General features: G+C 61.2%; 47 protein-coding genes and 1 pseudogene (1 of these 48 only partly in view). 26 read left to right on the top strand and 22 right to left on the bottom strand.

All coding sequences use genetic code 11. The features are described 5' to 3' along the window. The 3 genes in view from CT676_RS07265 to CT676_RS07255 are tightly spaced (at most 54 nt apart) and all read left to right on the top strand, a layout consistent with a single transcriptional unit that may run on beyond the window. Window positions 1-267: the 3' portion of a M20/M25/M40 family metallo-hydrolase gene (locus CT676_RS07265; protein WP_135214214.1), read on the top strand. It extends 1,116 nt beyond the left edge of the window; only the last 267 of its 1,383 coding nucleotides appear in the window; its start codon lies beyond the left edge, outside the window; the stop codon is at window positions 265-267. Window positions 268-321: 54 nt separating this feature from the next. Continuing rightward, window positions 322-2,151, top strand: coding sequence for an SLC13 family permease (locus tag CT676_RS07260; RefSeq protein ID WP_135214213.1), 1,830 nt, complete (start codon window positions 322-324; stop codon window positions 2,149-2,151). Between the two features lie 52 nt (window positions 2,152-2,203). After that, window positions 2,204-4,033, top strand: coding sequence for an SLC13 family permease (locus CT676_RS07255; RefSeq protein WP_135214212.1), 1,830 nt, complete (start codon window positions 2,204-2,206; stop codon window positions 4,031-4,033). Window positions 4,034-4,039: 6 nt separating this feature from the next. Here the strand turns inward: CT676_RS07255 and CT676_RS07250 are convergent, their stop codons facing one another. Further along, window positions 4,040-7,105 (bottom strand): efflux RND transporter permease subunit, encoded by a 3,066-nt coding sequence (locus CT676_RS07250; protein ID WP_135214211.1) that lies wholly within the window; start codon window positions 7,103-7,105, stop codon window positions 4,040-4,042. Next, window positions 7,102-8,211, bottom strand: coding sequence for an efflux RND transporter periplasmic adaptor subunit (locus CT676_RS07245; protein WP_343287535.1), 1,110 nt, complete (start codon window positions 8,209-8,211; stop codon window positions 7,102-7,104). Before CT676_RS07245 ends, CT676_RS07250 begins: the two co-directional genes overlap by 4 nt. Before the next feature lie 219 nt (window positions 8,212-8,430). On the opposite strand from CT676_RS07245, the gene CT676_RS07240 reads away from it, so the two are divergent. The 7 genes from CT676_RS07240 (at window position 8,431) to CT676_RS07210 (ending at window position 13,408) form a co-directional block, all read left to right on the top strand. Then, window positions 8,431-9,093: a Na+/H+ antiporter subunit E gene (locus CT676_RS07240; RefSeq protein ID WP_343287534.1), complete on the top strand. Its 663-nt coding sequence runs from the start codon at window positions 8,431-8,433 to the stop codon at window positions 9,091-9,093. After that, entirely contained in the window at window positions 9,086-9,376 is a 291-nt protein-coding gene (locus CT676_RS07235; protein WP_071911305.1) for a monovalent cation/H+ antiporter complex subunit F, read from the top strand. The genes CT676_RS07240 and CT676_RS07235 overlap by 8 nt, the downstream gene beginning before the upstream one ends. Further along, entirely contained in the window at window positions 9,373-9,666 is a 294-nt protein-coding gene (locus CT676_RS07230; RefSeq protein ID WP_028152034.1) for a monovalent cation/H(+) antiporter subunit G, read from the top strand. Before CT676_RS07235 ends, CT676_RS07230 begins: the two co-directional genes overlap by 4 nt. Further along, window positions 9,663-10,607, top strand: a complete 945-nt coding sequence (locus CT676_RS07225) for an MnhB domain-containing protein (RefSeq protein WP_135214209.1) — start codon at window positions 9,663-9,665, stop codon at window positions 10,605-10,607. The genes CT676_RS07230 and CT676_RS07225 overlap by 4 nt, the downstream gene beginning before the upstream one ends. Next, the gene (locus CT676_RS07220) at window positions 10,604-10,945 is read left to right on the top strand and encodes an NADH-quinone oxidoreductase subunit K (RefSeq protein ID WP_135214208.1); all 342 of its coding nucleotides are present in this window, start codon (window positions 10,604-10,606) and stop codon (window positions 10,943-10,945) included. The genes CT676_RS07225 and CT676_RS07220 overlap by 4 nt, the downstream gene beginning before the upstream one ends. Further along, entirely contained in the window at window positions 10,945-12,717 is a 1,773-nt protein-coding gene (locus CT676_RS07215; protein ID WP_135214207.1) for a proton-conducting transporter membrane subunit, read from the top strand. Before CT676_RS07220 ends, CT676_RS07215 begins: the two co-directional genes overlap by 1 nt. Before the next feature lie 187 nt (window positions 12,718-12,904). Continuing rightward, entirely contained in the window at window positions 12,905-13,408 is a 504-nt protein-coding gene (locus tag CT676_RS07210; RefSeq protein WP_028152030.1) for a DUF1269 domain-containing protein, read from the top strand. A gap of 6 nt (window positions 13,409-13,414) precedes the next feature. On the opposite strand, the gene CT676_RS07205 is transcribed toward CT676_RS07210, so the two are convergent. Beyond that, window positions 13,415-14,125 carry a Bax inhibitor-1/YccA family protein gene (locus tag CT676_RS07205; RefSeq protein WP_063981774.1) on the bottom strand — a complete coding sequence of 237 codons (711 nt, stop codon included), beginning with the start codon at window positions 14,123-14,125 and terminating at the stop codon, window positions 13,415-13,417. 670 nt (window positions 14,126-14,795) lie between these two features. Between CT676_RS07205 and CT676_RS07195 the strand changes: the two genes are divergently transcribed. The 6 genes from CT676_RS07195 to CT676_RS07170 are packed head-to-tail and all read left to right on the top strand — an operon-like array spanning window position 14,796 to window position 21,707. Next, window positions 14,796-15,032 carry a hypothetical protein gene (locus tag CT676_RS07195; RefSeq protein ID WP_135214205.1) on the top strand — a complete coding sequence of 79 codons (237 nt, stop codon included), beginning with the start codon at window positions 14,796-14,798 and terminating at the stop codon, window positions 15,030-15,032. 51 nt (window positions 15,033-15,083) lie between these two features. Then, a complete protein-coding gene (locus tag CT676_RS07190) occupies window positions 15,084-16,220 on the top strand; it encodes an AI-2E family transporter (RefSeq protein ID WP_135214204.1) in 1,137 nt (378 codons plus the stop codon). Beyond that, window positions 16,217-16,816, top strand: coding sequence for a hypothetical protein (locus tag CT676_RS07185; RefSeq protein ID WP_135214203.1), 600 nt, complete (start codon window positions 16,217-16,219; stop codon window positions 16,814-16,816). The genes CT676_RS07190 and CT676_RS07185 overlap by 4 nt, the downstream gene beginning before the upstream one ends. Next, window positions 16,817-17,302, top strand: coding sequence for a DUF992 domain-containing protein (locus CT676_RS07180; RefSeq protein WP_071911293.1), 486 nt, complete (start codon window positions 16,817-16,819; stop codon window positions 17,300-17,302). It begins immediately after the preceding gene. A gap of 35 nt (window positions 17,303-17,337) precedes the next feature. Next, window positions 17,338-18,582: an efflux RND transporter periplasmic adaptor subunit gene (locus CT676_RS07175; protein WP_063981769.1), complete on the top strand. Its 1,245-nt coding sequence runs from the start codon at window positions 17,338-17,340 to the stop codon at window positions 18,580-18,582. Next, window positions 18,579-21,707 carry a multidrug efflux RND transporter permease subunit gene (locus CT676_RS07170; RefSeq protein WP_135214202.1) on the top strand — a complete coding sequence of 1,043 codons (3,129 nt, stop codon included), beginning with the start codon at window positions 18,579-18,581 and terminating at the stop codon, window positions 21,705-21,707. The genes CT676_RS07175 and CT676_RS07170 overlap by 4 nt, the downstream gene beginning before the upstream one ends. Window positions 21,708-22,230: 523 nt before the next feature. On the opposite strand, the gene CT676_RS07165 is transcribed toward CT676_RS07170, so the two are convergent. Further along, window positions 22,231-22,857, bottom strand: coding sequence for a response regulator transcription factor (locus tag CT676_RS07165; protein WP_135214201.1), 627 nt, complete (start codon window positions 22,855-22,857; stop codon window positions 22,231-22,233). Window positions 22,858-22,944: 87 nt separating this feature from the next. Beyond that, entirely contained in the window at window positions 22,945-23,682 is a 738-nt protein-coding gene (locus CT676_RS07160) for an ATP-binding protein (RefSeq protein ID WP_135214200.1), read from the bottom strand. 404 nt (window positions 23,683-24,086) lie between these two features. Between CT676_RS07160 and CT676_RS07155 the strand changes: the two genes are divergently transcribed. Next, the gene (locus CT676_RS07155) at window positions 24,087-24,476 is read left to right on the top strand and encodes a hypothetical protein (protein ID WP_135214199.1); all 390 of its coding nucleotides are present in this window, start codon (window positions 24,087-24,089) and stop codon (window positions 24,474-24,476) included. A 748-nt stretch (window positions 24,477-25,224) separates the two neighbouring features. Here CT676_RS07155 and trpC read toward each other — a convergent pair. Both trpC and CT676_RS07145 read right to left on the bottom strand, forming a co-directional pair. Continuing rightward, window positions 25,225-26,073 carry an indole-3-glycerol phosphate synthase TrpC gene (trpC, locus tag CT676_RS07150; RefSeq protein WP_063986175.1) on the bottom strand — a complete coding sequence of 283 codons (849 nt, stop codon included), beginning with the start codon at window positions 26,071-26,073 and terminating at the stop codon, window positions 25,225-25,227. A gap of 86 nt (window positions 26,074-26,159) precedes the next feature. Then, window positions 26,160-26,339, bottom strand: coding sequence for a hypothetical protein (locus CT676_RS07145; protein ID WP_135214198.1), 180 nt, complete (start codon window positions 26,337-26,339; stop codon window positions 26,160-26,162). Between the two features lie 237 nt (window positions 26,340-26,576). Here CT676_RS07145 and CT676_RS07140 point away from each other — a divergent pair, with 237 nt between their 5' ends. From CT676_RS07140 to CT676_RS07130, 3 genes are all read left to right on the top strand, one after another. Next, the gene (locus CT676_RS07140; RefSeq protein ID WP_135214197.1) at window positions 26,577-27,032 is read left to right on the top strand and encodes a (2Fe-2S)-binding protein; all 456 of its coding nucleotides are present in this window, start codon (window positions 26,577-26,579) and stop codon (window positions 27,030-27,032) included. Window positions 27,033-27,036: 4 nt separating this feature from the next. Further along, the gene (locus CT676_RS07135) at window positions 27,037-29,250 is read left to right on the top strand and encodes a xanthine dehydrogenase family protein molybdopterin-binding subunit (RefSeq protein ID WP_135214196.1); all 2,214 of its coding nucleotides are present in this window, start codon (window positions 27,037-27,039) and stop codon (window positions 29,248-29,250) included. 236 nt (window positions 29,251-29,486) lie between these two features. Further along, window positions 29,487-30,503, top strand: a complete 1,017-nt coding sequence (locus CT676_RS07130; protein ID WP_135214195.1) for a helix-turn-helix transcriptional regulator — start codon at window positions 29,487-29,489, stop codon at window positions 30,501-30,503. A 49-nt stretch (window positions 30,504-30,552) separates the two neighbouring features. Here CT676_RS07130 and CT676_RS07125 read toward each other — a convergent pair whose 3' ends face one another. From CT676_RS07125 to CT676_RS07105, 5 genes are all read right to left on the bottom strand, one after another. Beyond that, window positions 30,553-31,710: an adenylate/guanylate cyclase domain-containing protein gene (locus CT676_RS07125; protein ID WP_135214194.1), complete on the bottom strand. Its 1,158-nt coding sequence runs from the start codon at window positions 31,708-31,710 to the stop codon at window positions 30,553-30,555. 88 nt (window positions 31,711-31,798) lie between these two features. Further along, window positions 31,799-33,394 (bottom strand): GMC family oxidoreductase N-terminal domain-containing protein, encoded by a 1,596-nt coding sequence (locus CT676_RS07120; RefSeq protein WP_135214193.1) that lies wholly within the window; start codon window positions 33,392-33,394, stop codon window positions 31,799-31,801. 246 nt (window positions 33,395-33,640) lie between these two features. Then, window positions 33,641-34,042 carry a hypothetical protein gene (locus CT676_RS07115; protein WP_135214192.1) on the bottom strand — a complete coding sequence of 134 codons (402 nt, stop codon included), beginning with the start codon at window positions 34,040-34,042 and terminating at the stop codon, window positions 33,641-33,643. A gap of 389 nt (window positions 34,043-34,431) precedes the next feature. Beyond that, window positions 34,432-35,322 (bottom strand): LysR family transcriptional regulator, encoded by an 891-nt coding sequence (locus CT676_RS07110; RefSeq protein WP_135214191.1) that lies wholly within the window; start codon window positions 35,320-35,322, stop codon window positions 34,432-34,434. 363 nt (window positions 35,323-35,685) lie between these two features. After that, complete coding sequence (locus tag CT676_RS07105; RefSeq protein ID WP_135214190.1) at window positions 35,686-36,321, bottom strand: response regulator transcription factor; 636 nt, start codon at window positions 36,319-36,321, stop codon at window positions 35,686-35,688. 222 nt (window positions 36,322-36,543) lie between these two features. Here CT676_RS07105 and CT676_RS07100 point away from each other — a divergent pair, with 222 nt between their 5' ends. Further along, window positions 36,544-36,936 carry a response regulator gene (locus CT676_RS07100; protein ID WP_063981756.1) on the top strand — a complete coding sequence of 131 codons (393 nt, stop codon included), beginning with the start codon at window positions 36,544-36,546 and terminating at the stop codon, window positions 36,934-36,936. On the opposite strand, the gene CT676_RS07095 is transcribed toward CT676_RS07100, so the two are convergent. Continuing rightward, on the bottom strand, window positions 36,931-42,816 hold the full coding sequence (locus tag CT676_RS07095; protein WP_135214189.1) for an ATP-binding sensor histidine kinase: 5,886 nt from the start codon (window positions 42,814-42,816) through the stop codon (window positions 36,931-36,933). The two genes, CT676_RS07100 and CT676_RS07095, sit on opposite strands and share 6 nt — an antisense overlap. Before the next feature lie 536 nt (window positions 42,817-43,352). On the opposite strand from CT676_RS07095, the gene CT676_RS07090 reads away from it, so the two are divergent. After that, on the top strand, window positions 43,353-43,538 hold the full coding sequence (locus tag CT676_RS07090) for a hypothetical protein (RefSeq protein ID WP_063981754.1): 186 nt from the start codon (window positions 43,353-43,355) through the stop codon (window positions 43,536-43,538). 104 nt (window positions 43,539-43,642) lie between these two features. On the opposite strand, the gene CT676_RS07085 is transcribed toward CT676_RS07090, so the two are convergent. The 3 genes from CT676_RS07085 to CT676_RS07075 form a co-directional block, all read right to left on the bottom strand. Next, window positions 43,643-46,816 carry a multidrug efflux RND transporter permease subunit gene (locus tag CT676_RS07085; RefSeq protein ID WP_135214188.1) on the bottom strand — a complete coding sequence of 1,058 codons (3,174 nt, stop codon included), beginning with the start codon at window positions 46,814-46,816 and terminating at the stop codon, window positions 43,643-43,645. After that, on the bottom strand, window positions 46,813-48,036 hold the full coding sequence (locus CT676_RS07080) for an efflux RND transporter periplasmic adaptor subunit (RefSeq protein WP_063981752.1): 1,224 nt from the start codon (window positions 48,034-48,036) through the stop codon (window positions 46,813-46,815). Before CT676_RS07080 ends, CT676_RS07085 begins: the two co-directional genes overlap by 4 nt. A 447-nt stretch (window positions 48,037-48,483) precedes the next feature. Next, on the bottom strand, window positions 48,484-49,017 hold the full coding sequence (locus CT676_RS07075) for a peroxiredoxin-like family protein (RefSeq protein ID WP_135214187.1): 534 nt from the start codon (window positions 49,015-49,017) through the stop codon (window positions 48,484-48,486). A gap of 469 nt (window positions 49,018-49,486) precedes the next feature. Between CT676_RS07075 and CT676_RS07070 the strand changes: the two genes are divergently transcribed. The 4 genes and pseudogenes from CT676_RS07070 (at window position 49,487) to CT676_RS07055 (ending at window position 52,558) form a co-directional block, all read left to right on the top strand. Continuing rightward, window positions 49,487-49,978: an OsmC family protein gene (locus tag CT676_RS07070; RefSeq protein WP_135214186.1), complete on the top strand. Its 492-nt coding sequence runs from the start codon at window positions 49,487-49,489 to the stop codon at window positions 49,976-49,978. Between the two features lie 269 nt (window positions 49,979-50,247). Next, window positions 50,248-51,166: pseudogene (locus CT676_RS07065) on the top strand (NADP-dependent oxidoreductase). Window positions 51,167-51,342: 176 nt separating this feature from the next. After that, the gene (locus CT676_RS07060) at window positions 51,343-51,978 is read left to right on the top strand and encodes a nitroreductase family protein (protein WP_063981749.1); all 636 of its coding nucleotides are present in this window, start codon (window positions 51,343-51,345) and stop codon (window positions 51,976-51,978) included. A gap of 34 nt (window positions 51,979-52,012) precedes the next feature. Continuing rightward, window positions 52,013-52,558: a carboxymuconolactone decarboxylase family protein gene (locus CT676_RS07055; RefSeq protein WP_135214185.1), complete on the top strand. Its 546-nt coding sequence runs from the start codon at window positions 52,013-52,015 to the stop codon at window positions 52,556-52,558. A gap of 298 nt (window positions 52,559-52,856) precedes the next feature. Here the strand turns inward: CT676_RS07055 and CT676_RS07050 are convergent, their stop codons facing one another. The 6 genes from CT676_RS07050 to CT676_RS07030 form a co-directional block, all read right to left on the bottom strand. Further along, on the bottom strand, window positions 52,857-53,315 hold the full coding sequence (locus tag CT676_RS07050; RefSeq protein WP_135214184.1) for a DUF3788 domain-containing protein: 459 nt from the start codon (window positions 53,313-53,315) through the stop codon (window positions 52,857-52,859). 69 nt (window positions 53,316-53,384) lie between these two features. Further along, window positions 53,385-54,338: an L-histidine N(alpha)-methyltransferase gene (gene egtD / locus CT676_RS07045; protein WP_135214183.1), complete on the bottom strand. Its 954-nt coding sequence runs from the start codon at window positions 54,336-54,338 to the stop codon at window positions 53,385-53,387. 93 nt (window positions 54,339-54,431) lie between these two features. Then, entirely contained in the window at window positions 54,432-54,845 is a 414-nt protein-coding gene (locus tag CT676_RS07040) for a cupin domain-containing protein (protein WP_135214182.1), read from the bottom strand. Window positions 54,846-54,933: 88 nt separating this feature from the next. Beyond that, the gene (locus CT676_RS07035; RefSeq protein WP_135214181.1) at window positions 54,934-56,370 is read right to left on the bottom strand and encodes an MFS transporter; all 1,437 of its coding nucleotides are present in this window, start codon (window positions 56,368-56,370) and stop codon (window positions 54,934-54,936) included. 10 nt (window positions 56,371-56,380) lie between these two features. Beyond that, a complete protein-coding gene (locus CT676_RS46050) occupies window positions 56,381-56,503 on the bottom strand; it encodes a hypothetical protein (protein WP_275552103.1) in 123 nt (40 codons plus the stop codon). 117 nt (window positions 56,504-56,620) lie between these two features. After that, complete coding sequence (locus tag CT676_RS07030) at window positions 56,621-57,538, bottom strand: NADP-dependent oxidoreductase (RefSeq protein WP_135214180.1); 918 nt, start codon at window positions 57,536-57,538, stop codon at window positions 56,621-56,623. Between the last annotated feature and the right edge of the window lie 133 nt (window positions 57,539-57,671).

Here is a 57,671-nt window from a genome sequence, read left to right as displayed (position 1 = left end):
ATCCGCTTCCCAATCGAGGCCCCGGCCTTCGGCAAGGCGCGCGACGCACTGACGGCCGAATGGGGCAAGCCCGCAGTCTTCATCGGCGGTGGCGGCTCCATTCCCGTGACCCATCAGCTCAAACAATCGCTGGGCATGGACGTGGTGCTTGCGGGCTTCGGCCTCGAGGATGACCGCATCCACAGCCCGAACGAGAAGTACAATCTCAAGAGCTTCCATAAGGGCATCCGCTCCTGGGCACGTATTCTGGAAGCGCTGTCGCGGTAGAGCGGCACGGGCACGCAGCGCTGGCTCTAGGCCAGACCGCCCTCGCGAGGTGCGATGACGCCGCATATACTCATTACCTTCGCCATCATCGCCACGATGGTGCTGCTGTTCGTCTCGAACCGGGTGCCGGTCGCGGTCGTGGCGCTAAGTGCGACACTCGTGCTTTACGCGACCGGCATTCTGGAGCTCTCCGAGGCGCTGGCAGGCTTCGGCGACACCACGATACTCTTCATTGCTTCGCTCTTCGTGGTGAGTGCCAGCCTGGATTCGTCCGGCGTCACCACGTGGGCAGGCCAGGTGCTGATCCGTTACGCCGGCGAAAGCCGGACACGCCTGTTGGTGCTGTCGATGTTGCTCGTGGCCTTTCTCACGGCGCTGATCGGCTCGGGTGGCGCAGTGGCTGCCCTGCTGCCCGTGCTGGTGATCGTCTCCGTCCGGCTCAAGCGTCCGCCTGCGCAACTCATGATGCCTCTCGCCTTCGCCTCCTATTCGGGTTCGATGCTGGTACTGACCGGAAGCCTTGTGAACGTGCTGCTTTCCGACGCGGCAAGCGATGTCGGCCTCGCGCCCTTCGGCTTTTTCGAGATGACGGTGATCGGCGTACCACTCCTGGCCGGTACCGTGGCCATTGTAGTTCTTTTCGGCGAGAGGCTGCTGCCGGTGCGCCCCAGCCGGGAGATGCCCGAGGATCTGAGCCATCATTCGCGCATGCTGACCGAGCAATATAAGCTGTTTGACCGGGTGTACCAGCTTGAGATCACTGCCGCCTCGCCCTATCTCGGCACGTTGCAGGCAGTGCTGGAATCGCGGCTCGAGCGCGAGAACCACCCGGAGCTCAGCTTCATCGCTATTCAGCCGCGCCGCCAGAACAGCATCTCGTGGCAGCATTCCCTCGTCGAGGGCGATCGACTCATCATGCGCGGTGAACAGGCGGCAATGGACGCCTTCGCCGAGCAGCATGGCCTGACGCCCTGCCAGGAGACGATCGGCAAAATGCGGGAGGCACTGTTCAACGATAGCCATGGCTTTTCCGAGGTGGTGCTGCCGCCCCGCTCTCGTCTGATCGGTGAGACCGTCTTCCCCGGCATGGTCACCGAAAGTGGCGATCTGATTATCCTGGGCGTTCAACGCGGCGGCGAGAATCTCGGACCGGGCGAAACCGTTCTTGCGGCGGGTGACACGCTGTTGCTGCAAGGCCGTTGGGAAGCGCTTGAGGAGTACGGGCGAGATCCCAACGTGCTCGTCGTTGCTGCCCCTGACATGATCCGCAGCCAGGCCAGGCCCCTGGGCACCGGCTCCATACGCGCCATTGTCATTCTCGCTGTCATGGTTACGCTGCTAGCGACGGGCGTCGTGCCAAGAGTCGTCGCTGGATTGGCGGCGGCCTGCGCGGTGATCCTGTTGCGCGTACTCAAGATCGAACGAGCCTATCGGGCGATCAACTGGAACGTGCTGATCATGGTCGCTTCGCTGATCCCGCTCTCGACCGCCATGTACAAGACGGGTGCAGCCTATCTCATCGCAGATACACTCGTTGCCATTGTCGGCAATGCGAGCCCGTACGCGCTGCTGGCGGGGCTGTTTTTGCTCACGGCGCTAATCGGCCAGTTGATCAGCAGCACGGCGACGACACTCATCGTCATTCCGATAGCGATTGCCTCCGCGGAAGCCGTCGGTGTCTCGCCGCGCACCGGGCTGGTGACTGTGGCGGTGGCTGCGGCCGCTTCCTTCCTTACGCCAATCGCCGCCTCAGCGAGCCTCATGGTGCAGGGCCCCGGCGGCTATCGATTTGGCGATTTCTGGAGGATGGGTCTACCGTTGCTGCTCTGGTTCTTCCTGGTAGGCACGTTTCTCGTGCCCATCTTCTGGCCATTCGCAGGATGAGCAGTTTGCGCAGGATGATTGGTTTGCGTCTTAACCGACCGGGTATTTCCGTATGAACACCAATCTTGCTTTGGTTCTTCTGCTGCTTGCGGCCGCGATCGTGATGTTTATGGCCAATCGCCCGCGCATGGATGCGGTCGCGCTGCTGATGATCGTGATCATGCCATTTACTGGAGTGATTACCATCAACGAGGCGCTGGCGGGGTTCAGTGATCCCAGCATCGTGCTGATCGCGGGCCTCTTCGTGATCGGAGAAGGGCTGGTGCGCACCGGCGTGGCGCGTCGCCTCGGCGACTGGCTGAATGCGACTGCCGGCAGTAGCGAGACGCGCATGCTGGTGCTGCTGATGCTCGCGGTCAGCGGGCTCGGTGCATTCATGAGTTCGACGGCCGTGGTGGCCATCTTCATCCCGGTAGTGCTGCGCATCTGTCAGAACACGGGTGCCGCGCCGAGCCAGCTGATGATGCCCTTGAGCTTTGCGGCCCTGATCAGCGGCATGCTCACCCTCGTTGCGACGGCGCCGAATCTCGTGGTCAACGCCGAGCTGATCCGCCAGGGTGCGGCAGGCTTCGGCTTTTTCAGCTTCACGCCCTTTGGGCTCACATTCCTGGCGCTCGGCATTGCCTATATGCTGTTCGCGCGGCGGTTTCTGCCCGTCTCCGCCAAGCGTGTGGACGGCGAGCGCCGTCAGCCGAACTTGCTTGATTGGGTAACGCAGTATGGCCTCACCGATCGCGCCTTGCGCGTACGCGTGCTGACTGACTCGCCGCTGGTCGGCAAGCGCCTGGAAGAACTCCCGCTCCGGAACAGTGGCGTAAATCTGCTCGCCATCGAGCTTCCCGGCCGCTTCGGGTCCGAGGCGATCCGCCCGAACGCAAGGACCGAGCTCGCCGCGGGGCAGATCTTGCTGCTCGACGTCATCGCGTCCCCTGCCGAAACCAACCGGATGCTGAATGACTATATGGTCGAAAAGCTCCCTTTGGGCGATTGCGGCTACTTCACCGATCGTTCGCAGGAGATCGGCATGGTCGAAGTCATCGTCCCGGCGGAGTCCAAGCTGATTGGCCAGAGCATTTTGCAAGCGCGGGTGCGCAGCGAAATGGGTTTGACGGTGCTGGGGTTGCGGCACGGTCGCGAGGTCGTGAGCCAGGGGCTGCTCGATGAGACCTTGAAGGTCGGTGACACCCTTCTGCTGACCGGCTTCTGGTCTGACATCCGCAAGCTGCAATCCGAATTCTCGGATCTTGTCGTCCTGAACCTACCGACCGAGCACAAAGAGGTTCTGCCGGCCGCGAACCTCGCACCTCAGGCTCTGGCGGTGCTGGCTTTGACGGTCGGTATGATGGTCAGCGGTGTGGTGCCGAACGTGCACGCGGTTCTGATCGGCTGCTTGCTGATGGGGTTGCTGGGCTGCGTGGATTTCAACAGTGCCTATGCCTCGATCAATTGGAAGAGCCTGGTTCTTATTGTCGGCATGCTGCCCTTTTCGCTGGCGCTGCAACGAACCGGTGGCGTCGATCTCGCCGCCGACGCGGTGACGCATCTTGCGGGCGAGGCATCACCGCGAGTCCTGTTGGCGCTGCTCTTCGTGATCACGGCTGCCCTTGGCCTGTTCATCTCGAATACGGCAACCGCGGTGCTCATGGCGCCAGTAGCGCTCGCCGTCGCGAAGGACATCGGCGCCTCGCCGTATCCCTTCGCGATGACTATCGCCATCGCAGCCTCGGCCGCCTTCATGACGCCTGTGTCTTCGCCGGTGAACACCTTGGTGGTCGGACCGGGCAATTACGGTTTCGGCGATTTCTTGAAGATTGGTGTCCCTTTTACCGTCGTCGTGATGGTAACGACCCTGGCGCTGGTGCCTTGGCTGCTCCGATTTTAGCGGCCGTCAGGCCGGGCGCGATCCCGCGGACGGTTGCTCTTTCTCGTCCCGCGCAAACCAGGCTACATACAGCGTCGGCAGGAAGACCAGCGTCAGAACGGTGGCGACCAGGAGTCCGCCCATGATCGCGAATGCCATCGGTCCCCAGAATACTGTTGGCGCGATTGGAATCATCCCGAGAACAGTCGATACGGCCGTCAACATGATCGGCCGAAAACGGGAACTGCTGGCATCCACCGCAGCGTCCCAGGCCGTCTTGCCCAAAGCGCGTTCGGCGTCGATCTGACCGATCAGAATGACCGCGTTCTTGCTGATCATGCCCAGCAGCGCGAGCACGCCGAGAATGGCGACAAAACCCAGGGGCCTGCCGGACAGCATCAACGCTGCAACCACGCCGATAAGGCCGAGCGGCGCCACGCTGAGCACCATGAACAGTCTCGGAAAGCTCTGGAGCTGCACCATGAGGACGGTAAACATGACGAACAGCATCACCGGCACCACTGCCAGCACAGACGCCTGCGACTTCTGACTTTCCTCCACGGTGCCACCCACGACGACGCTGTACCCCGAAGGAAGGCTCTTTCTGAAGTTCTCGATCGCCATCGAGAGCGACGTAACCACGCTCTCCGGCAGCTTGTCGCCGGCAATGGCAGCCTGAACCGTCAGGGTCGGAATGCGGTCGCGCCGCCAGACGAGCGGAAACTCCTGGTCATATTCGAAGGAGGCGAACTGGCTGAGAGGAACAGTCTGCCCACCCGGCAGCGCCACCTGCAAGTTGCGCAGACCGTCCAGCGAGCCCCTCTGCTCGTTGGTCGCGCGCGCCACCACATTGACCAGATAGATATCGTCGCGAACCTGGGTAATGGGTGTGCCGGATATGACCGTATTCAGGACTGTCGCGATCGCTTGCGAACTGAGGCCGAGAAGGCGAGCCTCGTTCTGGTCCACGCGAATACGCACTTGGCGATTGGGTTCCATCCAATCGAAATTCACCTGCTTGGTGTCCGGACTGGAGGCTACGATCTGTCCGACTTTGAGCGCGATTTCGCGCACCCGTTCCACGTCGGGCCCACTGACCCGATACTGCACCGGCCATCCAACCGGCGGTCCGAGCTCAAGCGGAGAAACGAACGCAATCGCGTTAGGAAACTCCTGCGCGAGCAGCTTTTCGAGCTTGGAATGCAGGCGCTCGCGTGCAGCGACATCCTTGGCGATCACCACGGCCTGCGTGAAGAAATCGTTCGGGAGCTGAACATTAAGGGGCAAATAGAAGCGGATGGCGCCGCGCCCGACATAGGTGCTCCACCGCGCCACATCGGCATCGGTCGAAAGGGCAGCATCCAGGCGCTTTGCCGCAGCCTCGCTCGCGTGGATTGACGAGTTCTGCGGCAAGCTCAGGTCCACGAGCAATTCGGGACGGTCCGACGATGGAAAGAATTGTCGCGGGATGAGCGGCAGCGCAAGCACCGAACAGACGAAGAGCGCCAAGGAGATCGCGATCGTCAGCCATTTCGCGCGCATCGCGAAAGTCAGGAAACTCCGATACATGCGGAAGATCCTGCCCGGATCCGCCGTACTTGTCTGCTTCGGTGGAACAAGGATCGCTGCTCCGAGCAGTGGCGTGAAAATGACCGCAACGAACCAGGAAACCAGCAGTGCGATCGTGACCACGGCGAAGAGCGAGAACGTGTATTCACCGGCGGAACTCGCGGCAAAGCCGACCGGTATAAAGCCCGCTATCGTCACCAGCGTGCCCGCGAGCATCGCCATTGCATGGGTCCGGTATGCGAAAGTTGCCGCCTCGATCTTACTGGCGCCCTCTGCGAGCCGACTGAGCGTCGCATCGGTCGTGGTCATCGCATCGTCGACCAGCAATGCGAGCGCAATGATGAGCGCGCCAAGCGATATTCGCTGCATATCGATGCTGAGAAGTCCCATGATCGGAAACACGATCGCCAGCGTGAACGGTATGGCCAGCGCGATGATCAGGCCGGGTCGTACACCCAGGCTGATGAAACTCACCACCATGATGATGCCGATCGCCTGCATCAGCGAGACCGTAAACTCGCGGATCGCCTGGTCGACGACAACGGGCTGGTCCGCGACCAGGCTGGGCTCGATTCCAATGGGGAGATCCGCGGTGATTTGCGCCATTGCCTTTCTGATATTGGCGCCGAGCGCGAGAATGTCGCCGCCATCCCGCATGGCGATTGCGAGGCCTATTGCCGGCTTGCCATTGATCCGAAACATCGGCTGGGGCGGATCCGTGTAGCCGCGTCGCACCTGCGCAATATCGCTCAGGCGAAGCATGCGGCCGCCGGCGGAAAAATTGATGTTGGCGATGTCCTGCTCCGATTGGAAGCTGCCTGATACCCGAATCGAGATGCTTTCCAAGCCTGTCTGAATCGTTCCCGCCGGACGCACGATGTTTTGCGACTGGAGCGCCGCAATAAGAGCGGACCGATCAATTCCGAGGGCCGCGAGCTCCTTCGTGGAGAACTCGACGAAGATCACTTCATCCTGTTCGCCCAGAAGCTCAATCTTTGACACGTCAGGTACGAGAAGCAGCTCTGAGCGGATGTCCTCGACCCGATCGCGCAACTCGCGCTGAGTGAAACCGTCACTGGTAAAGCCATAGATGATGCCGAACGTATCACCGAATTCGTCATTAAACCCCGGCCCGATCACGCCTGCGGGTAGTGTATGGCGCATGTCTCCGATCGTCTTTCGTACGTGGTACCAGGTGTCGGCCACCTGTTTCGCATTCGCGCTCCCCTTCAGATTTACAAAGACGGTCGCGACACCGGCCCTTGTGAAGCTCCGCAGGAAGTCCAGATGCGGCGTTTCCTGCAAGTGACGTTCGAGGCGCTCAGTCACCTGCTTCATCGTCTCTTCCACAGTTGCGCCGGGCCACGCGGCCTGGACGACCATGGTCTTGATGATGAAGGCGGGATCTTCGTTGCGCCCCAACCGGAAATAGGACAGCGCTCCCCCGACCACCGCAATCATCATCATATAGACGACCAGCGAACGGTGTTTCAGAGCCCAGTCGGAAAGATTAATTCCGCTCATGGCTCGGATCCAAGAATCCGGACCTTCTGACCCGGATGCAACGCCTGAACGCCGGCGGTGACAACTATTTCGCCGATGTCGAGCCCCTGGGAAATGATGGCCTGCGCTTCATCGAATCGCAGCACGTCCACATTGCGCACCGCGACCGTGGCGGTGGCCGGGTCGACGACCCATACGGCGGGCTGCTCGTTCATCCTGGTCAGCGCGGAAGATGGAATATCGATCATCGGCCCTGCAGTGGTACTCACTCGCCCTATCACTGACGCACCCAACCGCATCGCGGCTGGCGGATCCGTCAGGCCGACCTTGACCTCGAAGGTTCGGGTCACAGCACTGGCCTGTGCAGCGACTTCGCGAATGCGCCCTTGCGCCGTTATCGACGGATCGTCAGCCAAGCTGACAGTGATCTCTGGATCGGCGGAGGCCGACCTGATCAATTGAGCGGGGACATCGAAGATCGCATCGCGACCGTCCTGCCGTGCGATCCTGGCGATCATCTGCCCGACCTGGACGACCTCGCCGGCGACCGGACCTGTGGCTGTTATCACACCGGGTGCATCAGCCTTGAGTTCGGTGAAACCAACGAGGTCATGCGCAGAACTCAGTTGCGCTTCGGCCGCATCGACTTGCGATTGCGCGGTTTGCCGCGCCTGGGTTGCGGCATCATAGTTGACGCGCGTGGTCCACCCCTGCGCCAACAGCGTCTCCTGACGATCGAAGTGATTGCGCGCCTGGGTCAATTGCCCCTGAGCGGCGGCAAGGGAGGCCTGCGCCTGCCGCAGCGTGCTCAGTTCATTCTGCGACTCCAATCGTGCCAGCACCTGGCCGGCCTTGACCCGGTCGCCTATCTTGGTGTCATTACTCAACAATCGTCCGGAGATCCGGAATGCGACATTCACCTCGTCTTCTGCCTCGACCCGTCCGGAGAATGTCAGCGGCGTTGTGACCTTGCGTTTTTCTACGGTCGCTGTACGTACGATCCGCGGCGGAGATGCGTCCTTGGTTTCGGTTTCCCGTCCACATCCTGCCAGCATCAGCGAGAACGCCGTCACCAGCGTCGATGTGAGGATGTTTCGGGGCGCGGATCGGCTGCCGTGCATGAACATGACCTGTTCCGTTCCGGGAGTGAGATCTTGCCGGGAGGATTGCTCAGTCCGCAGTCGCATTTTCCCCGGTACCGACATCCGCATTTTTGCCGAAGGAGTCCGCCGTCAACATCGGTAAATCTACTCGGTGGCGCCGGATGGAATCCGTGCTCGGCCATCAGCAGATTCCTGAGACATGATCAGGCAATCACCCGATGTCGCCGGTTCCGTCCACGACGCATGATGCAATCGTCAGGTGAAGCAGTCACGACCCCTGCCGCGGCTCCGCCGTTTGAATTCTCGTCTGGGGCGCGCAAACGCGCTTCCTCAGAGCACGGCAGACCCGGACGACACAATCCGGGAGCAACCGAGGAAACCGGGATGACAGGGTCCTCAGGTGATCGATACGGGCGTGCCGTCGTCGCGGTTGGAGGATCGTGGCGAACTGCGACTTTCAGAGCCGCATTTTTCCTTTGCCTCTGGCTCGTGCTCGCCGGCGCCAATCCGACAGATATTCCTGCCGCCGCGGCAGCAATCGCGGCAGCAACCTGGATAAGCCTGCACCTGCTGGAGCCGAGCAGATCCCGGCGGTCAATTCCTGCCATGGTCCGCCTGGCGCTGCTTTTCCTATACCAATCGGTGGTCGCCGGCGTAGACGTCGCACGCCGCGCGCTCGATCCCCGGCTGCCGCTGCGGCCGGGATTTGTGTTCTATCCGACCGGCCTCTCACGCGGGATGCAACGGAACGTGTTCACGACACTCACCAGCCTTTTGCCTGGCACAGTGCCAACCGGGGAGGAGAACGGGCAGCTCGTCTATCACTGTCTCGACGTCGAGCAACCGGTCGTTGCCGAACTTGCCGCGGAGGAAGCGGCGTTGGTTCGGGCCCTCTACAATGACTGAATTCCTCACGGCCGCAGTCGGCTTGATCCTGGCGATGCTGGGGCTCGGGCTGGTCTCCATCTTGCGTGGCCCGACAGATGCCGACCGGATGATGGCGGCGCAACTGATCGGGACTGCCGGCATTGCCGTCTTGCTGCTGCTCGGAACCGTGACGGGCGTGCCGGCGGCCGTCGACGTGGCATTGATACTGGCACTGCTCGCCACTTTCGCATCCATCGCATTCGTCAAGAAGGGGCTCTCCCGCCTCGAAACCGATGGGGCTGATCCGGGGGAGGACAGATGAGCGTCGCACGCGACATCATCACGGTTGCGGGAGTCTCGGCAGGCGTATTCTTTTTTTTCGCCGGCACCGTCGGCCTTCTTCGCTTTCCCGACACCCTGACCCGTCTGCACGCGCTCAGCAAGGCCGATAACCTCGGCCTGGGTTTCGTCGTGCTCGGGCTGCTCCCCCAAACAGGAGGCCTGCGTGACGGGCTGAAGCTGATCAGCATCTGGATGTTCGTGCTGCTCGCTGGCGCCACCGTCTCCCAATTGATCGCGCGCACGGCACGTCAGAGCGGGTCAGGCAAATGAACATCGCAACAGTGTTCGAGATCGCGCTCGCCGCCGTGGTGCTGGGCCTCGCCATCTGGACGATCGCTGTCCCCGACACCTATTCGGCCACGGTCGGTTTTATCGCCTACGGACTGCTGGTTGCGCTGATCTGGGTCCGTCTTGACGCCGTCGATGTCGCGCTGACCGAGGCTGCAATTGGCGGAGGCCTGGGCGGCGTCGTGCTGTTGGGTGCGGCGGCCCGGCTGCGCGATACCGAGGCGACGACAACGGAAGGGCCCAGCCTGATCGTGCGCTTGAGCGCGGCCATACTGTCCGCGTCGATCGCGGCAGCGCTGGCCGTCACGATCCTGCAGCTGCCCGAACCGGCGCCAACGCTCGCGCCCGCCGTCGTCGCGAATGCCGGGGCGACCGGAATGACCAACCCCGTCACCAACGTGCTCATGGCATTCCGCGGAATGGACACCATGCTCGAGAAGGTAGTGCTCCTGCTCGCCATCGTCGGTGTCTGGTCGCTTGCGTCGGACCAGGCCTGGGGCGGTCGTCCCGGACCACGCCACCAGGCTGATCCAAATGGTGTCCTCGCCTTTCTTGCGCGCCTGTTGCCACCCGCCGGCATCGTGGTCGGCATTTACATCCTGTGGACGGGCGCTGATCACCCCGGCGGAGCATTTCAGGGCGGCGCGGTTCTCGCATCGATGTGGCTGCTGGTGATCATGGCCGGGTTGGTGGATACCCCGCCCGTGCGCAGTCGGTGGCTACGTCTCATCCTGGTGGGCGGCCCCGGCCTTTTCCTTGCCGTCGGCCTTGGCGGGCTCTGTTTTGGGTCGGCGTTCCTTGCCTATCCCGTTGCGTTCGCCAAGCCGCTAATTCTGAGCATTGAGGTCGCGATGCTCCTGACGATCGCGACGACGCTCGGCCTGCTGCTCGCCGGTGCACCTGAAAGGAGCGCTGAGCGATGAGCGCCGTGACGGTTTTCGGACTATGCGCCGCCGCGGCGGTCGGGCTCGGGCTCTACGGCCTGATTGCCAATCCGCAACCGCTTCGCAAGATCATCGCATTCAATCTGCTCGGCAGCGGCGTGTTTCTTCTGTTCGGCATCGTCGGGCGACGAGGCGCCGCAGCGGGCTTTGGCAACGACCCGGTGCCGCAGGCCCTGGTGATCACAGGAGTCGTGGTCGCGTTTTCCGCAACGGCTCTGGCGATCGCCTTGTTGCTGCGGCTTTTTCAGATCGCAGGCTCCACGACGCTCAACAATCGGGCGGCGGCGAGCCCGCGCTCCGATCCGTCCGGTCACTGATGCTGCCCCCCGCCCCCGCGCTGGTGACCACCGCCGGCGGCTTCCTGCTGGTGCTGTCGATCGTCGTGCCGGTCGCGGGCGTCTTGCTGGCGTTTGCTCTCGGCGAGCGCTACGTCCGGCAGGTTGCCTCCACGGTCGTACCGGTCGGGTTGGCGATTGCTGTCGCCGTTCTCGTGCTCTTGCCGCGGAGCGACGGCCACCTCGCCTACCTACTCGGCGCCTGGCCACCCCCGCTCGGCGTAGCCCTCCGCGCGGACGGATTGTCGGCGGTCATGCTCGCGACGACGGCGGTCGTGATCTGCGCGGTCGCCATTTTTGCCGCAACCGATTTTCGTCCTCAATCTGTCGAAGCGCGCGCACCTTTCGCATTCTGGATCCTGCTTCTGGCAATCTGGGGTGCGCTGAACACGATCTTCGTCGCGGGAGACCTCTTCACGCTGTATGTTGCGCTGGAATTGCTGACGTTCGCCGCGGTGCCTCTGGTCTCTCTCGACGGTCGCGCGGAGACGCTTCGGGCCGCGTTGCGGTATCTGCTCTTCGCACTGCTCGGCTCGGTCCTCTACCTGATGGGCACCGCGCTGCTCTATGGTCTCTACGGCACCCTTGATATCGAGTTGTTGTCGCATCGCGTGAGCACAGACTCCGGCGTGCTCATCGCGGCAGCCTTGATGACGACCGGTCTCCTCGCAAAAACTGCACTCTTTCCGTTGCACCTCTGGCTGCCGCCCGCTCACGCCGGCGCACCGGCCGCAGCTAGCGCGATCCTGTCCGCCTTGGTCGTGAAGGGATCGTTCTTCATCCTTGTGCGGCTCTGGTTCGACGTCATGCCGGGTTTGCCCGGCTTGGCTGCCGCACAATTGCTCGCGGCGCTGGGAACCGGAGCGATCGTGTTCGGAAGCGTTGTCGCTCTCCGGCAAGAGCGCCTCAAGCTCCTGATTGCATATTCGACGCTGGCTCAGATTGGATATCTCTTCTTGATGTTTCCTCTTGCGTTCGGCGCGTCCGGGAAGCTCGAAAGTGACCAGGCTCTGGCGGGCGGCCTGTTGCAGGCAGTTTCCCATGCGACTGCCAAGGCGGCGATGTTCATGGCCGTCGGATCAATCTACACCGGGCTCGGCCACGATCGCATCACCGGGCTGCGAGGTGTCGCACGGGCCCTGCCCTTGAGCGTCCTGGCGTTCGCGGTTGGCGGTATCGCCTTGATGGGTGTTCAACCGAGCGGAGCGTCACTCGCGAAGGAGTTATTGCTCCAGGACACGGCGAGGACGGGGCAGTGGTGGTGGGCCGTCGTGCTCCAGGCCGGCGGAATGTTCACGACCGCCTATGTCGTACTAGTCCTGTCCCATGCGTTCGCGCCATCAGACCAGCCGATTACCCTCATCGGCCCAGCACCGCTCAGCCGGGACCTTGCTGCACTTGCCTTGGCCCTCTGTTCTTTGTTCCTTGGCTTGCTGCCCTGGGACTCGTATTTGCCGGTCCCGTATGATGCGACATCGAAGCTGTTCGGCATCGACGCGCTATCCAAATTGCTCCTGCCGGTGCTGGCAGGGGCGGCGCTCGCGATCCTGCTCAGCCCGTGGCCACACCCGCTGGGCTCATCCGCGGCCTGGAAAGCGCTCATGAGAGTGGTCGGTCCGCTCCGGCGCGGCTGTCTTAGATTCGGCAGCCTTATCGAAAGAGGCGACGAAGTTCTCCGTCAATGGTCCGCCGCGGGCATCTCCCTGCTCCTGGTGTCGCTGCTGCTCGCCGCGTCGATGTTCGCAGCAAATTGAAGACTCAGAACAGCCGGATCGCGCAGATCGGGCCGAGGGATTCCCCTGCTCTAATAATCCGGAACATTCTCTCCCGCGCCCAAGGGTTTTCTCGGATGTCGAGCTTGCAATTCGCCGTTTAGTCTCCGCGCCATGCAGTTGGCATCAGTCTTCCCGCGGCCCCTGCGGGAATGCCCAGGAGGTCTCCATGTCTGATCTGGTTGCGATCGTATACCCGACCGAAGCAAAGGCCGAAGAAGTCCGAACTCGGCTGCTCAAACTGCAAAAGGAATATTTGATCACCATCAGTGACGCCGTGATCGCCGTCAAGGCCGAGAACGGCAACATCAAGCTCAACCAGCTCGTCAACACCACGGCGACGGGCGCGATTACCGGCAGCTTCTGGGGACTTCTGGTCGGCGTGCTCTTCCTCAATCCGATCATCGGTGTCGCGGTCGGCGCTGCGTCCGGCGCGCTTGGAGGCGCCTTGTCCGATTTCGGCATCAACGATTCCTTCATGAAGGAGCTGTCCGCTTCGCTCCACACCGGCAACGCCGCGCTCTTCGTCCTGATCAAGAACATGACGGCAGACAAGGTATTGAAGGAAATCAAGGATGCCGGCGGAGTCGTGTTGAAAACGTCCCTGGACGAGACCAAGGAAAAGATCCTGCGCGATGCGCTCGCCAGCGCGGCGGAGCGGCCGGCAGCCTGAAGCCGCCTACCGCCTACCGCCGAGCAGGCGCAGCAGCATCATGAACAGATTGAGGAAGTTGAGGTAGAGCGACAGTGCCGCGATCACCGACTTGCGGCCTGCCGTCGTCGCATCGTCCCTGCTCTCGTACATCGCCTTGATCCGCTGCGTATCATAGGCCGTGAGTCCCGCAAAGACGCCAACGCCGACGATCGAGATCAACCAATCGAGCCCCGTCGACCTCAGGAAAATATTGACCAGGCTTGCGACGATGATGCCGATCAGGCCCATGAACAGGAAGCTGCCGACCGCGGACAGGTCGCGCCTCGTGGTGTAGCCGAAGACGCTGAGTGCCCCGAACATCGCGGCCGCGATGAAGAACACGCGCGTGATCGAGGCGCTGGTGTAGATGTGCAGCAGCGTCGAGAGCGAGACGCCGACCAGCGCGGCATAGACGAAGAACAGAATGCGCGCCGTTTCCACCGACAGCGTATTGATGCGCGCCCCGATGAAGAACACCAGCCCGAGTGGCGCCAGGATGAAAACCCACATCAACGGGCTCTCAAGCAATGCGGGACCCATGAGCTGATACGTCAGCCACGCCACAATTGCAGTCAGGCCCACGCCCGCGGCCATATAATTGTAGATGCGCAGCATGTAGGCGCGCAATCCGGGATCGATCGCTAGCGCGCCGCCACCAGTGCCTGAGGCAGTCAGATTCGGATCATAGTTCGACATCGCTTGCCTCCTCGGATTGGTTCACATGAACAAACCAAGCTAGCGGTCCGGCCCGTGCGGGGACATCGGATGATCACCCGAGCGCCGGAAGATATATCACCCTATCTCGGGATACCCGTATCCGCCAGAGCGACTTACCGAAACGTAACCTAGGGTTGCCCCTGGCTTCTCATCCTTTTTGCCTGGACTCTTACACCTTTGTCACTGGAAGCTGGTCACGCACCGGCCTAATCCGTTCGCATGCGCTACTTCTTTCACATCGTCGACAAAAACGGCCTTTGTCCGGACGGAATTGGATGCGAGTGCGCCGACCATGACGCTGCCGTTCTGCACGCCAGGCATATCGCGACTGAACTCGCTAAGGCAGGCGAGTTGTTCCGCGCGAGCTTCGTGCTGGTCGCCCTGGCCGCCGCGCCCAGATCGGCAAGTCCTCATTAGAGGCGGTCGACCGATTTCCTGCCTCGCCCTCTACATAGAATCCCTGATGCGCCGACCGAGAAGCTGCCTCTAGTCTCGTAACCGAGGGTGGCCGGCCTACCCCGTTCAAATTCGACCCTTCCGCCCACCTCATCTCCGGGGTTGAGGGCTCGCCGCACGCGTCCGCGCCTATGCGTTGGCCGTCGGCGCTATCTCGATCTGAAATGTTGTTGTGGGTCAGTTGGAGACAAACATGAATGTCCTGACCATTTGCGGTGCCTTGATCCTTGCCGGATCGATTGCGACCGCGCAGTCGACCAGTTCCCAGGCGCAGACGACCGATCCGGCCGCATCCGTGCCAAAGCAGGTCACGACACCTGCCCCAAGCACCGCCGCGCCAAATACGAATACGAACCCCACCAAGCATCGCTACTGGCGTCATCGCGGCGGCTCGCATCCCCATTATGGCAGCCGCCGTGTTCGCACCTGAGCCCCGGCGCGACAGTTCGTCATTGCAATCCGCCGCCGAGACACCCGATCGATGAGCGACGTGAGGACAGGACAAGAGCACCCGCGCGAGGTCGTGGTCCGTGAGCCTCCAGACCAGGGCATGACCGACAGGCGGCGCGGCTTTCTCGCAACGGGTCTCGCCCTGCTCGCCACTTGCGTTGCTCTCTTCCTCGTATGGCAAACCGCCTCGAGTCTTCTCATCATCTTCGCAGGCGTACTGTTTGCTGCCTTTCTGGATGCCGCCGCACGCGCACTGGCGCTACTAATTCCACTCAATCGTGTCTGGCGGCTGACATTCGTGCTGCTGCTACTCACCACCTTGGTCGGACTAGGCCTCGTCTGGGGAGGCGGCAAGCTGCCGGAGCAAACACGCATCCTGCTGAAGGTCATGGACACCCAGTTCGACGTCTTGCAGCAACGCCTTCTGACCTACGGCGTCGATCTGCTTGGTCCGGAATCGGGGCGCGATTTTGCGCAATGGCTGCTGTCCGATCAAGGCCGGTTCTTCAGCCACGCCCAGCTCGTCGTTGGCAGAGCGTCGAGCTTTCTGACCGGTGTGCTGGTGATCGCGTTCCTCGGTATCCTCTTCGCCTTTGATCCCACCAGCCATCGCGAGAGTCTGGTGATGCTGGCGAAGCCTTCCTATCGCGCCCGAACACGCGCCGTAATGAACGAGATGGGAAACTTCCTGCGGCTGTGGTTCGTCGGACAGCTGATCCGCATCATCCTAATGACACTGTGCGTGTGGGTCGCGCTCTATCTGATCGGGCTTCCCGGCCCCTTCGTGCTTGGGCTGCAGGCGGGCCTTTCCAACTTCGTTCCGTATCTGGGACCCATCCTTGCCGCGATCCCGATCGCGCTCGTCGCGATGCCGCTCGGCGCATCGCTGCTGATCTGGGCCGTCGTCATCTACACAATCATTCAATCGATCGAGGGCTATGTGATAGGCCCGTTGATCCAGCGCCAGGCGGTCGAAATTCCTCCCGCATGGACATTGGTCGCGATCGTACTGTTGGGCGCAATGCTAGGCGTGATGGGTATCGCACTCGCCATGCCGCTGGTCGCCGTCGGCCGGGTCGCGATCATTAGATTCTACGTCGAGGATTACCTCGGCGATAACAGCGGGCGGATGTCCAACAAGGGACCATCGCAAATGGGAGCGCCATGAGCGAGATTCGAGCCGAGCAGAACAATGGAATGGAGCCATCCCCGGCGCACACGCGGATGACACATTTTCTGTGGCAGCAACTTCCCTACATCATCGCACTGGTGCTCGCCGTGGCGGGCGTCGCCTATACCAACGCCTCTCACCAGCCTCTCGTTGGCTATTGGGAATTTCTCGCGCTTGCCATCGGCGTTGTGTGCGTCATCAACAAATGGCCGGAGATCGATGGCAAGGAGGCCCGGTGGCGACTGATCTGGACCCAGGCGCTGCACTGGGTTGCCGTCCTGGTCACGATGAACATCATGCTGGTGTCAGGCGTTCAGCAATTGTTGCCGACACCGGCAACCAGCCTCGTCCTTCTCACGTTACTTGCGCTCGGCACCTTCCTCGCGGGCGTCAGTCTTCTTTCGCCGCAAATTGCCTTCCTCGGCCTTGCGATGGGCGTCACGGTTCCGGCGATATCCTGGTTACAACAATCCATCATCTTCTTCCTGTTGGGCGCCGTCCTGCTGATCGGCCTCGGCATCACGTTCTGGCTTCGCCAGGATCGCAGCCCAGGGAGTTCGCCCACCGACACCGGAAGTCAAATGGAGGCCTGAATGCGCATTAACCTGCTTCTTGCGATCATCTCTGGATCCGCCTTGATGTGCGCCGACGCCCTGCCCGCACGCGCCGAGGCCTTCAGGGTCGGCCGGCTCGTATGCACCAGCACTCCGCGCGTTGGGCTGGTGCTTGGCTCCGCGCAGGAGCTTCGTTGTATATTCATCACGAGACGCCCGGCCCGGCAGTACGTCTACGACGGACGGATCAGGCGCGTTGGTCTCGACATCGGCGTGACCAGCGCAGGAACCCTCTCATGGGCCGTCTTCGCCAGGAACTCGCGCGTCGGCCCCGGCACGCTGCGCGGGAACTACGTGGGGGCGAGCGGCAATGTCGCGTTCGGCCCCGGTCTCGGAGCGAACGTTCTGATCGGAGGCTCTCGCCGGACGATTACGCTCCAGCCTCTGTCGATCGAGCGATCGATCGGATTGAACCTTGCGGCAGGCGTTACGAACCTGACACTCGGCCCGCGCGGACCGGGATAGCGGCTTGTCCCGACCCCCGGAGCAAGGAGCGGAAAATGGACCTTGCGGACGTCTCGGTCAGGATGCTGGCGGCGGGTTTCCTGACATTCATCGCTGGCGGCACGGGCTGGACACAGCCAGCCGCAGGCCCTCCGCCCGCTGTCGGCATCGTGGAAGCGATCAGACGACCGATCACCGAGACCAACGAATTTCTCGGGCGGATCGAGGCGGTCAATCGCGTCAATGTCGTGGCTCGCGTCACCGCATTCCTGGAGCAGCGGTTGTTCGTCGAGGGCGCCGAGCTCAAGAAGGGCGATCCGCTTTACCGGCTTGAGCGCGGTCCGTTCGAGGCCGATCTCGCGTCAAAGCAGGCGCAGGTGGCCCAGCTCCGAGCGATGCTCGAGAACGCCAAGCTGACGACCGACCGGGCGCGTACGCTGCTCAGCGGGCCGGCCGGTCAGCAATCGACCTACGACGCGGCGATCGCCAACCAACGCAGCCTGGAAGCCCAGGTCCAGGCCGCGCAGGCACAAGTCGATGCGTCACAGATCAACCTCGATTACACCATGATCAGCGCGCCGATCGACGGCAAGATCGGACGTACGGCCGTGACCGAAGGCAATGTCGTCGGTCCCAGCTCGGGCGTCCTGACCACGATCGTCAGCCAGGATCCGATGTACGTCACCTTCCCGGTGCCGTTGCGCCAGGGGCTCGAACTACGCGAACGCTATGGTCCGCAGGGAGGCTTGGAAGCCGTGGTGATCCGGCTGCGGCTGCCCAATGGCCGCATGTATGGCAAGTCCGGCAAGCTGGATTTTGTCGACAACACCATCGCCCAGAACACGGACACGATCACCGTGCGCGGCGAGATCGCCAACCCGATCCTGCGCGCGCCGTCCGCCGCGGGCGTAACCGTTCACGAACTGACTGACGGCGAGTTCGTCACGGTCTTGCTGGAAGGTGTCCAGCCCATCGAAGTGCTGGCGGTCCCGCGTTCGGCGGTGCTGTCCGACCAGCAGGGTGACTATGTCCTCGCCGTTGGCGCCGGCGATAAGGCCGAACAACGCCGCATCAAGCTGGGGCAATCGACGCCCACTATCGCCTCCGTCATCAGCGGCCTCGCGGCGGGCGACAAGGTCATCGTCGAAGGCCTGCAAAGAGTTCGTCCAGGTCAGGCGGTTTCTCCGGGCCCGGCGAGCGCGCTGATCCAGTCGAGCATGAAGGCCGGCACAGGCGACGCGCCTTCGCAGCCAGACCATGGCGGTTCAACTGATCCGCGCCCGGGGGACAAAAAGCCATGATGTCCGCCGTGTTCATCGATCGCCCGCGACTTGCGATGGTCGTGGCCTTCATCATTACCATTGCAGGTGCGCTCGCGCTGACACGGATCCCGGTGGCGCAATTTCCGGACATTGTGCCACCGCAGGTCACGGTTGCCGGGACCTTTCCCGGCGCGTCTGCCGAGGTCGTGGAGGCCAGCGTCGCTCAACCGCTCGAAGCGCAAGTGATCGGCGTCGACCGAGCTCTCTATATGAAATCGACGAGCGGCAACGACGGCAGCTACACCCTGACGGTGTCATTTGCACTTGGCACCGATCCCGATATCAACACCGTCAATGTTAACAACCGGGTGCAGAGCGCGCTGTCACAATTGCCCACCGAGGTGCAGCAGCAGGGCGTGACCGTGCAAAAGAAATCGTCGGCGATCCTGCAATTTCTGGTGCTTTACAGTGCCGACGGTCAGCAAGATCCGCTGTTCATCACCAACTACGCGATCATCAACATACTCGATGCGATCTCCAGCACGCCCGGTGTCGGCCAAGCTCACCTGTTCGCCAAGATGAACTACTCGATGCGGATTTGGTTCGATACGCAGCGGCTGACCAGCCTCAATCTCACGCCCTCGGACGTGATCGCGGCAATTCGAACGCAAAGCGTCCAGGCGCCGGTCGGCCGCATCGGCGCGCGTCCAATCAGCGACGACCAGCAATTCCAGTTCAACGTCCAGACCCTGGGACGGCTCGCGACGGTCGACCAGTTCGCCAATATCGTGCTGCGCGCCAACCCGGATGGTTCGACGCTGCTCGTCAAGGACGTCGCCCGGGTCGAGATTGGCGCGCAGAACCTCGACAGCGAAGCGCGGATCGACGGGCGCGCCGCGGTGCCTCTCGCGATCTATCTGGCGCCGGGCGCCAATGCCGTGACGACGGCGCAGGCGGTCGCAGCGACGATGCAGCGGCTATCGAAGCGATTCCCGACGGGGTTGAGCTATCTCGTGCAGTACGATTCCACGAGCTTCGTACGGGACACCATCTCGGAGGTTCTGCGGACACTGGGAGAGGCCTTCGTCCTGGTCGTGATCGTGGTTTATTTGTTCCTCGGTAATCTTCGGGCCACGGTGATACCAGCCATTGCCGTACCGGTCAGCCTGGTCGGCACCTTCGCGGTGCTGCTGATGCTTGGCTATTCCGCGAATACCGTGTCACTGCTCGCGATGGTGCTCGCCATCGGCATCGTCGTGGATGACGCCATCGTCGTCGTGGAGAACGTCGAGCGAGTGATGGAGGAGGAACCGGATCTTTCGCCAGTCGAGGCAAGCAAGAAGGCGATGACGCAGATCACGGCACCGATCATCGCGATCACGTTGGTGCTGCTCTCCGTCTTTGTTCCGATCGCCTTCATTCCTGGCATTTCCGGCACGCTGTTTCGGCAATTTGCGGTGACGATCAGCGCCGCCATGATGATTTCAGCACTGAATGCGCTGACCTTGTCGCCCGCCTTGTGCGCGCTGTTCCTGCGGCATACTGGACCCCGGCGCGGCATGATCGGCCACGTTCTTGGCGGCATTGACTGGATCCGCGATCGCTATAGCAGCGGCGTACGACGGCTGCTGCGCGTGGCCAGTCTCTCCCTCATCCTGGTCGCCGTGTTCGCAGCCGGCATTTTCGGGATGTCGCACCTGACGCCGACAGGGTTCCTCCCCGAGGAAGACCAGGGCGCTTTCTTCACTTCGGTGCAGTTGCCGGACGGTGCATCCGTTGCGCGGACCAGTGAAGTCACCAAGCAGATCGAGGACGTCCTGAAGGCGATGCCGGCCGTCGACCATGTTCTGGCCATCATCGGTTTCTCCCTGCTTGACGGGGCGTCCGAGCCCAACAGCGCGCTGGTGGTGACGCGCCTCAAGCCGTTTGCCGATCGCAAGGCGGCCGCGGATTCGGTGCAGGCGTTGATCCGGCAGACTTACGCAGCCGGCGCACAAATCCGGCAGGCCAATGTACTGCCGTTCAATATGCCGCCGATCATCGGACTCTCCACCTCAGGCGGGTTCGAGTACCAGCTCCAGGCGCTGGAAGGACAGAGCCCCGCCGCGATCTCCAGTGTCACGGGTGCGTTGATCGGAGCGGCCAATGCCGATCCGCGGCTGACGCGAGTGTTCTCGACCTTCACCGCGACCAATCCATCGATCTATCTCGACATCGATCGACGTAAGGCGCAGGCGCTTGGCGTGACCATCAGCGATATCTTCACGGCCCTTCAGGCGACGCTGGGCGGCATCTACGTCAACAATTTCAACCTCTATGGACGTACCTGGCAGGTCAACGTGCAGGGGGAGGCGCTCGATCGCGCCGACCTTTCCGATATCTGGCGCATCTATGTCCGCAATAGCACGGGTCAGATGGTTCCGATGCGGTCGCTCGCCGGCATCAAGATCGTAACCGGGCCTCAGGTCATTACCCGCTACAACAATTATCGTTCAGTGACGGTGAACGGCAGCCCGGCGCCAGGCGTCTCGTCCGGCACCGCGATGGCAGCGATGGCAGAGATCTCCAACAACGTGCTGCCTGCAGGTTACAGTTTCGAGTGGACCGGCACCGCCTATCAGGAGCAACAGGCAGCAGGACAAACCGGTGTGGTGCTCGCGCTCGCCGTGCTGTTCGCCTATCTGTTCCTGGTGGCGCTGTATGAGAGCACGGTGATCCCGATCCCGGTGCTGCTCTCCGTCGTTGTCGGCGTTCTAGGCTCATATATCGGTATTAAAATCGCCGGCCTCAATCTCGATCTGTACGGCCAGATTGGCCTCGTGGTGCTGATCGCGCTTGCCGCCAAGAACGGCATCCTGATCGTGGAATTCGCGAAGGAGCGACGGGAAGCCGGCACAGAGCTTGCGGAGGCCGCGATCCAGGGGGCGCATATGCGGTTCCGCGCGGTGATGATGACCTCGGTTGCCTTCATTCTCGGACTCCTCCCGCTCGTGCTCGCAACCGGCGCCGCCGAGCTGAGCCGCAGGGCGGTCGGGACCGCTGTCTTTGCCGGCATGCTCGCCGCAAGCTCAATCGGGATTTTTATGGTGCCGATGCTCTACGTCACGTTTCAGCGCCTGCGCGAGCGCGCGAAGGCACGACCGGTCCCGGCGCGAACCACATGACCCGAGTATCCAGGACGGCGCGAATACGCCGAGCCTGTTGCTCAGGGTTTCGACGGATGCCGACGTTGCCGTTCCCCGCTACCGTTGTCCGTGCTTGAAACTGCGTAACAAGAAGAGAGGAGAAGAACAATGAACGCTCCCACACGTCGTGCCTTCCTTGGTCTTGCGCAGGGCGCCGTCGCCGCCGCAGCTGTCGGCGCAATCGGCGTTCGTTTCATTGCGTCAGCGGAGGCAATGCCGGTCGCCGCAAATCTGGGACGGGCCGCGATAACCACGGATATCGCGACGCAGGCGCAGTGGGGTCCTCCGCATGGCCCCGGTTGGGGGCGCCCGCGACCGCGCAGGCGCCGTTGGGTTTGCTGGTGGCATCGCGGTCGCCGCCATTGCGGGTGGCGGTGGAGGTGATCGTCCGCGATCCCTTTGCGGACGGGAAAGGGCAGAGCTGCGCTTCCGCAGCGATCAGCTCTGCTTCACCGCCGCGATCGGTTGCGAAGCGCGGCGGGCCGGCAGCCGCTGATTTCGTTCACTCTTCAATCAATTTAGCTCGGATCGCGTAGCGGACCAGTCCAGCTATCGAATTGACCCCCAGTTTTCCCATGGCCGACGCCCGATGCGTCTCCGTGGTCTTCACGCTTGAGCTCAGCATCGCGCTGATACCCTTGTTGCTGTACCCCTCGGCCACGAGCTTGACAACGAGCCGCTCTCGCGGAGACAGCTTCACATGCCCCTCGCCAGCTTCGTCTTCTCGACCCGACTGACCCCAAAATCGTCCGCCAACGAATGGCTTACGTGCCATTAGCGCTTCAACGGCAGCCAACAGCAGCTTGTTTGCGTCCGACTTGACCAGGAACGCGCGCGCACCCGCCTGAAGCGCCTCTTGAGCCAGCACTCCGGATTCGTGCGCGGTAAAGATCAGCACCTCAGTTTCGCGGAGATGTTTTTTTATTCCTCGAGTTATTTCCAGTCCCGTCATGCGCGGCATGAAGAAGTCGACGATCGCAACATCAGGCCGCTCTTTGAGAGCGGCCTCAAATGCCGATCTTCCGTCGGACGCCTCGGCGACAATCATCCAACCCGGCCGCTGCTCGAGGACCGCCCGTAGCCCGGATCGAACAGCATCATGATCATCAGCAATGAGAATTCGTTTCATGAGAGGGCTGCCTCGATGATCTTGTCGCAAGAGAACCTGGACGAGCTATGGGCGCTGCGTTTGAGCAGCATCTCCAACCGGGCCATCTCACTCGCGCGCAAGAGCGCATGGAAAGGTCGCGCGCAGGATGGTACCGCGCCGCAGCGTTGTGGGTGCCGATAATATCTCAAGCTGCCCTCCCATCTCTTGCAATCGAGCTCGCATGATACGGATTCCCGCTCCGAGTGCCCACGGACGAAAGCGGCATGCGCCATCTGCAGCGACCATGCCTTGTCCGTCGTCTCGGACCTCGAGCTTGAACTTCCTGTCCCTCATCCCGATAGTTATGACGACCTGTGTCGCCTTGGCGTGGCGGTAAACGTTCGTCAGGGCCTCCTGAACAATTCTCAGCAACGCTCGCTGCGCCCCGTATGGCAGGCCGTCGACCGCGGACGATATCGAGACCTCAATATTCAGCGGCGTTCGGGCTGCGAGCCCTTCTGCGAATTGCTCGATTGTCGTCCTGAGCCCTCCTTCAAACAGGTCCTGAGGGTGAAGCAGATATGTGAGAGACCGCAATTCCTTCATAGCGCGATCGATCGAGATGTCGAGCTGATCGCAATGTTTCGTCGCCTTCAGAGGATCGCCTAGCGCACTCCTTACTTGCATCAGAATGAGGCTTGCCGCCACCAGATGCTGGCACGTTGAATCGTGAAGCTCCGAAGCAATTTGATGATGAACTTCTTCCTGCAGGGCGAGCCGTTCGGAATTCGCCTTGCGCGCATGCCTCGATCCTCCGGAGGCATTTCGAACATGTCGGCCGACCGGTGTCTCCTGAAGGGACATGATACACTCGCCTTCCTGCAGTGCTAACTTTCGCACCGCTAGTTTCCTGGCATATGCAGACAACTCTCCGATAAATTTAGCCTACCGCCGCGACACACTGACCACGCAATCAGTATAAGCCATTACGTAGAAATCCTCTAGGCAGCCAATCCCCGTCGTGTGCCGAGCATCCCAAATTTGGCGCGATGCTCCCTGATTCAGATCAAGGAGCTGCAGGTAAGGAGCAGCATGCGGGTCGGCGAAAACGCGATTATGAAGACGCGTCCGTCAATCTGCGCGCTGTGTCATCGCCCGCTTGACGGCGGCGACAGCAATCGAGCGGCCCCGGCGAGGGTGTTGCGCCGCAGAACAGTCCGCCGCTGTTTAGGTAAGACGTCTTTCCATATTCCGCCCGGGCCACCTCTTTGAAATTCCGTAATTCGGAAATCAACAGAGGCATCGTCGGCTTGTCTTTCGGCGTCGCATCGATCTCCGGATCCATCGCGGCGTTCTATTCGGAGCTGTTCGACACGCGGATCCGCTACACTGGTCTCGTCTTCGCAAAAGAAGTCAGCGGTGCTGTCGTCGGCGGCTTTACGCCACTGATTTCGACGCTGCTGGTGCAGTGGAGTGGCGACGCGAGCTGGCCAGTCTCGGTCTACATGTCAGTCACGGCGCTGGCAGCGTTTTTGTGCGCCTATCTCGCCAGGGACATCCTCGACGTCGGCCAGCGAAACGTCACAACTGCGACGAAACGCGACGCTCTTGTGGGCGTGCGACAAGTCATGGACGATACTGGAGACCATGCGAGATGACGAGCGCGACGGTGATGCGAACCAGCAAGAACATCTCGCGAACATCGCCAAGTCGACGCACGGTACGATGCCAGACCACCAAAAGCGTCGCACGATACGCGCTTTGCTCTGTCGCCTGAAATGGAAAAACCCTGCGCCAATAGGGCTTTCGATATGGTGGGCGCACCAGGGCTCGAACCTGGGACCCGCTGATTAAGAGTCTCATTCTCTAAAAGAGATTTCAGGCACTTAGCTGTAAAAGGCAACCAAAACAGCACTAGCAAAATCAATACGTTATGGCCGAAATGTAAATCGCTTGATCGCGCGGTCAGCACGCGCGCCCCTTGCGTCCCGAACGTAAGTAGCAACCGAAAAGTTCAACAAAAACAGTGAACTTCGCTCCTGGTTGACCACCTTTATCGCTGTTTGTTCAGGGCGGTTCGGTGGTCAATCGGTGGTCAGCTGACCGGGTAAGTCTCGGCGCTGTGGCTACGCGGCACTATGAAGGCATGGAGTCATTAGCCGCCTTCGCGCCTCCACCTGCCCCTCATACTCGTCGCACTACTAACGACAACGGCCCCTGCGTAACCCGCCTTAACGCAGGTGCGTCGACGACTAGCGTCGGGGGTTCGAGTCAGGAGACCGCTACCGCCTTTCCACACACGACGCAAATCTGCGATATTCGCTCCGATCGTCCGCCTGAACCCGGCAGCTCGTCGAACGGTAGGCTCAAGTCGGGGACCCACAGCAGCCCCCCAGATGCAGTCGCCTATTGAGAGGATGGTGCGACTCGGCTGGAACGTATTCCCGCCGCCGTCGCCGGCGTGTCCCGCACCAGCAGCGCGCGGGTTGCCGCCGTCACATCGGGCTGGCGCATCAGGCTCTCGCCGACCAGAAAGGTCGACATTCCCACACGCTCGAGCCTGGTCAGATCGTCCGGCGTGAAGATGCCGCTTTCCCCGACCATCAGCCGCTCCTCCGGGATAAGCGGCGCTAGCGCCTCGCTGGTCGCGAGCGTGGTCTCGAAGGTACGGAGATTGCGATTGTTGACGCCGACCATCGGCGAGCGGAGTTTCAGCGCCCGCTCGAGTTCGGCTCGGTCGTGGATCTCGACCAGCACATCCATCTGAAGTGCGATGGCGGCGTCCTCAATATCTTTGGCGGCAGCGTCATCGAGAGCGGCCATGATGATCAGGATGCAGTCGGCGCCGTGAGCGCGGGCTTCGACGACCTGATAGGTGTCGAACATGAAATCCTTGCGCAGCACCGGCAGATTGGTCGCCGCGCGTGCCGCAACCATGAAGTCGAGATGCCCCTGGAACGACGGAGTATCGGTCAGCACCGAGAGGCAGGCCGCGCCCCCGGCCTCGTAAGCCTTTGCCAGGGCCGGCGGATCGAAATCGGCGCGGATGAGGCCCTTCGATGGCGAAGCCTTCTTGATCTCAGCAATCAGCGCATAGTCACCGCCGCCATGCTTTTCCTTGATCGCGCGGACGAAGCCGCGCGGTGGCGCCGCCGCCTTGGCGCGTGCATCGATGCTCGCGAAGGAATGAGCACGCTTGGAGGCGGCAATCTCCTCGCGCTTATAGGCTTCGATTTTCTTCAAGATGTCTGACATCATCGACCTGTTCGTGGACTTACCTGTCATTCGACCATCTGCGTTGTTTCGGCGGTCGGTACAAATCAATCATTATCGACGCTTACTCACTTCCTCTTTATTAGCCCTTCGCGTTGGTGCGCATGCGCGAGCTCGTTATAACGCTCGCGCCGCCGATCAATGCGCCAAATGCGCGCGTCACTTTCGTTCTTGGAAGCGATTGTCGAAGCTGAATGAGCCCGCGCCCGCTCGCCGCGCAGTGCGATGCCTTTGGCGGACAGCACCATCGCAGCAGCATTCCCCGCTGCTATGGAAACCATACATGCCGGCTATTGGAAGATTTCGCCCCGCGCTGCGATCAATGGGCGTCGCTATCGAAGATTTCATCGAGTAACGCCCAGCGCAACCTCAATCCGTCACATCTGCCGGAATAGGCCGCATCGGGCGACTTGATCCTGTCGAGGACGACCAATGTGTGGGTGCTCGTCCACTCACTCCTCACCCAACGCGCTTAGGAGGCACGCATGGCATTCACGTTGAAAATCAACGGTACACCCCATGAAGTCGATGTCGACGGTGACGTTCCATTGCTGTGGGTGCTGCGCGATGTGCTCGGCATGACCGGAACCAAGTTCGGCTGCGGCCAGGCGCTCTGCGGCGCCTGCACTGTGCATGTCGACGGCCAGCCGGTCCGCTCCTGTCAGACAACGATCGACAGCATTGGGGACAGCGCGGTCACCACGATCGAGGCGATCGGCCAGACGCCGCAGGGCGCAGCCGTACAGAAGGCGTGGTTGGAGCTCCAGGTGGTGCAGTGCGGTTACTGCCAATCCGGCCAGATCATGTCGGCGGCGGCGCTCCTGAAAGACATGCCGAAGCCGACGGATGGCGACATCAACGCCGCCATGTCGGGGAATGTCTGCCGATGCGGCACCTATCAGCGCATCCGCGCCGCGATCAGGCTGGCTGCTGGAGTTTGAGATCATGAATGGACCAATTTTGAGGGAGCAGGTCGCCGAAGAAACAGGCGTGTCACGGCGCGCCTTTCTTCAGGGCACAGGTTTGCTGCTCGGCTTTTCGCTGACCGGCGCCAGCACGAGCTCCGTCTTCGCGGCGTCCACTTCGCAGGTGCAGGTGGTCGAAAACGAGGTCACGGGTACTTTCGCGCCGAATGGATTTATACGGATCAATCCAACGGGCGCCGTGACGCTGGTCATGCCGATGGTCGAGATGGGACAGGGGGTCTACACGTCGCTCTCGATGCTTCTCGCTGAAGAACTGGAGGTGACGCTTGACCAAATTCAGGTTCAGCATGCGCCGCCAAATCACGCGCTTTACGTCAACTCGATCATAGGCATTCAAAATACAGGTGGTTCCGCCTCTGTCCGAGCGTTCTGGACACCGCTGCGTCAGGCAGGCGCAGTAGGTCGCAGTCTGCTGATCGGGGCAGCCGCAAAGCGCTGGAATGTCGATCCGGCGACTTGCCGCGCCAAGGACGGCATCGTCTTCGATGCGTCAGGCGCAAAGCATCTAAGCTACGGCGAACTTGCGACGGCCGCGGCGAAATTGCCCGTGCCGCCGGCGGCAAACGTCAAATTGAAGGATCCGAAGGATTTCACCTTGATCGGCACGCGTGCCAGGCGCGTGGATTCATCGATAAAGGTCGACGGGCGCGCGCTCTACGGCATCGACACGCGACTGCCGGGTATGAGGGTTGCAGCGGTTGCTATTTCGCCCGTGCTCGGTGGCAAAGTGAAAAAGGTGGACGAGAAAGCCGCGCTGGCGGTGAAGGGCGTCCGGCAGGTGGTCAACATCGATGAAGCCGTTGCCGTGGTGGCGGATCACATGGGTGCGGCGAAGAAGGGGCTCGAGGCCGCCGCCATCACGTGGGACGACGGGCCGAACGGCAAGGTCAGCAACGCCGATATCGTCAAGCAGTTGGAGGAGGAGTCCAAGAAACCAGGGGCGGTTGCCCGTAACGATGGTGATGCAGAGGAGGCCCTTGCTGTCGCGGCGCAACGAGTTGACGCGATCTATCAGGTGCCTTTCCTAGCCCATGCGGCGATGGAGCCGATGAACTGCACAGTCCACCTGCGGAAGGATCGCTGCGATATCTGGGTCGGGACGCAGGCGCCTACGATCACGCAGTCACTGGTGGCCGAACTCACCGGCCTGCCAACGGACGCAATCAAGATTCACAATCATCTGATTGGCGGTGGCTTCGGCCGAAGGCTGGAGGCCGATGGCACGGTGCTGGCCGTCAAGATCGCCAAGCACGTCGATGGCCCGGTGAAGGTGATCTGGAGTCGCGAGGAAGATATCCAGCACGATTTGTATCGGCCGTACTATCTCGATCGGCTGTCGGCCGGACTTGACGCGACCGGCAAGCCGGTTGCCTGGACGCATCGGATCGCCGGCTCCTCAGTCATGGCTCGCTACTATCCCCCTTACGTCAAGGACGGATTGGACCCCGATGCCGTCGAAGCGGCGGCCGAGCCGCCCTATGCGCTGCCCAATATCCACGTCGACTTTGTGCGGGTCGAGCCCCCTGGTGTCCGGACGTCTTGGTGGCGCGGTGTCGGACCGACCCACAATGTTTTTGTGGTCGAAAGCTTCATAGATGAGCTCGCTCATGCCGCGAAGCAGGATCCCGTCACTTACCGCAAGGGATTGCTTGGCCACAATCCGCGAGCACTCGCTGTTTTATCGCTTGCGGCGGAAAAAGCGGGGTGGGCATCCCCCCTTCCCGCGCGGCATGGCCGCGGAATTTCAGTGCAATTCGCATACGGAAGTTACACGTCGCAGGTCGCCGAGGTCGAAGTAGCGGCCGATGGCTCCGTCAAAGTCAAGCGGATCGTCTGTGCGCTCGACTGCGGAATGTACGTTAATCCAGATACAATCGAAGCGCAGGTTCAGGGTGGCACGCTTTTCGGCCTCACCGCCGCGCGCCATGGGTCAATCACCTTCAAGGATGGTCGGGTCGAGCAGAGCAATTTTGACAGCTATCTGCCGATGCGCATCGACGAGGTACCGGTGGTGGAGACACACTTGATCAAGAACGCGGAGGCTCCGGGTGGCGTTGGTGAAGCCCCGACGGCCATTGTCAGTGCTGCCGTGACCAATGCGATCTTCGCCGCAACAGGCAAGCGTGTGCGCAGCCTGCCGATCGATCCGAATTCGTTGAAGTCGTCGTCTTAATCCTTCCCGTCCTCCCGCGCGCGTTGTAGCACGCACGGGATGACGGTCGGGAACTAAAGTCCCGGAGCATAATGGCTATTGGAACATTCGCGTTCTCCGCAAGTCCAAATTTCGCCGAATGGCGAGAGGCGAGGTTCCGTGGTACGAACGGCATGGCGACGCCCCCGCTGATCCTCGGAGAACAGATTTCGGAGCACTATCGGTGCTGGTAGCCGTTAGCAGGAGCCACCACAGTCATGCATAATTCGAAATCGATTCCAAAACAGGCTCTCGTCGGGCAGAACGTTTCACCGCCCGCGGGCGCCACTGTCAAATTGTCTACAACAGACCTCAACAATTTAATGCAGGCGCTCGACATAGATGTCATCGCCATGACCGAGATTTTGGTGCCGCGAGGCCATCGAGTCGAATTTGGGACGATTGACGTACCCGGGATCCACTACAACTTAAGCGGCATGGGACGTCTATCAATTGATGGCGGGCCGACGATACCGTTGAGCCCTCATTTACTCATCATCGTGCCGCCAAACACTCCGCTCATGATCGAGGTTGACGGTGGAAATCGCCCTCCGAAGCTCATTTCGAGAGACTGCTGGACTCGTCAAGAAGGCATCCTTCGCGTCGCAGTGCCGAAAGAGCAACCAGAGATCGTCCAGATATGCGGCTTTTTTAACGCATCCTTTGGTCAGTCTGTGAGGCTGTTCGGAGAACTCCGCGAACCGGTCATCGAGCAATTCGAGCCGGCGGACAGGATTGATCTCAAGCTTCGCGAAGCAATGAACGAGTTGTTACAGCAAGAGGTCGGCGTTGGAGCCATGACAGCTTCTCTGCTCAGGCAGATCGTTGTCTCGTTGGTACGACGGTCGCTCAAGTCATCCCGACGGTGGACTGATCGGTTCTCGATACTTGCCGACAGGCAGGTCACCCGTGCTTTTGCAGATATGGTGGCGCGGCCGGGAGCCGCTCATTCGGTTCAAAGCTTGGCACACAGTGCAGGATTGAGTCGTTCGGCGTTCATGGCGCGCTTCTCGGACATTTTTGGACAATCCCCGATGGCTGTCTTGCGACACTTAAGAATGCGCCAGGCCGCGATCGATTTGACGACAACGACGATGTCGATCGACGCAGTGGCTCTTAATGCGGGGTACGAGAGCCGTTCGAGTTTTGTACGGGCTTTTCGAAAGGCGTACAATCGAGATCCGAGCGACCATCGGCGGATCGCCAAGGAGGGCGAAGCACGGAAGGATATTTGAGAACGGGGTGCGATCCGCTCGTAGGCTTATGCGCTCTACGATGGACACCCTAAGCATCGCGCTTCCTGTACGATAAGCAAGGTCCACCGGTCCCCCCACGACATCTAAAGGCTCTGCAGCCGGACAGGTCGGCCTGGTTTTGCCGATTCCCACTGTGATTCAATGAGTTTCGCTGGCGAGGCGACCGCCAAGCGCAGTTGGCTTGCTCGCACGACAGCCTGCGAATACTGAAAAGACGGACCGGATCTCTTCGGCCACGCAACATGTGTGCGCCTTCGTCGCGAAACGCAGTGGCGAGTTCCGCGCTCCCTTCCGCAGACAATGCATCCATGAACTCGCCGGTGACGAGCACCGAAGCCTCCAATACCCGGCAATGGGCTTCAACCCGACTAGCGACATTCACGGTGTCACCGATCAGGGTGAGTTCCAATTTCTTCTCATTGCCAACGTCTCCATGGATGACTTCGCCGTAATGGATACCGACGGCAATACGGAGCGACTGGTCTCTTGCCTCAATGCGTCGGTTCCAAGAATCGACGGATTTGATGAGCTCGATCGCACACTCCGCAGCGTTGGTGGCGTCGCGCAGGCTGGTCAACTGCGGGCCGAAAAAGGCCATCAACCCATCACCCAGGAACTTGTCGATCGAACCCTGATGGGAGAACACCACGTCACTGAACATACGCAAGTGGTGTCGCAGCGCCTGGACGACGACATCCGGAGGCCTGTTGGATGAGAAGTCAGTGAACCCGACGATGTCGACAAACAGGACTGCTGCACGCTGACAACGCGTAAACGAAAGAGGGGTCCGCGCCTTGATGAGCTGTTCAGCGATGCTTGGCGGGAAGAAGCGCGCCAGGTTCATACGTTCGCGCTCTGCTTTCTTGACGAGCTGGTTGGCGGAAAGTCTATGGAGCACAAGCATTGTCGTGACCAAGAGCGCGATCAGGCTAACACTGGATCGCAACGCTGCGATCCCATTGGGGACGAAGCCGTGCGTAAGAATATAGCTGAGGATGGTAAGCAGTGCGCAGACTAAGCCGACGACGACAGCGCCTCCGCGATCGAGATCCTGGGCAGCTACCAACACGACGACAACATACAGCGAGGCGACTGCGAACTGCAGTGATGACAAGGTATCGACCAGAAAGATGCCGATCGCGAGTACGGCTGCAGGAGCCAGGTACCTGAACCTTTCTATACGCATTGGACGCTCATGGCCGGTGTCAGCTCCCGCGCGGCTTCCCGGCCGGCGTGGGCCGGAGGCCGGCCTCGCCTGCTCGCGCCAGAACTCCTCAGGTGCGTTTCAGATCCTCGACCAGCATCGTCGCAGCGTGGCGCGCAAGCGCCTGGGTCGGAGCGTTGGTATTGCCGCTGGTTATGTTCGGCATGATCGAGGCATCGATTACCCGCAGGCCGTCGACGCCGCGGACCCTGAGCCTCGCGTCAACCACCGCTCGTGCATCCTGGCCCATCCGGCAGGTGCCGACCGGATGCCACATTGTCGTCACGACGCGCTTCACCCATTCGCGGATCTCCGCATCCGACTGGACGTGCAGGCCGGGGTCCATCTCTTCCTCGATCACCGGCGCCAACGACTCCTGGGCCATGACCTTGCGGATCGCGCGCACTGATTCCACCGCGGCCCTCAGGTCTTCCTCTTCGCCAACGAAATTCGGGTTGATGAGGGGCATCGACGTCGGGTCACTGTCGGCCAACCGCACCCAGCCGCGGCTCTTAGGCTGAAGCACCACGAGTTCGAAAGTGATGCCCGAGCGGTCGCCCGCCGGGCCGAGCTGCTCGTTCAAGACGATAGGAGCGTGATAGCATTGGATCGTAGGCTCGGCGGTGAAATCAGATGGATTCCAGTGTGTCACCGTCTCGATGCCATTACCCGACGCCGGGCCGTCCTTCGTGACGAGATAGCGCAGGCCGGCCTTCACGCTGCCGAGACCCTGCGCGGCAGCCTGATAGCCGAGATCACCCTTCACATAGACACGGACCGGTACCATCGGGTGATCCTGGAGATTTTCGCCTACCGCCGGAGAATCGACGATCACCGCGATACCGTGTTGACGCAGCTGCTCGGCTGGCCCGATGCCTGAGTGCATGAGGATCGTCGGGCTATGGACGGCGCCAGCCGACAGCACAACTTCGCTGGCCATGATCCTCTTCAGGCTCGTGTCCATGAACTCAACGCCCACAGCCCGCTTGTTTTCGACGAGGACGCGAGCGACGGTCTTGCCGGTGAGCAGGACCACGCGGCCCGAAGTGAGGTGCGGGCGAAGATAAGCGTCGACCGCGCTGCATCGGCGCTGGTCTCCGACCGTCGACTGCACCGGCGAGACGCCGATCTGGCTCTTGCCGTTATAGTCGGGATTATAGGGAATCCCATATTCCTGGAATGCCTTGAGGCAATATTGGTTCAGCTTATTGATGCCCTTGGGCAACTGGACAGCCAGGCCACCATCTATGCCGTGATACTCGTCGTGGAAGGTGTCGTTGTCCTCCTGCGCCATGAAGACGGGAAGCAGGTCTTCATACGACCATTTTCCGGTGTCGCCGACCGCGTCCTGCCACGCGGCGAAATCGCGCATCTGACCACGCACGTAGCACATCGCATTGATCGAGGAGCCGCCGCCGAGTACCTTGCCTGAGCGATATGCTCGCTTCGTCCCGTGCTGGGGAACCGTCTCGTATTTCCAGACATGCCGGTCGTGGGCCAGAAGTTTGGCGAAGCCCGCTGGGATGTGGATGAACGGATCGCGATCCATGTCGCCCGCCTCGATTAACGCGATCGACGCATCGGTGTGTTCGGCAAGATAACTCGCAACGACGCAACCGGCTGCGCCTGCACCAACAATGACAATATCGTAGGCTTCGTGGGACATCAGTGTCGTTTTTCTTTCACAGAATTTGCATCGTTCAATCAGCGTCCATCGCTGATGTGGCGCTATCGCAGCTCCTGATCCTGAGATTGATCGGACCATGCCTTTGGAGAGTGATCCTGCAACGCCGGCGGGGGAAATCACCTATCGCCATAGAGTCGATAGGCGATCGTTATTGTCGCTCCCCCGAGGTCCTATGGACGGCTGCAGACGAACATTGGCGACGTCTCGACGACGCCATCGCAGCTTTCAGCCGGCTGCGCGCCTGCCCAATTCCGGACGGATCGCAACTGGCTTCTCAGGCGGGTTCAGGACTGACGTCGTGAACAGGACAGCCGCAGCGAGGACCCAGTAGTACCAGGCGTCGAGCCCTGTGAATTTGAAGGCAAACGGTGCGATGACAAAGACCACCCCGACGGCGCGATCGACCCAAAGGTGCAGCCAGTAGGGAATGATGTGGACGATCCCGGTGGGATGGTCGGTCAGGGAGGCCAAGAGCAGCGCGGCCACACCGGCGACGACCGAGAGCTCGACTGCAACCGGTCCGCTTTGACCGAGCCCCAGCACGAACGGCGCGGCGATCAAGACGACCGCGACAGGATAGTCAATCAGGTAGGCGTGGATAGACTTGGTGATGAAGCGAAACGACATCGGAGACTCCTCTGGTCGATTACTTGAGCGGGTCCTTGCGACGCGGAAAGTGCATCCACCCAAGAGAGAGATTACGCAATCCTGTGCCAGCAAGCACTCCGGCACGGGCCAATCCGGTTAGACAAGCAATAGGCGTAGGCCGGCACGTCAACCATTGGAAATGCCCGGTCGTTATCGTTTCCATTCCAGTCGTCGGGCGCCACGGAAGCGGGGAAGCGTGGCGCGTCGACCGCGAGTCCGACGGTGGTGGCTCAGTGTCCGGCTGTCGAGGTCAGGGACAGCTTGGGAAGTCAGCATTGTTCGCGTAGCGCATTTGGGTGGCTTTTGAACCAACCGCAGTGAACGCATGCGCCGCATGTTCTTCCGGGCGCTGGACGCATTCGACGATTTCACGCCGTCCGAGCGACGACCGACCAATCGCGAAGGCGAGCGAACTTGACGAACGCATCCAGCGCCGGCGAGTAGCAGCGCCCCTGCACTGCCAGTAGCCGCACCTCCCGCGAAACCAGGTCGCCTTCGAGCGGGATGGTCTTGAGCGTCGGAAGGTGCGGCATGTGCTCGGGCGCGAGTATCACGCCGAAGCCAGCGGCGGCCATGTGCTGCAAGTGCAAGTCATGACCGCTGCAGTGGCCGAGGTGGAGCGGTTCCTCGGGGAAATACGACCGTTGGATCTTCGGAGTGATGTCGCATCCGGCGCGTTCCAGCAAGATGGTCTCACGGAGGTCGTCGATGCCGATCGAGGGACGGTTTGCGAGCCGGTGTGTCGGCGCGAGAACCGCGACGTAGCGCTCCTCGAACAGCGACCAGTCGTCGATGCGGGCGGGCACGTCCTGCACGTCGCCGACCATTGCGGCATTGATCTCCCCCTCGAGCAAGAGGTCGACGAGCTTCTCCGTCACATCCTCACGCAACTCTACGTGAAGTCCGGGAACGAACTTTGCGATCTCGGCGATCGGATCGAGGACGAGCGAGGCCGAGATGGATGGGGCGAGGCCGATCCTCAGTGGCGCGACTTCCTTGCGTTGGAACTCCTGGGCTCGGCGACGCACCGCCTCTGCCGAGGCCAGTGTGCGCTCCAGCATCGGAAGGACCTCTTTTCCAAGGTCGGTGAGCTGCGTCAACTGGCGTTCGCGGTAGATCAATTGGCCGCCGAGCTCCTGCTCGAGTTTCTGCACCGCCTTGGTCAGAGCGGGCTGCGTAACGTTGCACTGCTCGGCCGCGCGGGTGAAGTTGAGCGTGGACGCGACGGCGAGGAAGTAGCGAACCTGATGAAGCTCCATGGGCTGCTATGTTCTCCGTCAAGGTGCGGCTGTCTCTACCGACAGGCCTTGCGTCGCCCTGCCCGGATTCGGGCGCTCGTGGTCGTTCACCAAGAGGGGGAAGGCGAACTCGGTGACCGTCAACGGCCGCATTTTGACGGATAGGGGCGCCTCGGTCGACTACGCGGAGGTATGATGAGGTTCGCTTGTCGCTGCTTGTGCTAAGCGATCGCTTAGAAGTGAGAGCGTAAACCTCGCGCCCCGAATCCGTTGGCCGGATCGGCCCCTAAAGGAGAGGATCAGCGGCGCGGCGAAATGAGGTGGACGCGATTTGCGAGTAGACGGCACCCTCGCACGGAAGTGCTGATGGCACGCCTTTCAGGCTCAGAAGTTCTGCAGCTGCTGTAGTTTTATATTGAGGCAGTCCGCCATCCGGGTGAGTTCCGGGACCGAACGCGCTTTCATCTTCCGCATCAGGTTAGTGCGATGCACTTTCACCGTGGACTCGGCGATGCCGATATCGTTGGCAATCTGCTTGTTCAGGCGACCAGCCACGACATGGAGCATGACCTCAGTCTCGCGGGGGCTGAGCGTGTCGAGGCGCCGCCTTATTGCAGCCACCACCCTGTCACTCTCACGTCGGGCACGATCGCGAGTGAGTCCGGCATCGATGGCGTCAAGCAGATCCTGATCTCGGAATGGCTTTGTAAGGAACTCTATCGCACCGCTCTTCATTGCTTGCACAGTCATCGGCACGTCGGCGTAGGCTGTGATAAAGATGATAGGCACTTGCCTGTTTGCGGCGACAAGTTCGCTCTGAAGATCGAGACCGCTTCGCCCCGGCATTCTTACGTCGAGCACCAGGCAAGTAGGACCATCCGGCGGATCGGCCTCGAGAAAATCGGGAACAGACGAAAATTGTCGGGCATCCAAGCCGACTGTCCGCAACAGTCGCGCGACCGAATCGCGAAATTCGGGATCATCATCGATAACCAAGACACTGGGATTTGCCTCACCCATTCCCGGTATCCTGCGTTGGGGAAGCGCATTCTTGCCTAGTCCGGCACACCCTACGCACAATCTATCGAGATGAACAGAATATTTTGCCTGAGCGGATAGCCGGACGCCTAAACCATCGCTTAGGAACGTCGACATTGCGTTATTGAGGGATGTCCGAGACACTACGTTGCATGCAGCGCGAGGCGCTGCCTCGCCGGCCGGCGGAAGTGCCTGGAAGCCGCTATGTTGCATCGTACACTGATATCCGTCGTCGACGACGATCAGCCCCATCGTGAGTCAATGCGAAAGCTAATAATGCTGCTGGGCTATACTGTCGAAGCGTTTTCGTCGGCGGCCGATTTCCTGGCATCGCGGGCTCTGCCTGAAACCGCCTGCTTGGTCACTGACGTTAACATGCCCGGAATGACCGGAGTCGAGCTGCACAGGCGTTTGGTCGATACAGGGTATGCAATCCCAACGATCCTCGTTACCGCCTACCCCGATGAGGTTGTCAGGGATCAGGCTCTGAAGGACGGGGTTATTTGCTATCTCAGCAAGCCAGTGGACGATGACATTCTCGAGCGATGCGTGCGCTCGGCTCTGCGGTCGGGTACGCCGATTGAAGATAATTCATGAGTCGTTGTCCGCCGGCAGGGTAAACTGAAATACAGCGCCGCGAGGTTCGTTCGCTTCCGCCCACAACTTGCCTCCATGTGCTTGGATGATGGAACGGCATATCGACAACCCCATCCCTGTTCCACCGGACTTCGTGGTGTAAAAGGCGTCGAAGACTCGATCGAAATGCCCCGGATCAATGCCCCGCCCCGAATCCCGTACGGCTACGAGGGCGCCGGTCTGATCCTCCCTGGTGCTGATCAATAGCTCTCTCGCCCCTTCCTCAACCAAGCCCATCGCTTCGGCCGCGTTCAGGATCAAGTTCAGCAATACCTGTTGCAGCTGAACGCAATCCCCCATAACCGGAAGCAGTCCATCCGCGAGCCGGGTTTGGACCGAAACGCTGTTCCTGTGAATTGCGCTTTGCGCCAGTACAATCACTTCGTTGATAGCCGAATTGAGATCAAAACGCTCCTTTCGCAGAGGCGCTTTCTTGATGTGATCACGCATCCGTCCGACGATATCCTTGGCGCGGTCAGTGTCCCTCACGACGCAAGCAAGCGCTTCCCTGGTCTCATCCAGATTTGGCGGTTTCATCTCCAGAAAGCGCATCCCTGCGCGGGCGTTGTTACGAGCGGTAGCGATCGGATGCAGAATTTCGTGAGACAGCGAGGCCGCCAATTCTCCCATCATGTTCACGCGGTTCATGTGGGCGAAATCCAGTTCGAACTGACGCAGCTTTTCACGTTCGTCCTGCGCCCGCCTTCGCTCCGTCACATCGACGGTTGTGGTGATAACCTCAGCCAGCGCGCCCCTGGGCGAAAACACATGATAGCTGGTTCCTTCGACCCATTTGATTGTTCCATCGGGTAGGAGAAGTCTGAACTCGGCCACGAAGTCTCTCTTTTGTTGCACGGCCTCCTGAACCGCGCCCCACACTCTGTCGCGGTCCTCTGGGTGAATACGTTCCCAAATACCTTGCCGACTAGGAAGGCCCTGCGACGGATCAACCCCCCAGATCCTGTAACTCTCGTCCGACCAATAGAGGTAACGCATCGTTGTGGCGTTGTAGATCCAATAGCCGGTGCGGCTGAGTCTTTGTGCCTGGCTAAGCGCTTCCTCGACGCGCTTTCGCTCCGTCAAATCGAGCACGAATGCAAGGCCCTCGTCGCCTCCTTCCTTGAACAGAGCAGCGCCAATAAGCACGGGAACGCGGCTGCCGTCCTTCCGAACATACTCCTTCTCGAAGGGTCGAACTATTCCGGCTGAGTTCAGTTCTGCCTGAGTCAGTATGTCCCGCTCGCGCCATTCGGGCGGGGACAGCTCGGTCCAGCGCACGCGGCCCGAAACCAAGTCCGCACGGTCATATCCTACGATGCGTAGAAACGCGTCATTCGCTTCGAGGATCCGTCCTTCGCGATCGGCAATGAGGATCCCAATGATGTTGGCGTCGACCAAACGCCTGATCTTCCCTTCCCGATCCGCGAGGTCGTCATAAAGCCGCGAATTTTCGAGCGAGATGGCCGCCTGCGACGCAAGCACCTTCAAGACTGTGACGCGGTCGGGTGTGAAAACGTGGGCCGCCAAGTTGTTTTCTAGGTAGAGTACGCCGGCCAGTCTGCCTTGTTTGAGCAACGGCAGGCAGAGAATTGAATGGGCGTGATGCTTATGGATGTACTCATCGGCGGAAAACGGGTTCGCGGCGGCGGCATCGTGGATAAGAACGCTCTCTTTTGTCCGGATCACGTAGTGTAGAATGGACTCCGGTAGATTTGCAGCGGTTACACCTGCTTGTCGCTGACCGACGGTCACCATATCATTGCTGATCGTGACTTCCGCCTCAATCCGGTACCCATCGCCGACCGCAAGGATCAACAGACCTCGCCCGGCACCCGCGTACTCAATCGCCGTGCGCATCAGCGTGTCGATCAGCTTTTCCAGGACGATCTCGCCCGACACGGTTTGCGAGACTTTGATAACCGTAGATAGATCCAGTTGTTCGACGGGTGCCCCGATCGTGCTTGTGGGGCCTGCAACTGGCTTTTCCTTCCTGAGGTGCGGATACAACTCGTCGAGTTGGCGCACCTTGCCGTCGGCTCCCCAGCGGATGTATCCGTACCGCGCGTCCTGCAGATAGGCATGTGCGATCTTCTCGAACCCGCGTGCGGCATAAAAGCGTGCGGCGACTTCGTTGGCGAGCGCCTCGTTGTGGACCAAGCCATGCGTGTGTGCCGAGCGGATAGCGTGCTCGTAAAGATGTTCGGCATCGAGCGCGCGGCCTTCGATCCGGGCGATCTCCGCCCCGACGAGTGCGGCGCGGTTCTCGAAGTTGTCCGGGCAAGCCATCGCCCAGACCTCGAGCTGTCGGTGGTGCGCAGCCAGTGCCTCGACATGCTCCTGCCGTTGGCCGGCCGCCGCGGACTCGCAGGATGTCGCTCTGGAGAGCGCACTGTAAAAGTGATATTCCGCGCATTCGAAAAAAGACGCCGATGTCGGCTGCAGCTGTTGCGCCCTCAATGAGGCCTCGAGGGCACCCACATAGTCGCCGGCAAAGAAACGTGCCTGCAGCTTGCGGGTCCAATACGAGCCCTCGGCCAACGCCAGATCCGGGTTCTTGCGGAAACGAGACTCCAGTAGGAGTTCGTTGAACTGCCCATCGTCAAAGCAACCGAAAATCGGCGTCAAGCCGCGGAGTGTCCGGATCAGCCCTAGCTGGCCGGCAATGGAGTCAATCGCAAAGCCGAACCGCATGTTCCGCGCGAACGCAAGACCATGCTCGACCTCGACCTGCACGATATCGAGCGGATCGCCCGCCGCGAGAAGATACGTGTTCAGGTGGGTGTAGTAGTACGCCGCAAAAGTGAGGTCACCTATCTGGTTTGCTGTCTCAAACGCACGTCGCAGCAGATCACGACCTTCCCGGACATGTCTCGTCCAGAACATGAGTAAGTATCCAAAGTTCAAATAGGTCCTGGCCTGGAAGCGCTTTAGCCCGCGCTGTTCGACCAGTTCATAGCCGAGACGGCCGAATCGAAGCCCCGCCTGGTAGTCGCCGAATTCCGGTCCAGCAAGCCTGGCAAGCACTGCATAGGCGTAGCACGACCCGTCACAATTGCCGCCCTCGAGGCTGAGATTGACTGCTCGACAGATGACCATCGAACGTAGTTTCGCATCTGTATAGTGGGCCGGCGGCCCGAGCTTCGTCAGCACATCAAGGGTCGCGAGCGATACGGGATCGCTCATCAAAGGCAGATCAATCAGGGTTTCTATCGCGCGGGAGCCGAGTTGGGACCAGATCCGGTCATACTCGCACCTTGCCTCGTCTTCCGACGGGTGCGCCGACCAGTCAACACCCAGGTGGCGGAGATAGTCGAGACCGACTGCGATCGCGCGACTGCCCTGATCCAGGGTCGTGTAAAGATCCACCTGCAGGCACGTCACGCGGGCTCGTTCGATCGTCGTTGCGGCACGGGCCGACAGCATCGCCAGGCGCTGCTCGGCTTCCGCCAGTGCACCAGTGAGGAATTCACATTCGGCCCGGTGCAACTCCAGCTCAAAGATCAGGTCGTGCTGGCGCTCCCAGGAGTCCCCTGGCAGCAGTGCTACGCCGGAGACTAGGTAGTTCAGCGCCGAGGCATATGCCGTCGAGGTCTTTGCGCGTTTACCTGCAATGAAATTCAACTCAGCGACCCGCTCAAGCTCCTCAGTTGACGTGATGAGATGCGAGCCGCGGTTGAGCTGATTGACGATTTCGAAGATCGTCTCCTCCAACCTCTCTGGGGGGGTCTGCGCTGCGAGCAGCATCCCTATTCGGAGATGGGCTTCGGCACGCGATTCCTCCGGAATCAAGGAGTAGGCCGCTTCCTGGACACGGTCGTGGAGAAACTTGTAGGAATCCTCTGAACGAAAGATCAGCCCTGCTCGCACCGCTTCCCAAAGCTGCCCGTGCATCTCCTCCCCGGAGTCCTGGTAAGCGATCCGCAACATGGCGGCCCCTGCGTCGTTGCCCAGGCAGGCGAGCTTTTGCAGTGCGTTCCGGGTTTCCGCGGACAGACGGTTCAGCTTCCCCACCATAAGGTCCACCACATTGTCGGTGTAACCTTTGGCGTGAATGCGATTCAGGTCCCAGCACCATCGCGCCTCGTCATAATCGAAAGTGAGCAATGCTTCGTCGGCGAGCGCAGAAATGAACTGAATAGCGAAAAGCGGATTGCCGGTTGTCTTTTCGTGAATCAGCTGTGCCAGCGGCGCGATTTTCTCCGGTTCGCTGTGAACGGAATCCGCGATTAATTGTCCCAGATCTTCACAGGATAAGGGCGCCAATACGATGTCGTGTAGTATCGCTCCGGCTTGGCGGATCGCTTCAAGCTTGCGTATCAGCGGATGGACGGGATCGACTTCGTTGTTGCGGTAAGCGCCAATCAACAACAGGTTCTGTACATCCGGCCGGGTCAACAGATCCTGAAGCAAATCGAGCGTTGCTGCATCGAGCCATTGGAGATCATCAAGGAACAGGGCGAGCGGATGTTCCGGTCGCCCGAATACACTGATGAATCGCCGGAACGCCAGCTGAAAGCGACCCTGCACGTCCTGTGGCGGCAGTTCGGGGACCGGTGGCTGTTCGCCGATGATGTGCTTCAATTCCGGAACGAGATCGACAATGAGCCGAGCGTTCGGCTCGAGCGCCTCGAGCAGCGCCTCCCGCCATTTCCGCAACTCCGCTTCGGTCTTGCTCAAGAGAGGGCGGATCAGGCTCTGAAAGGCCTGCGCAAGGGTGACGTAGGGGATGTCGCGTTTGTACTGATCAAGCTTGCCCGACGCAAAAAGACCGCGGGGCGGAACAAGCCGCTTATGAAGCTCGTTAACGACCGCGGATTTGCCGATGCCGGAGTATCCGGAAACGAGGACCAACTCCGGCCTGCCGCCGGCAACGATACGGTCGAAGGAGGCAAGCAGGGTATCGATCTCGGCTGTCCGACCATACAATTTCTCGGGGATCAGCAGCCGATCCGGAGTGTCATGTTCCCCGGGCGGAAATTCGTCGATATCGCCTCGGGTTTCCCATTCGGCGAGGCAGCGCCGTAAATCGCTCTCGGCGCCTGCAGCCGTCTGGTAACGCTCCTCGGCAGTCTTGGCGAGCAGCTTCATAATGATCGCAGAGACGGAGCCTGGGAGGCTCTTTAACCGCTCGCTGGGCGGCGCCGGTCGTCTTGCGATATGGCAGTGCACCCATTCCATCGGATCGGCCGCCGTGAAGGGCAGCACGCCCGTGAGCATCTGGTACAGCGTGACGCCGAGGGCGTAGAGGTCGCTGCGGGCGTCGATCGAGCGGTTCATCCGCCCGGTTTGTTCGGGTGCCATGTAAGCGAGCGTACCGGCGATGGTCTCGGGCGGCTCGGGCGCCTGCCGCTCGCGGGACAGGCGCGATGCGATGCCAAACCCGGTGAGACGCACGTGTCCATCCGCGCAGTCCACCACGATATTAGCTGGCTTGATGTCTTTGTGGATGAGCCCGCGCTGATGAAGCTTGCCCAAGGCTGAGGTAACGGCGATAGCCAGGCACAGGAAGCGCGCTACCTCCATGGGCTCACCGAGCAAATGTTCGAGCGGCTGGCCGCCTGGATCATCGAGCACTAGCACGGTCCGACCGGCGTCGCGCATGAGGGCCAGCGGCCGCACCGCCCATGGCCCGTCGAGTTCATCCTTCAGCTCGTATTCGTGCGTGAGACGATCGAGTCTTGACCGGGACGGGTGATCGGCGGCGGGAGCAACGAGCAGGACGGCGAGCCGGTTGCCATTGTCGTCCACTCGCCAGCCGCGGCTAAACACGCGCTCGCCATCCTCCCACAACACCTGGGAACTACCATCCGAGTATGCGACGTTCAGCGACTGCCGCACCATCTGTCAGACTCCGGCGTCGGGCTTCGGCCTGAAGTCGGCCAATCAAGCGCTTCGCGCGCCACACGCGCGGTTTCTCCCCCGCCGGGAGAAATCGTACTCCGTCGCCCGAGAAATGCCAGCCGATCCCCGGTCCGACCGGATACGGCTATAGGGATCCCCCTCGCAGAAGCCGGCCTTATTGCCGCGAAATTCGCCGGTAAAGCAATGGATCGAGAGTTCCGCTCGATCGAAATCCCCGTGGAACGAGCGCCGCTCTCTCGCCGCAGAATCCCAGGCGCGCCCCAGCCGTTCCGATAACGATCGGCTATCAACTCCATGGCGAGAGGTGACTTTCCTTTCAACTGGCTTGAACACAATCTGCAACCGATCGCCCCCATCCTCGATACCGGCCGAAGTCGGCGTTCTGTTGAACGATCGCAGGCCAAGAGGTCCGAGATGCGTCGATCGCTTCAGGGCACGCCACCAAGGTGAGCACAATTGGATGGGCTGGTTCCAACACGCTTCGACCAGTCGCCCGAAAACCACGCGAGGGCGTCATGACGCTTCATATCTCACAGCGAGGCAAAGAATATTTGAGGACAGCGAAGACCTTGCTTCGCTCTGCCAAAGCCATGACGGACCACGTGATTGCGGCTCAGCTGAAGGCTCTTGCCGACGACCACGAGCGGCGAGCCAAGAAGGCTTCGCTCGACGGTGCAAGGGATTGCTCGATCCGCCGCTAGACTACACGTGAAATGCGTGAGCCGTCGAATAGGCGTCGCGGCAGCGGCCCAGCGGCTGCTAAGCTGGGGCTGCCAACGTCATAGCGCACCGCGGCCAACGCAGCTCATTCCGCCGCGGCCGCGTTCGGCTGAATTGGCCTGCCCTCGTTCGTGCCTTCCGCGAGGTTGCGCACCACGACATAGAAAATCGGCGTGAAGATCAGGCCGAACAGCGTGACGCCGAGCATGCCGAAGAACACGGCGACGCCGACCGCCTGGCGCATCTCCGAGCCCGAACCGGTAGAAACCACCAGGGGTAGCACGCCGAGGATGAAAGCAAACGAGGTCATCAGAATCGGCCGCAGGCGGAGCCGGCAGGCCTCAATGACAGCCTCCAGCCGCGACCTGCCCTCAAGCTCGATATCGCGCGCGAACTCGACGATCAGGATCGCGTTCTTGGCCGCAAGTCCGACCAGCACCACGAAGCCGATCTGGGTTAGGATGTTGACGTCCTGACCCATGATGCGCACCCCGATGGTGGCCGCGAACAGGCACATCGGCACGATCAGGATCACCGCGAATGGCAACGTCCAGCTGCCATATTGCGCTGCCAGCACCAAATAGACGAACAGCACACAGATCGGGAACACATAGAGGCCGGCATTGCCACCCATCACCTGTTGATAGGACAGGTCGGTCCATTCGAGAGAAAAGCCGCTCGGCAACGTTTCGTCGGCCAATCGCTTGATTGTGCTGAGCGCCGTGGCCGAGCTTATGCCCGTGGCCGGCTCACCTTGCATCTCGGATGCCGAGTAGAGATTGTATCGCGCCACACGATCGGGTCCCGAGATGTCCTTGAAGTCAACAACGCTGCCGAGCATAACCATGTCGCCGGCCGCGTTCCGGGTACGCAGCCGCGCGAGATCGGAAGTCTCCTTGCGGAAGGGGAGATCGGCCTGCGCGGTGACGTGATAGGTGCGCCCGAACAAATTAAAGTCGTTGACATAGGCCGAACCGAAGTAGGTCTCGATCGTGTCGGTGATGTTGGCGATGGGGACCGCGAGCTTCTGCGCCTTGACACGATCGATATCGACAAACAGCTGCGGCGTATTCGCCGTGAAAGGCGAGAACACCGAGGTCAGATTTGGCGACTTACGCGCGGCGGCGACGAGCTCGTCCGTCGCCGCTGCGAGCAGCTCGGGACCGCGCCCTTGTCGATCCTGGATGCGGATGGCGAAGCCGCCACCGGTGCCGATGCCTGGCACCGCGGGCGGTGGAATGACGATGATGAAAGCGCCCTGGATCGCCGACAGCCGCTTGCGTAGATCGGCCGTGATCGCGTTGGCCGTCAATCCCTTCTTCTGCCGCGCCTCCGGCTCGTCGAACACCGGGAACAGCGCTGCGGCATTGCCGGCCTGCGTGCGCGTCGCGCCGGAGAACCCGCTGAACGCCCCGACACGGACGATACCTGGCGTATCCAGCGCGATCCGCTCGATTTCGCGCACCACCGCAGCGGTCCGCGCCAGCGACGCGGCGCCTGGCAATTGCGCCGAGATGATGAGGTAACCCCGATCCTGCGCGGGAATGAAGCCCTGCGAGGTGGTGGCGAGTAGCCAGCCGGCGCTGCCGATCAGCCCGAGATAGATCACAAGCATCACCACCGTATGCCGGATCACGAAGTCGGCGGTGGCCGCGTAGCCGCGCGCCAGGCGATCGAAGATGCGGTTGAACAGCGCGGTGAAGCCGTGCCAGCCGCGCGCAATGACGTTCCAGCGCGCCGGCGGACGTTTCTCCTCGTGTGGCGTAAGAATCTGGGAGGCCAGTGCCGGCGACAGTGTCAGCGAGCAGAAGCAGGAGATCGCGGTCGCGACTGCGATGGTGACGGCGAATTGCTGGAAGAACTGCCCGGAGATGCCGCCCAGGAAAGCTGTTGGCACGAACACCGCGCAGAGCACGAGTGCGATCGAGACCAGCGCGCCGCCGACTTCCTCCATGGTCTTGAGCGCCGCCTCGCGTCGGCTCATACCGTGCTGGAGATGTCTCTCGACATTCTCGACAACCACGATGGCGTCGTCGACCACGATGCCGACCGCGAGAACCAGACCGAAGAGCGTCAAATTATTGATCGAGAATCCAAGCGCGGCCATCACCGCGAAGGTGCCGACCAGCGACACCGGGATCGCGATGATCGGGATGATCGCAGGCCGCCATCCCTGCAAGAACACCAGCACCACAATGACGACGAGCGCCATCGCCTCGTAGACCGTCTTAATCAGCTCATGGACCGATTGGGCGATGAATTCGGTGGGGTTGTAGCCGATATTGTAGTCGAGCCCCTTCGGAAAACTCTCCTTCAGCTTCGCCATGGTGGTGGAGATTGCCTTCGCCGTGGCGAGCGCGTTCGATCCGGGCCGTTGCGTCACCCCCATTGCGACGGCCGATTTGCGCAGTATGCGGCTGCTGGTGGCGTAGGAGAGCGCACCGAGCTCGACGCGCGCGACGTCGCGCAGACGTGCGGTGCGGCCGTCGGAACCGGCCTTCACCACGATGTCCTCAAACTGCCCGATATCTTTGAAGCGGCCAGTGAAGACGAGGTTCGGCTGGAGCGCGCGATCGGCAATCGGCGGCTCAGCGATCTGTCCGCCGGTGATCTGCAGATTCTGGGCGCGGATCGCCGCCAGCACCTCGCCCGATGTCAGGCCGACATCAGCGATCCGGTCGGGATCGAGCCACACTCGCATCGAGTAGTCGCGCGCGCCGAACATCTGGATGTCACCGACGCCGTCGAGCCGCAAAAGCTGATCGCGCACCTGCAGCAGCGTGTAGTTGGAGATGTAGAGTTGATCGAACGAGTCGTCGGGCGACAGCACGAATACGGCCATCAGGATGTCGGGCGAGTTCTTGCGGGTTACGACGCCGTTGCGCTGCACCTCGTCCGGCAGCCGCGGCTGCGCAATCGCGACGCGGTTCTGCACAAGTACCTGCGCCTTGTCGAGGTCGGTACCGAGCTTGAAGGTGACGGTGATGGTGAGCTGGCCGTTCGAGGTCGCCTGGCTGTAGAGATACAGCATGTCCTCGACGCCGTTGATCTCCTGCTCGATCGGGGCTGCCACCGTGTCGGATACGGTCTGCGCTGAGGCGCCGGGATATTGCGTGGTGACGGTGACGGTCGGCGGCACCGCCTGCGGATATTCCGAGACCGGCAGCGTCTGGTAGGCGATCGTGCCGACGATCACAAGCACGATCGACAGTACCATCGCCAAGATTGGCTGGTTGATGGAAAGCCTTCCAAGATTCATGGCTTCGCACCTGCCGGAGTCTTGTCGTCTGCCGGCGCCTGCGCCATTTTCGGTGTCACCTTGGCGCCGACGCGGGCACGCTGCAGCCCGTCGACGATGACCTGATCCCCCGGCATGAGGCCCTCGCGAATCACGCGCAGCCCCCCATCGAGCGGCCCGAGTATCACCGGCCTTACATCTACCGTGTTGTCTGCCTTGACCACGAACACGATCTTGCGCGACTGGTCGGTGGCTATAGCGGCGTCCGGAATCAGCAGCGCCTCGTAGGGCGACGAGCCGATGATCCTGACGCGGCCAAACTGCCCCGGGAGGATCGAGAGATCCTTGTTCGGGACAATCGCGCGGCTGCGCAGCGTCGCAGTCGAGATGTCCAGTCGATTGTCGAGGAAGTCCATCTTCCCCACATGCGAGGGCTTTGTCTCGCCGGTCAGCGTCACCTGCACGGGATTTGACGTATCGCGCGAACTTGGCCGCTTGCCTTCGAACCACAGCCTGCTGTTGCGCTGATAGGTCGCCTCGTCGACGTCGAAATAGATGTAAATCGGATCGAGCGACACGATCGAGGTGAGCAACGTCGCGCCGCTATCGGCGCCCTGCACGAGGTTGCCGGGGGTCACCAGATGGCGACTGACGCGGCCGGTGATCGGCGCCAGCACGTGGGTGAATTCGACATTGAGCTGCGCGGCCTTCAGCGCACCCTCGGCCTGCGTCTCGGCCGCATAAGCCGCCTGCAAGGCCTGACGGCGCTGATCGACGACCTGCACCGAAACTGCGCTGGTCTGGACCAGGTTCAACCCACGGTCGAGTTCACGCTTGGCAAGCTCTGCCTTGGCCCGCGCGTCGTCGAGTTGGCCCTGCGCTTGTGAGGCGACCGCCTCGAACGGGCGCGGATCGATGATGTAGAGCAGATCGCTGGCATGAACGATCGCACCGTCTGTGAACTCGACGCTGTTGACGAAGCCACCGACGCGGGCACGGACCTGAACCTCCTGTATCGCCTCAAAGCGGCCGGTGAACTCGTCCCAGTCAGTGACCGTGCGCTTGACTGGTTGCGCGACTGTAACCAGCGGCGGTGCAGGCGCAGCCTCCTGCGATTGTGCCTTCTTGTCGCAGCCCGCGAGCGCCAGCGCGAACAGCAGACCGATCGGTGCGACGAAGCATCGTGGAAAGCGATAAAACGAACCGCGATCGAGCTGAGGTGCCGGAGCCGGTTGCACCATTCTATCAGTCATACTCACTTCCGTCTCTCCAAGAACCCAGCGCGATGATCTAGATTACGTCGTTGCTTCGCATATCGACCCACTGCGCTCTCGAGCTTTCATCGTGATCCGCGCTTTGATCGCAGAACCGCAGGTTTAGGCTCGACGATGCTTTGGAGAATGGCCTTGCAATGCCGGCGACGGAAATCACCTCTCGCCATGGACTCGATAAACGGTCGTTATTGCCGCTCGCCGCGCGAGCGCGATGCCGTCGCGAGGATTGCCGCAGGCTGCGTGGCACTCGAAACCGCGACGTCTTATTCTGCGGAGAATTTCGAGTCGCGCTCGGTCAGAGCCGACAAGATCAAACATACCCGAAACAGCCGGACCGAACAGAGAATCAAGCAGTAGCTACCGCGCAGCGGCTTTCATGTTCACGGGTGTGCCGGTAGCTAAGCCGACGGCCGCTCAGAGAGGGCCGTCATACTCGCCACGCGCCGGATAATCCCTGGCGATAGCGAAATCGATCGCTTGAAGCAATTCCGAGAACAACGGACGTGCGAACGGCATTGTTTGAACCGCGCCGTAGTACAAAGTACCATCCGGTCGGACGAGGAATACGCCGGGCTCCGAAAACAGTGACGGCTCTTCGATGTTGATCGATGTCTTTCCACGCGACGACGAAATATAGAGACCCCACTTGCGAGCAACCGCCAGCGGCAGTGAATATCCGAATCGCAAGCTGGCGCCGACCTTGTTTGCCATTTCCTGAGCGCGCTCGCGAACGTCAGAGCTGATAGCGATGACCTTTGTACCGCGACGCTCATATTCGGGTATCAGCGATTCCAGCTCGCGCAGATACTTGAGGCAGACCGGGCAATGGAGTCCGCGATAAAAGCATATCAGCGTAAACAGCTTCGGCGCGTCGGCAGCAAGATCAAATTCGCCATGAGCAAGGGTCGGAACGCGCAGTTCGGGAACCGGTCGACGAGGCAGCAGCATTCTCTTCTCCGCAGTGTTTTCCTAAGTACGTCGGGAATTCCGGCACTCGCTGATCGCGCACGAGCCATCACTCCGCCCCGCCCTGCAGGGTGAAACTACGTCGCCGACCTTCAATTGAGAAATGTCCGACCGTTATGATTTCCATTCCCGCGCGTTGTTTCTCCGACCGAGACTTCGCCTCGATGGAATTCAATGCGTTGTCGCGAGCGGAAGACCGTCAAGCCCGGCGCGCGGGTTCACGGATTTCCTCGCCGCGGAGCTTCGGCACCGACTCCCGAAGCATTCCTGGCGGTTATGGACATGATAGCTTTACTCGAATGGTCGCCGGATTTAGTTGCTGAACGCGCCGGCCGGAGCGGACGCCGCGCTGAGACCTCGCGCTATCTACAAGACTTGTTCTGCGCTGCCTGCTTGCGTTCACGCTCGTCGAGAGCCGGTGGTCGATCATTCGAACAATCGGGACCTAGTCATGACCAAGATCCGCGAAGTTGTTGTCGCAAGCGACCCCACCAATCATAGTGCACTGGAATGCCGTGTCGGCGGCTCTCATTTTACTGTCGGCGGCCCGGATGGCGTCGGCCGCATTTCTTCTGGTCCCAATCCTTACGACCTCCTTAGCGCATCTCTCGCCGCATGCACCGCTATGAGCATTCGTTTTCAGGCTCGACGCCAGAGACTTCCGCTGGAGCGGCTGGAAGTGAGCGTCAGCTTCCGCCATGGCGCTCAGGGCGAACGAGATTCGTTCGCACGCACCCTCGTGCTGGAGGGAGAACTCGATGCTCATCAGCGCGCGCTCCTGCTGGAAGCCGCAAACCTCTGCCCCGTTGGCAAGATTCTCGGCATCGGCGCCGCTATCAACACGCGCCTCGACGCTACTGCTTCCGGCCACAGCCCAAGCACTCAGGCCAGCTACGAGGATGATCTGGCTCAACTCCCGATCCCGAATATCACTCCGGATTGAGCGTCTCTCGTGCGGTCGATCACCGTACCGGCGCATCGCAGCCGATCAAACCCGCATTGCAGCTCTTTCTTGCGTCCTCAGTGCCCGGAAATCTTCCCTCGCGGGGCATTCGTCCCGACGTTCACCGCTGACGCGCTTTGATCTTTCGCGTCGATGGCATCGATTCCATAGCCACAGGTCATTGGACCGTCGAATTTGGCGATCGTATTTTTGGTCGCCCGCAAGGGAATTCGGAAGATGAAGACATACCACACACGAGGAGATTGGCGATGAGGGCAATCGTCGTGGCAGACCAAGCTGCGGGAACGGCCGGGATGAAGCTGGTGGAGCGACCCGAACCGCGGCCAGCAATAAACGACGTCGTCGTTCAAGTCTATGCGTCAGGATTCGTTGGAACCGAGCTGTCGTGGCCTTCGACGTGGACCGATCGCCTCGATCGCGACCGGACACCGTCGATTCCCGGGCACGAGTTGGCCGGAGTGGTCACCGCTCTCGGATATGGCACGACGGGCCTGTCGGTAGGACAGCGGGTGTTCGGCCTCGCGGACTGGTATCGCGATGGCACACTGGCCGAGTATGTGGCGATCGAGGCACGCAACCTGGCGCCGCTGCCGGGCGACGTTGACTTCACGGTGGGCGCGAGCCTGCCGGTCTCGGGTCTGACCGCGTGGCAGGGATTGTTCGTGCACGGCCGCCTTCAGGCGGGGCAGCGCGTCCTCGCGCACCGGCGCAGCCGGCGCAGTCGGGTCGATGGTGACGCAACTCGCGCGTGAGGCCGGCGCCTATGTCATCGGCACCGGACGCGCCGCCGACCGTCAGAAGGCGCTCGACTTCGGCGCGAATGAGTTCGTCAACCTGGAGAACGACGCTCTAGACGACATCGGCCCGGTCGACCTGGTGTTCGATCTCATTGGCGGCGACATCAGGAAACGCTCCGCGCGCCTGGTTCGATCCGGAGGAACGCTGGTGTCCATCGTCGGGCCGGCCGAGGCGCGGCCCGCCGATGGCCTGGCGGTCGACTTCGTCGTCGAGTCCGATCGTGCCCAACTGAGTGAGATCGTCCGGCGGGTTCGGGACGGGCGACTGCGCACGAACGTCGGCCACGTAACGACACTCGAAGATGCCGTCGCCGCCTTCAATCCAACAAAGCGGATCGGCGGGAAGACGATCATCCGCGTTCGTCCGTGAACGACCCACATTCGATGCACGCGGCCGTCACGTCCTATCAGACGCGCCGCAACCCAGGAAACTACCACGGCCCCCGGGCATGAGATGCCAGACGGGCTCCATCCCTGCGGCATTTCGAGCAAAGAGAGCGAAAGCACTCGTTATCTCAAGTCATCCCCTAACGCACAGGAATCACCATGACCAACAGAATCGCCATGACCAATGCCGTCATCGAATGTATCCTGAGCCGCAGCTCCGCCAAATACTACGACCCTGCCGCCACTTTGAGCGATGACCAAATCAGCGAGCTGGTGCGGATCGGCACTACTGCGCCGACATCCTTCCATTTGCAGAACTGGCGCTTCATCGCGGTACGCACGCCTGAAGCCAAGGCTCGGTTGAGCCCGATCGCCTGGAAGCAGCCGGCGATCACTGAAGCCGCCGTTACCTTTATCATCTGCGGCCAGTTGGCTGATTCCAGTGTAATTCCGGACCGCCTGGCGCCGGTGGTGGAGGCGGGTATCATGCCGGCAAAGTTGATACCGGATTGGGAAATCCCCGCACGCGATCTCTATAAGGACTACCCGCAGCGCCAGCGCGACGAAGCAGTGCGCACCGGCGCCTTCGGTGCGGCGGCGATGATCTATGCGGCCCGATCGCTGGGCCTGGGTTCGACGCCGATGATCGGTTTCGATGCCGAAGCGGTGCACCGAGATTTTGGATTGGCCGAGGACGAAGTCCCGGTCATGCTGCTGTCCGTAGGAGCGGAGCGTCCGGGAAACTGGCCGCAGAAGCCGCGTCGCCCGGTGGCCGATGTGTTGGACCTCATTTAGTGATTAGTGAAACCGAGAACCTGCGAAGATTATGATGCCAAGAATGACAGCTCTGAAGCCGGAACAAGTGCCGGCGGATTCGAAACCGACCCTCGATATGTTCACCAAGAACATCGGGTTCACCCCAAATATGATGGCGACCTTCGCGGCAAGCCCGATCGCGTTCAACTCATGGGCCGCCCTGCTTGGCTCCTTGAGCAAGGCGCTAGACGTGAAGACGCGCGATAGCATCGGCCTCGCTGTCTCCGAAGTGAATGGCTGCGACTATTGCCTGACGCTTCACAGCTTTACGGCCAATCATATGGCCAAGCTGCCCGCCAATGAAATCACTCTCGCTCGGAAGGGCCATGCCAGCGACCCGAAGCGGGACGCTGCCATCCAGTTTGCGCGTAAAGTCATCGAGACCCGCGGCAAGGTTAGTGACGCCGATCTGAAAGTCGTCCGCGACGCAGGCTACACGGATGCGAACGTCATCGAGATAGTCGCGCTGGTGGCCATGTACTCTCTGACGAACTTTTTCAACAACGTGTTCGATCCCGAGAAGGACTTTCCTGCCGTTGCGCCGGCTGGATCGATCTGAACTCAATCCATTCGCATCTACGATCTCTGAGGAGCGTCGATGATGCGAGCATCACGCAAGGCTCGGACGCACCCGGGAAGGATTCTTGGGAACGCGTCCGGGCTTTTTGTTGGCGCGAAGACTGTCGCCGTTTGTCGCCACGGCGCCAAAGCTCCTCGACAAAGCACTCAAGGGATCGCTCCAGGGCGCCAGATCACCAGCGAGAACGATGTCGTCGCCCCGCCGCACAAGAAGGTGTTCAAGGCGCGTGTCTATTTCATCTGGAGGACCACCATCGCGCCGGAGCGGCGCGAGTGTCTCAATCGCGCGACCGCGGAGGCGGGCGCTTCAGACTTAGAAGCTCCGTCACGTCATGCCGATCGGCTGCGGATGAGATAGCAATTTTCAGCCATTTTCCGTCTGGGTATGTTCGGACTTCATCGTAAAGCTTCACCAGCTGCGAGCGCCACCCGTAACGCCGCGCCTCAAACTTCTCTCGCTCTGCTGCCCCCAAAACCACCTCGACCGAAAACTGCCTGTATTCCGGCAGGAAGGTGCAGAATGCCTTGGATTTCTTGTAACGCAGGGACCAACCACGCTTCTTGCCACGATAGAGCCAATCCGGCACGAAAACATCGGGGTAGTATGCCTCGATCCATTTTCGCAGCTCGGCCCAATGCCCGAACGCCTTCGGCCCGATCCAGTCTCGGACAGTGCTGTCGTCGGGCGATGCTGATTTATCGGTGATCCTGTCGCCGATCTGGGGGGACTGTTCCATGCCGCTTTCCTTTACACCGCAACTCTCACGTTGGTTTCGGAAGACCTGGTGTGCCGCATCATCGGCCGATCAATAGCGAATGAGCCCGAACAGGCCGAATAATCCGCCCGCGTCCTGCCAAAGCTCGACAACCTTCCATCCGCCGGACCGGGCAAGCCGCTCGAAGCTCTCCGCAGTATGTTTTCGGGAGCTCTCAGTATGAATGCTTTCCGACGTTCTGAAACTAAACGCGCGCTCGCAGAGGGTAACGCGCTGATCGCACACGCTGACCAGATGCATCTCTACTGCTTTCTCGATCTCGTTCCAGCGCGCGACGTGCTTGAACCGCTCTAAACAGAAATCGCCGCCCAGTTCGGCGTTGATCCGCTCAAGGAGGTTGAGGTTGAAAGCGGCTGTCACACCGGCGCTGTCGTCGTAAGCACGCAGAAGCGTATCTACGTTTTTCTGGAGATCGACACCGATGATGGCACGTCCGTTTTTGCCTAAGTGTCGCCCCATCTGCATCAGCAAGGTCTTCGCCTCGCTCGCGTTCAAATTCCCCATCGTCGAGCCAGGAAAAAATCCTGTCCTGCCGCCGCTGGAGCTATCGAACGGAACCTCAAATTCATCCAGGAAATTGCGCTCGATGGGACGGACCCAGAGCGACGGGAAGCGCGAAGCGATCCTCCTAGACGTTTCTGCAAGGAAAGCATCGGCGACATCGATCGGCACGTAGCCTCGCGGGTCACGCAGGCCTGCCAGCAGAAGCTCCGTCTTAACGCCGGCTCCCGCACCATACTCGATGAGAACCGCGCCAGGCGCTACAAAATCGGCGATGTCACGCTGCCGCTCTCGCAAGATCGACGTTTCGGCTCTGGTCAGATAATACTCATCCTGCCTCGTTATCTCTTCGAAAAGTTCAGATCCACGCTCGTTGTATAACCAACGGCTCGGCAGCGTCTTCACATCAGCGGATAAGCCGCCGACGACGTCTCGGGCAAATGCATTTTCAACAGCGTCGATGCTGTCATTCACGTGAAGCATATTTTCCGCTTTCGGTGACACGGCGGATAACGGCCGAGGTAAACTCGTGGCCGATATTTTCACCGTGAATTCGTGCCAGGCTCAGTGAGTACGTTACTTGAGGGGTGTCGTCAGCGGGTTGTCATTGGTGTCGAGGACGAAGACAGCGAGCAGCTTCGCCGGCCTTGTCTTGCTCGCGTTGCGGCTGATCGAATGGGTTGCACCCGGCGGCTCCGACCAGCCTTCGCCTGCCCGATAGATGCGCTTCTCGCCGTCGTTCACCTTCGACTCGATCGCGCCCGAGATCACATAGGCGTAGATGAAAGCCGACTTCGCGTGGGTATGGGGCGGGGATGCCGCGCCCGGCGCGTAATCGACCTCCAGGGCGAGCAGCGACTTGCCAGGGACATTGGGAATGGCCGCCTCGAGTTTCTTCGCGACGGTTTCCGCTTCGCGATCATGGGCGCGGATCGGGCCGGCTATCGAGAAGGCGGCGCAGGTGACAGCGACAATGGTCCGGATCTTCATGAGTTTCTCCTTCTGCCTAGAGGTTGGTATTCGTTCTTCATTGTTCCCTCTCGACCTTGCCGGCCCGCTGATTGCCGACACCGAACGGTCAGTCTCGCGGGATGAAGTCGACATGAGGCCCTGGCTCGATGATGAACACCGTGAGCGTGGCGAGAACGCAGGCGACGGCGGCGACAACCATCGCCATGTGGAATCCCCAGAACAGCTGAGGACCGCCTTGCTGCAGCACGCCGCCGAGCAATGCGATGGCGAAGAGCGACCCGGCGCGTGAGACTGCGCTGTTGACGCCAGACACTGTCCCGACTCGATCGGACTCGACGGACGTGAGGACGAGGGTCGTCAACGGCGCGATCGCGAGGCTCATGCCAAGCGCCAGCAACAGGATGCTGGGGAAGATGTCCGCCCAATAGGTTGCGTTCGGACCGATACGGAGCGCCATGATGCAACCCAAGGCGACGACGGCGCTGCCGGCGAACAATGGCAGGCGCCTGCCGGACACGCGGCAGAGCATACCGGCGAGCGGCGAAACGACCGTAATCAGCACTTGCAGAGGAAGGAAGGCTAGGCCCGCCACCAGCGTCGGCAGGTGCGCGCCTCGGATCATCACGAACGGGATCAAGGTTAGCATGACCGTGAACGGACCGTAGAGGAGTGCGGTGAACAGGTTCGCGCCGACGATCGACCGCGAGGCGAAGAGCGACGGGGGCAGCATGGCATTCTCGCCTAGCCGCCGCTGTGTGACGATAAGGCCGGCTAAGCCGCCCAGACCGACGATCAGAGTGATGAACAGCCAAAGGGTTGGACCGGCACCGTTGGTCAGGCTCGTCAGCCCCGCGCCCAACGAGCCGAGCCCGACTGTCGAAAGGACCGCGCCATAGACGTCGATCCGGACGTAGCTGGTCGAGGAGTCCTTGGGTATCCACGCCGTGCCGAAGGCCAACGCGCTGGCGACGATGGGCAGGAGCATCAGAAAGGCCGTCCGCCAGGAGCCGTGATCAATGATCGCGCCCGCGATCGCGGGCGCGACGCCACTGGCGACTGCTGCGGCGGCGGACCAGATGCCGATCGCACGGGCTTTCTTGTCGGCGGGAAAGGCCCGCCCGAGCACGGAAAGGCCGTTGGGCAGGATCACAGCTTCGCCCAAACCTTGCAGGAAGCGGCCGCCGATGAGCAGCGCGAAGCTCGGCGCGAAAGCAATTGCGGCCGCGCCCAGGCCATAGAGAGCGATCCCCGCGAGGAATATCCGCTTCTGTCCGAACCGATCACCCAGAGCGCCGCCTACCAAGGTCAGGGCCGCGAGCGGAAGGAGCTCGGCGTTCATAACCCACTGCAGGTCAAGCGGCGACAGGCGCATGTCTCGGCCAATCGCCGCGAGCGCGACCGTGACGACGGCGCCGCTGACGAACACGAGGCAGCTGCCCAGGCTCGACGCGGCGAGCACCTTGGTGCTGCCCTGCGCTCCGACGGCCTTAGGCTCGGAGAGCGCCAGGCCGCGATCGGTCAGGGTCAGGGACGCGCTGCTCACGACCTGGCCGTCATGTCAGGTGGCGCGCTTCGCGGCGCGCGGGCTCATCGGCCGGCAGCCCGAAGCCGAACTGCCGTGTCCGTTCGCGGATCACTTTTCGCAACATCAATTCAACCTCAAGCAGGCTTGCCATGAACCGCCGTCGCCTCCTGCCCGCGCCGCGCCGCCGGAGGCCACGGCCGAGCGACGCCTAAACGTGGATCCGTGCCGAGCTGACGAGGAGCGCGGAACCGCTCTCCGCCCCAAGTTCTCACGGGCGAACGCGAACGATTGTCTTCCCCTTGCGGCGCTCGGTCCGATTGAAGGCGGCGATGGCGTCATCGAGGGTCGAGACGGTGCCGATGTTCGTCCGCAGTCGTCCGTCCCGCAGACGCTGGACGATCTCACCCAGTTGGGCGCGATCGGACTCGACAACGAAGTCGATCGCCAAGCCGTCGGCGGGCCGCGCCTCGGTCGGCCCGGCGATGGTCACCAGCGCTCCTCCCGCTCGAATCAGGCCTGCGGACCGCTTCGCGATGTCGCCGCCGAAGATATCGAAAACCAGATCGACGCCACCGACGTCTTTCAGAGCGTCGTTCTCGAGGTCGACGAACTCATTCGCGCCGAAGTCGAGCACCGCCTGACGGTCGGCAACGCGTCCGGTGCCGATGACGTAGGCGCCGGCCTCACGTGCGAGTTGCGTCACCATCGAACCGACGACGCCAGCCGCACCGTGCGCAAGGACGGTCTGCCCCGACTGAAGGTGGCCGTGCACGAACAGTCCTTGCCACGCAGTCAGACCCGGCATCGGCAGGCTCGCGCCCACCGTGAAGTCGACGTCGCCCGGCAGCGGCGCAAGGTTGCGTGCCTCGACGGCCACATACTCCGCCAAGGTGCCGTCGCGATACCAGTCCGTCAGGCCGAACACCCGCTGTCCCACTGACAATCCCGTCGTGCCATAACCGAGAGCGGTGACGACTCCGGCCAGCTCGTGCCCAGGGATCGACGGTGTTCGGTCACGATCGAGGCGATCGGTCCACATCGGGGGCCACGTCAGCTCATCCCAAGTGAAGCCCGATGCATGAACTTGAACGACGACGTCGTTTATCGCTGGCCGCGGTTCGGGCCGCTCCACCAGCTTCATCCCGGCCGTTCCCGCGGCCTGGTCCGTTACGGCGATTGCCTTCATGTGAGTTGTCTCCTCAGTTATTTGCTCCTTTGCTGGATACGTTCCAGCGACAAAAGCCGGTTCGGCATCGCTTGCCAGCGACCATGGGGTAGTTCCGAAAGCGAAGATGGGACGGCGCCTCCACGATCTCAGT

Source organism: Bradyrhizobium sp. MOS001, from assembly GCF_004634465.1.
Classification (GTDB): domain Bacteria; phylum Pseudomonadota; class Alphaproteobacteria; order Rhizobiales; family Xanthobacteraceae; genus Bradyrhizobium; species Bradyrhizobium barranii.
This window is presented reverse-complemented; position numbering and strand designations above follow the sequence as displayed.

What these genes read in the sequence shown, in the direction of transcription:
- CT676_RS07260 (WP_135214213.1), top strand. Translation starts at nt 322, where the DNA reads ATGACGCCGCATATACTCATTACCTTCGCCATCATCGCCACGATGGTG.
- CT676_RS07255 (WP_135214212.1), top strand. Translation starts at nt 2,204, where the DNA reads ATGAACACCAATCTTGCTTTGGTTCTTCTGCTGCTTGCGGCCGCGATC.
- CT676_RS07250 (WP_135214211.1), bottom strand. Translation starts at nt 7,105, where the DNA reads ATGAGCGGAATTAATCTTTCCGACTGGGCTCTGAAACACCGTTCGCTG.
- CT676_RS07245 (WP_343287535.1), bottom strand. Translation starts at nt 8,211, where the DNA reads ATGTTCATGCACGGCAGCCGATCCGCGCCCCGAAACATCCTCACATCG.
- CT676_RS07240 (WP_343287534.1), top strand. Translation starts at nt 8,431, where the DNA reads ATGATGCAATCGTCAGGTGAAGCAGTCACGACCCCTGCCGCGGCTCCG.
- CT676_RS07235 (WP_071911305.1), top strand. Translation starts at nt 9,086, where the DNA reads ATGACTGAATTCCTCACGGCCGCAGTCGGCTTGATCCTGGCGATGCTG.
- CT676_RS07230 (WP_028152034.1), top strand. Translation starts at nt 9,373, where the DNA reads ATGAGCGTCGCACGCGACATCATCACGGTTGCGGGAGTCTCGGCAGGC.
- CT676_RS07225 (WP_135214209.1), top strand. Translation starts at nt 9,663, where the DNA reads ATGAACATCGCAACAGTGTTCGAGATCGCGCTCGCCGCCGTGGTGCTG.
- CT676_RS07220 (WP_135214208.1), top strand. Translation starts at nt 10,604, where the DNA reads ATGAGCGCCGTGACGGTTTTCGGACTATGCGCCGCCGCGGCGGTCGGG.
- CT676_RS07215 (WP_135214207.1), top strand. Translation starts at nt 10,945, where the DNA reads ATGCTGCCCCCCGCCCCCGCGCTGGTGACCACCGCCGGCGGCTTCCTG.
- CT676_RS07210 (WP_028152030.1), top strand. Translation starts at nt 12,905, where the DNA reads ATGTCTGATCTGGTTGCGATCGTATACCCGACCGAAGCAAAGGCCGAA.
- CT676_RS07205 (WP_063981774.1), bottom strand. Translation starts at nt 14,125, where the DNA reads ATGTCGAACTATGATCCGAATCTGACTGCCTCAGGCACTGGTGGCGGC.
- CT676_RS07195 (WP_135214205.1), top strand. Translation starts at nt 14,796, where the DNA reads ATGAATGTCCTGACCATTTGCGGTGCCTTGATCCTTGCCGGATCGATT.
- CT676_RS07190 (WP_135214204.1), top strand. Translation starts at nt 15,084, where the DNA reads ATGAGCGACGTGAGGACAGGACAAGAGCACCCGCGCGAGGTCGTGGTC.
- CT676_RS07185 (WP_135214203.1), top strand. Translation starts at nt 16,217, where the DNA reads ATGAGCGAGATTCGAGCCGAGCAGAACAATGGAATGGAGCCATCCCCG.
- CT676_RS07180 (WP_071911293.1), top strand. Translation starts at nt 16,817, where the DNA reads ATGCGCATTAACCTGCTTCTTGCGATCATCTCTGGATCCGCCTTGATG.
- CT676_RS07175 (WP_063981769.1), top strand. Translation starts at nt 17,338, where the DNA reads ATGGACCTTGCGGACGTCTCGGTCAGGATGCTGGCGGCGGGTTTCCTG.
- CT676_RS07170 (WP_135214202.1), top strand. Translation starts at nt 18,579, where the DNA reads ATGATGTCCGCCGTGTTCATCGATCGCCCGCGACTTGCGATGGTCGTG.
- CT676_RS07165 (WP_135214201.1), bottom strand. Translation starts at nt 22,857, where the DNA reads ATGAAACGAATTCTCATTGCTGATGATCATGATGCTGTTCGATCCGGG.
- CT676_RS07160 (WP_135214200.1), bottom strand. Translation starts at nt 23,682, where the DNA reads ATGTCCCTTCAGGAGACACCGGTCGGCCGACATGTTCGAAATGCCTCC.
- trpC (WP_063986175.1), bottom strand. Translation starts at nt 26,073, where the DNA reads ATGTCAGACATCTTGAAGAAAATCGAAGCCTATAAGCGCGAGGAGATT.
- CT676_RS07145 (WP_135214198.1), bottom strand. Translation starts at nt 26,339, where the DNA reads ATGGTGCTGTCCGCCAAAGGCATCGCACTGCGCGGCGAGCGGGCGCGG.
- CT676_RS07140 (WP_135214197.1), top strand. Translation starts at nt 26,577, where the DNA reads ATGGCATTCACGTTGAAAATCAACGGTACACCCCATGAAGTCGATGTC.
- CT676_RS07135 (WP_135214196.1), top strand. Translation starts at nt 27,037, where the DNA reads ATGAATGGACCAATTTTGAGGGAGCAGGTCGCCGAAGAAACAGGCGTG.
- CT676_RS07130 (WP_135214195.1), top strand. Translation starts at nt 29,487, where the DNA reads ATGCATAATTCGAAATCGATTCCAAAACAGGCTCTCGTCGGGCAGAAC.
- CT676_RS07125 (WP_135214194.1), bottom strand. Translation starts at nt 31,710, where the DNA reads ATGCGTATAGAAAGGTTCAGGTACCTGGCTCCTGCAGCCGTACTCGCG.
- CT676_RS07120 (WP_135214193.1), bottom strand. Translation starts at nt 33,394, where the DNA reads ATGTCCCACGAAGCCTACGATATTGTCATTGTTGGTGCAGGCGCAGCC.
- CT676_RS07115 (WP_135214192.1), bottom strand. Translation starts at nt 34,042, where the DNA reads ATGTCGTTTCGCTTCATCACCAAGTCTATCCACGCCTACCTGATTGAC.
- CT676_RS07110 (WP_135214191.1), bottom strand. Translation starts at nt 35,322, where the DNA reads ATGGAGCTTCATCAGGTTCGCTACTTCCTCGCCGTCGCGTCCACGCTC.
- CT676_RS07105 (WP_135214190.1), bottom strand. Translation starts at nt 36,321, where the DNA reads ATGGGTGAGGCAAATCCCAGTGTCTTGGTTATCGATGATGATCCCGAA.
- CT676_RS07100 (WP_063981756.1), top strand. Translation starts at nt 36,544, where the DNA reads ATGTTGCATCGTACACTGATATCCGTCGTCGACGACGATCAGCCCCAT.
- CT676_RS07095 (WP_135214189.1), bottom strand. Translation starts at nt 42,816, where the DNA reads ATGGTGCGGCAGTCGCTGAACGTCGCATACTCGGATGGTAGTTCCCAG.
- CT676_RS07090 (WP_063981754.1), top strand. Translation starts at nt 43,353, where the DNA reads ATGACGCTTCATATCTCACAGCGAGGCAAAGAATATTTGAGGACAGCG.
- CT676_RS07085 (WP_135214188.1), bottom strand. Translation starts at nt 46,816, where the DNA reads ATGAATCTTGGAAGGCTTTCCATCAACCAGCCAATCTTGGCGATGGTA.
- CT676_RS07080 (WP_063981752.1), bottom strand. Translation starts at nt 48,036, where the DNA reads ATGGTGCAACCGGCTCCGGCACCTCAGCTCGATCGCGGTTCGTTTTAT.
- CT676_RS07075 (WP_135214187.1), bottom strand. Translation starts at nt 49,017, where the DNA reads ATGCTGCTGCCTCGTCGACCGGTTCCCGAACTGCGCGTTCCGACCCTT.
- CT676_RS07070 (WP_135214186.1), top strand. Translation starts at nt 49,487, where the DNA reads ATGACCAAGATCCGCGAAGTTGTTGTCGCAAGCGACCCCACCAATCAT.
- CT676_RS07060 (WP_063981749.1), top strand. Translation starts at nt 51,343, where the DNA reads ATGACCAACAGAATCGCCATGACCAATGCCGTCATCGAATGTATCCTG.
- CT676_RS07055 (WP_135214185.1), top strand. Translation starts at nt 52,013, where the DNA reads ATGCCAAGAATGACAGCTCTGAAGCCGGAACAAGTGCCGGCGGATTCG.
- CT676_RS07050 (WP_135214184.1), bottom strand. Translation starts at nt 53,315, where the DNA reads ATGGAACAGTCCCCCCAGATCGGCGACAGGATCACCGATAAATCAGCA.
- egtD (WP_135214183.1), bottom strand. Translation starts at nt 54,338, where the DNA reads ATGCTTCACGTGAATGACAGCATCGACGCTGTTGAAAATGCATTTGCC.
- CT676_RS07040 (WP_135214182.1), bottom strand. Translation starts at nt 54,845, where the DNA reads ATGAAGATCCGGACCATTGTCGCTGTCACCTGCGCCGCCTTCTCGATA.
- CT676_RS46050 (WP_275552103.1), bottom strand. Translation starts at nt 56,503, where the DNA reads ATGGCAAGCCTGCTTGAGGTTGAATTGATGTTGCGAAAAGTGATCCGC.
- CT676_RS07030 (WP_135214180.1), bottom strand. Translation starts at nt 57,538, where the DNA reads ATGAAGGCAATCGCCGTAACGGACCAGGCCGCGGGAACGGCCGGGATG.